The organism is Bacillus sp. ISL-75, from assembly GCF_018613095.1.
In genome coordinates this window covers 1-41,604 of the sequence record NZ_JAGGQX010000051.1, presented here as the reverse complement: position 1 = coordinate 41,604, position 41,604 = coordinate 1, and the positions used below count along the sequence as shown (strand labels likewise).

Annotated in this window: 44 protein-coding genes, 2 tRNA genes, 2 rRNA genes and 2 pseudogenes; 42 read left to right on the top strand and 8 right to left on the bottom strand. The window is 38.1% G+C overall.

The window, feature by feature from the left end; all coding sequences use genetic code 11:
* The 8 genes from J7E63_RS20125 to tsaD all read left to right on the top strand — a co-directional run.
* Positions 1-86: ribosomal RNA gene (locus tag J7E63_RS20125) — 23S ribosomal RNA — on the top strand; the annotation flags it as partial.
* A gap of 76 nt (positions 87-162) precedes the next feature.
* Positions 163-279, top strand: a 5S ribosomal RNA gene (gene rrf / locus J7E63_RS20120).
* A 217-nt stretch (positions 280-496) separates the two neighbouring features.
* A tRNA-Met gene (locus tag J7E63_RS20115) sits at positions 497-570 on the top strand.
* Between the two features lie 3 nt (positions 571-573).
* A tRNA-Asp gene (locus tag J7E63_RS20110) sits at positions 574-650 on the top strand.
* Positions 651-852: 202 nt separating this feature from the next.
* On the top strand, positions 853-1,308 hold the full coding sequence (gene tsaE / locus J7E63_RS20105) for a tRNA (adenosine(37)-N6)-threonylcarbamoyltransferase complex ATPase subunit type 1 TsaE (protein WP_215015534.1): 456 nt from the start codon (positions 853-855) through the stop codon (positions 1,306-1,308).
* Complete coding sequence (gene tsaB / locus J7E63_RS20100) at positions 1,305-2,012, top strand: tRNA (adenosine(37)-N6)-threonylcarbamoyltransferase complex dimerization subunit type 1 TsaB (protein ID WP_215015529.1); 708 nt, start codon at positions 1,305-1,307, stop codon at positions 2,010-2,012. Before tsaE ends, tsaB begins: the two co-directional genes overlap by 4 nt.
* 12 nt (positions 2,013-2,024) lie before the next feature.
* Complete coding sequence (gene rimI / locus J7E63_RS20095) at positions 2,025-2,474, top strand: ribosomal protein S18-alanine N-acetyltransferase (protein ID WP_215015528.1); 450 nt, start codon at positions 2,025-2,027, stop codon at positions 2,472-2,474.
* Positions 2,471-3,493 carry a tRNA (adenosine(37)-N6)-threonylcarbamoyltransferase complex transferase subunit TsaD gene (gene tsaD, locus J7E63_RS20090; protein ID WP_215015527.1) on the top strand — a complete coding sequence of 341 codons (1,023 nt, stop codon included), beginning with the start codon at positions 2,471-2,473 and terminating at the stop codon, positions 3,491-3,493. The genes rimI and tsaD overlap by 4 nt, the downstream gene beginning before the upstream one ends.
* Positions 3,494-3,969: 476 nt before the next feature.
* On the opposite strand, the gene J7E63_RS20085 is transcribed toward tsaD, so the two are convergent.
* Entirely contained in the window at positions 3,970-5,889 is a 1,920-nt protein-coding gene (locus tag J7E63_RS20085; RefSeq protein WP_215015526.1) for an ABC-F family ATP-binding cassette domain-containing protein, read from the bottom strand.
* Between the two features lie 178 nt (positions 5,890-6,067).
* Between J7E63_RS20085 and moaC the strand changes: the two genes are divergently transcribed.
* The 11 genes from moaC to J7E63_RS20030 all read left to right on the top strand — a co-directional run bounded on the left by moaC (position 6,068) and on the right by J7E63_RS20030 (position 17,200).
* Positions 6,068-6,565 carry a cyclic pyranopterin monophosphate synthase MoaC gene (gene moaC, locus J7E63_RS20080; RefSeq protein ID WP_215015525.1) on the top strand — a complete coding sequence of 166 codons (498 nt, stop codon included), beginning with the start codon at positions 6,068-6,070 and terminating at the stop codon, positions 6,563-6,565.
* A gap of 36 nt (positions 6,566-6,601) precedes the next feature.
* Complete coding sequence (locus J7E63_RS20075) at positions 6,602-7,258, top strand: redox-sensing transcriptional repressor Rex (protein WP_214718861.1); 657 nt, start codon at positions 6,602-6,604, stop codon at positions 7,256-7,258.
* Between the two features lie 157 nt (positions 7,259-7,415).
* Positions 7,416-8,663, top strand: coding sequence for an NADP-dependent malic enzyme (gene ystJ / locus J7E63_RS20070; RefSeq protein WP_215015524.1), 1,248 nt, complete (start codon positions 7,416-7,418; stop codon positions 8,661-8,663).
* Between the two features lie 229 nt (positions 8,664-8,892).
* Positions 8,893-9,645 (top strand): sulfite exporter TauE/SafE family protein, encoded by a 753-nt coding sequence (locus J7E63_RS20065; protein ID WP_251033635.1) that lies wholly within the window; start codon positions 8,893-8,895, stop codon positions 9,643-9,645.
* A 194-nt stretch (positions 9,646-9,839) separates the two neighbouring features.
* The gene (dcuS, locus tag J7E63_RS20060) at positions 9,840-11,459 is read left to right on the top strand and encodes a DcuS/MalK family sensor histidine kinase (protein WP_215015522.1); all 1,620 of its coding nucleotides are present in this window, start codon (positions 9,840-9,842) and stop codon (positions 11,457-11,459) included.
* Positions 11,437-12,144: a response regulator gene (locus J7E63_RS20055; protein WP_215015520.1), complete on the top strand. Its 708-nt coding sequence runs from the start codon at positions 11,437-11,439 to the stop codon at positions 12,142-12,144. Before dcuS ends, J7E63_RS20055 begins: the two co-directional genes overlap by 23 nt.
* A 119-nt stretch (positions 12,145-12,263) precedes the next feature.
* Entirely contained in the window at positions 12,264-13,610 is a 1,347-nt protein-coding gene (locus J7E63_RS20050; RefSeq protein WP_215015518.1) for a 2-hydroxycarboxylate transporter family protein, read from the top strand.
* A gap of 119 nt (positions 13,611-13,729) precedes the next feature.
* The gene (locus J7E63_RS20045; RefSeq protein ID WP_215015516.1) at positions 13,730-14,944 is read left to right on the top strand and encodes an NAD(P)-dependent malic enzyme; all 1,215 of its coding nucleotides are present in this window, start codon (positions 13,730-13,732) and stop codon (positions 14,942-14,944) included.
* 176 nt (positions 14,945-15,120) lie between these two features.
* Positions 15,121-15,744, top strand: coding sequence for a YhbD family protein (locus tag J7E63_RS20040; protein ID WP_215015514.1), 624 nt, complete (start codon positions 15,121-15,123; stop codon positions 15,742-15,744).
* A 6-nt stretch (positions 15,745-15,750) separates the two neighbouring features.
* On the top strand, positions 15,751-16,476 hold the full coding sequence (locus tag J7E63_RS20035; protein WP_251033634.1) for a polymer-forming cytoskeletal protein: 726 nt from the start codon (positions 15,751-15,753) through the stop codon (positions 16,474-16,476).
* 13 nt (positions 16,477-16,489) lie between these two features.
* Positions 16,490-17,200 (top strand): cytoplasmic protein, encoded by a 711-nt coding sequence (locus J7E63_RS20030; protein WP_215015512.1) that lies wholly within the window; start codon positions 16,490-16,492, stop codon positions 17,198-17,200.
* Positions 17,201-17,263: 63 nt separating this feature from the next.
* Here the strand turns inward: J7E63_RS20030 and J7E63_RS20025 are convergent, their stop codons facing one another.
* Positions 17,264-17,467 (bottom strand): YdiK family protein, encoded by a 204-nt coding sequence (locus J7E63_RS20025; protein ID WP_215015510.1) that lies wholly within the window; start codon positions 17,465-17,467, stop codon positions 17,264-17,266.
* On the bottom strand, positions 17,464-18,186 hold the full coding sequence (locus J7E63_RS20020; RefSeq protein WP_215015508.1) for a CPBP family intramembrane glutamic endopeptidase: 723 nt from the start codon (positions 18,184-18,186) through the stop codon (positions 17,464-17,466). The genes J7E63_RS20025 and J7E63_RS20020 overlap by 4 nt, the downstream gene beginning before the upstream one ends.
* 353 nt (positions 18,187-18,539) lie before the next feature.
* Here J7E63_RS20020 and groES point away from each other — a divergent pair, with 353 nt between their 5' ends.
* From groES to J7E63_RS19975, 9 genes are all read left to right on the top strand, one after another.
* Positions 18,540-18,827, top strand: a complete 288-nt coding sequence (gene groES, locus J7E63_RS20015) for a co-chaperone GroES (protein WP_026565252.1) — start codon at positions 18,540-18,542, stop codon at positions 18,825-18,827.
* Positions 18,828-18,884: 57 nt separating this feature from the next.
* Positions 18,885-20,519 (top strand): chaperonin GroEL, encoded by a 1,635-nt coding sequence (groL, locus tag J7E63_RS20010; protein WP_088085080.1) that lies wholly within the window; start codon positions 18,885-18,887, stop codon positions 20,517-20,519.
* 129 nt (positions 20,520-20,648) lie between these two features.
* Positions 20,649-21,560 (top strand): tyrosine-type recombinase/integrase, encoded by a 912-nt coding sequence (locus J7E63_RS20005; RefSeq protein WP_215015507.1) that lies wholly within the window; start codon positions 20,649-20,651, stop codon positions 21,558-21,560.
* Between the two features lie 472 nt (positions 21,561-22,032).
* Complete coding sequence (locus tag J7E63_RS20000; RefSeq protein ID WP_215015505.1) at positions 22,033-22,647, top strand: hypothetical protein; 615 nt, start codon at positions 22,033-22,035, stop codon at positions 22,645-22,647.
* The gene (locus J7E63_RS19995) at positions 22,647-22,943 is read left to right on the top strand and encodes an HNH endonuclease (RefSeq protein WP_215015504.1); all 297 of its coding nucleotides are present in this window, start codon (positions 22,647-22,649) and stop codon (positions 22,941-22,943) included. The genes J7E63_RS20000 and J7E63_RS19995 overlap by 1 nt, the downstream gene beginning before the upstream one ends.
* Positions 22,944-23,183: 240 nt before the next feature.
* Complete coding sequence (locus J7E63_RS19990; protein ID WP_215015503.1) at positions 23,184-23,699, top strand: DUF1643 domain-containing protein; 516 nt, start codon at positions 23,184-23,186, stop codon at positions 23,697-23,699.
* A gap of 836 nt (positions 23,700-24,535) precedes the next feature.
* Positions 24,536-25,720: a hypothetical protein gene (locus J7E63_RS19985; protein ID WP_308161982.1), complete on the top strand. Its 1,185-nt coding sequence runs from the start codon at positions 24,536-24,538 to the stop codon at positions 25,718-25,720.
* Positions 25,721-25,969: 249 nt separating this feature from the next.
* A complete protein-coding gene (locus J7E63_RS19980; protein WP_215015502.1) occupies positions 25,970-26,620 on the top strand; it encodes a hypothetical protein in 651 nt (216 codons plus the stop codon).
* 84 nt (positions 26,621-26,704) lie between these two features.
* Positions 26,705-27,868: a DNA cytosine methyltransferase gene (locus J7E63_RS19975; protein WP_251033632.1), complete on the top strand. Its 1,164-nt coding sequence runs from the start codon at positions 26,705-26,707 to the stop codon at positions 27,866-27,868.
* A gap of 223 nt (positions 27,869-28,091) precedes the next feature.
* Here the strand turns inward: J7E63_RS19975 and J7E63_RS19970 are convergent, their stop codons facing one another.
* A complete protein-coding gene (locus tag J7E63_RS19970) occupies positions 28,092-28,508 on the bottom strand; it encodes a very short patch repair endonuclease (protein WP_215015540.1) in 417 nt (138 codons plus the stop codon).
* 303 nt (positions 28,509-28,811) lie between these two features.
* On the opposite strand from J7E63_RS19970, the gene J7E63_RS19965 reads away from it, so the two are divergent.
* Positions 28,812-29,945 carry an HNH endonuclease gene (locus tag J7E63_RS19965; RefSeq protein ID WP_251033631.1) on the top strand — a complete coding sequence of 378 codons (1,134 nt, stop codon included), beginning with the start codon at positions 28,812-28,814 and terminating at the stop codon, positions 29,943-29,945.
* A gap of 56 nt (positions 29,946-30,001) precedes the next feature.
* Here J7E63_RS19965 and J7E63_RS19960 read toward each other — a convergent pair whose 3' ends face one another.
* Together J7E63_RS19960 and J7E63_RS19955 are read right to left on the bottom strand one after the other, a co-directional pair.
* A complete protein-coding gene (locus J7E63_RS19960; protein ID WP_215015501.1) occupies positions 30,002-30,865 on the bottom strand; it encodes a DUF5677 domain-containing protein in 864 nt (287 codons plus the stop codon).
* Between the two features lie 34 nt (positions 30,866-30,899).
* Entirely contained in the window at positions 30,900-31,571 is a 672-nt protein-coding gene (locus J7E63_RS19955; RefSeq protein ID WP_215015500.1) for an Ntn hydrolase family protein, read from the bottom strand.
* 537 nt (positions 31,572-32,108) lie between these two features.
* Here J7E63_RS19955 and J7E63_RS19950 point away from each other — a divergent pair.
* The 6 genes and pseudogenes from J7E63_RS19950 to J7E63_RS19925 form a co-directional block, all read left to right on the top strand.
* Positions 32,109-32,639 (top strand): hypothetical protein, encoded by a 531-nt coding sequence (locus J7E63_RS19950; RefSeq protein WP_215015499.1) that lies wholly within the window; start codon positions 32,109-32,111, stop codon positions 32,637-32,639.
* Between the two features lie 195 nt (positions 32,640-32,834).
* Positions 32,835-33,266, top strand: a complete 432-nt coding sequence (locus J7E63_RS19945; RefSeq protein WP_215015498.1) for a DMP19 family protein — start codon at positions 32,835-32,837, stop codon at positions 33,264-33,266.
* Between the two features lie 540 nt (positions 33,267-33,806).
* Positions 33,807-34,382 carry a recombinase family protein gene (locus J7E63_RS19940; RefSeq protein WP_215015497.1) on the top strand — a complete coding sequence of 192 codons (576 nt, stop codon included), beginning with the start codon at positions 33,807-33,809 and terminating at the stop codon, positions 34,380-34,382.
* Between the two features lies 1 nt (position 34,383).
* The gene (locus J7E63_RS19935) at positions 34,384-34,569 is read left to right on the top strand and encodes a hypothetical protein (protein ID WP_215015496.1); all 186 of its coding nucleotides are present in this window, start codon (positions 34,384-34,386) and stop codon (positions 34,567-34,569) included.
* Between the two features lie 27 nt (positions 34,570-34,596).
* Complete coding sequence (locus J7E63_RS19930; RefSeq protein WP_215015495.1) at positions 34,597-34,797, top strand: hypothetical protein; 201 nt, start codon at positions 34,597-34,599, stop codon at positions 34,795-34,797.
* A gap of 634 nt (positions 34,798-35,431) precedes the next feature.
* Positions 35,432-35,596 (top strand): annotated as a pseudogene (locus tag J7E63_RS19925) (hypothetical protein); the annotation flags it as partial.
* Between the two features lie 114 nt (positions 35,597-35,710).
* On the opposite strand, the gene J7E63_RS19920 reads toward J7E63_RS19925, so the two are convergent.
* A complete protein-coding gene (locus J7E63_RS19920; protein WP_215015494.1) occupies positions 35,711-36,874 on the bottom strand; it encodes a site-specific integrase in 1,164 nt (387 codons plus the stop codon).
* A gap of 16 nt (positions 36,875-36,890) precedes the next feature.
* Positions 36,891-37,943, bottom strand: a complete 1,053-nt coding sequence (locus J7E63_RS19915; protein ID WP_215015492.1) for a hypothetical protein — start codon at positions 37,941-37,943, stop codon at positions 36,891-36,893.
* Positions 37,944-38,186: 243 nt separating this feature from the next.
* Here J7E63_RS19915 and J7E63_RS19910 point away from each other — a divergent pair, with 243 nt between their 5' ends.
* The 7 genes and pseudogenes from J7E63_RS19910 to J7E63_RS19885 all read left to right on the top strand — a co-directional run bounded on the left by J7E63_RS19910 (position 38,187) and on the right by J7E63_RS19885 (position 41,485).
* Complete coding sequence (locus J7E63_RS19910) at positions 38,187-38,384, top strand: hypothetical protein (RefSeq protein ID WP_215015490.1); 198 nt, start codon at positions 38,187-38,189, stop codon at positions 38,382-38,384.
* Positions 38,385-38,690 (top strand): DNA-binding protein, encoded by a 306-nt coding sequence (locus J7E63_RS19905; protein ID WP_308161981.1) that lies wholly within the window; start codon positions 38,385-38,387, stop codon positions 38,688-38,690. It abuts the gene before it with no gap.
* Between the two features lie 49 nt (positions 38,691-38,739).
* Positions 38,740-39,159: a bifunctional DNA primase/polymerase gene (locus J7E63_RS19900; protein WP_251033636.1), complete on the top strand. Its 420-nt coding sequence runs from the start codon at positions 38,740-38,742 to the stop codon at positions 39,157-39,159.
* Positions 39,160-39,176: 17 nt separating this feature from the next.
* Positions 39,177-39,251 (top strand): annotated as a pseudogene (locus J7E63_RS30585) (hypothetical protein); the annotation flags it as partial.
* A gap of 69 nt (positions 39,252-39,320) precedes the next feature.
* Positions 39,321-40,355 (top strand): primase alpha helix C-terminal domain-containing protein, encoded by a 1,035-nt coding sequence (locus J7E63_RS19895; protein ID WP_251033630.1) that lies wholly within the window; start codon positions 39,321-39,323, stop codon positions 40,353-40,355.
* A gap of 56 nt (positions 40,356-40,411) precedes the next feature.
* Positions 40,412-41,068, top strand: a complete 657-nt coding sequence (locus tag J7E63_RS19890) for a hypothetical protein (protein ID WP_215015479.1) — start codon at positions 40,412-40,414, stop codon at positions 41,066-41,068.
* Positions 41,069-41,305: 237 nt separating this feature from the next.
* Positions 41,306-41,485, top strand: a complete 180-nt coding sequence (locus tag J7E63_RS19885) for a helix-turn-helix domain-containing protein (RefSeq protein ID WP_215015477.1) — start codon at positions 41,306-41,308, stop codon at positions 41,483-41,485.
* The last annotated feature ends 119 nt before the right edge of the window (positions 41,486-41,604 follow it).

Below are 41,604 nucleotides of genomic sequence, written 5' to 3'. Positions count from 1 at the left end.
GAAAGATGATCAGGTTGATAGGTCAGAGGTGGAAGCGTGGTAACATGTGGAGCTGACTGATACTAATCGTTCGAGGACTTAACCAATTTATAAGGCATACTCGTTTTACAAACTTCTTCTGCATTATCTAGTTTTGAGGGAATGATTCCTCTAAAAAAATAGTCTGGTAGCAATGGCGAGAAGGTCACACCCGTTCCCATACCGAACACGGAAGTTAAGCTTCTCAGCGCCGATGGTAGTTGGGACACGCGTCCCTGTGAGAGTAGGACGTTGCCAGGCTAAAATTACTTTAAAAACCATACATAAATTACTTGATGGAGTAACACACTATTATGGTGCAGTAATTAATATTTTATTGTCGCGGGGTGGAGCAACGAGCATTGCTTCATGAATAATCTGCGAGTTGTATCAATTGAGCTGCTGCTTGCATAAGCTTCCTGAGATTGATACAGTTCATGCAACTAAGCGCATGAGCAAAATTTTATATTTCTATTGTCGCGGGGTGGAGCAGTCTGGTAGCTCGTCGGGCTCATAACCCGAAGGTCGCAGGTTCAAATCCTGTCCCCGCAATTTGGTCCGGTAGTTCAGTTGGTTAGAATGCCTGCCTGTCACGCAGGAGGTCGCGGGTTCGAGTCCCGTCCGGACCGCCATTTATATTGCAAAAATTAGTACGAAACATGGTTTCGTCTTTTTTTATGCCGTTTAATAAGGGCAAGCTTTTTTGCTCAATTGTTAAAAATCATGTAAACTACATATGTAATAGGCATCCTTAGGAGAGATCCTAAGGTTTTTTTGCACATAATTAAGGTAAAATGAAGATGTGACGCTAAGTTAAAATAAAAAGGTGATTGAATGAATCAATTCGAACTAATAACAACGGATTCTGAGGAGACTTCCCAATTTGCAGCAAAGTTAGCTGGGTTATTACAACCCGGAGATGTCATTGCTCTTGAAGGTGATTTAGGTGCTGGAAAGACTACATTCACTAAGGGCTTGGCTAAAGGGCTGGAGATTAAAAGAACAGTTAACAGTCCGACATTTACTATTATTAAAGAATATAAGGGAAAACTCCCGTTATATCACATGGATGTATACCGGGTTGCGGATGCCTTCGAAGAACTCGGTTTTGATGAGTATTTTGAAGGTGATGGAGTGACGGTAGTGGAATGGGCTCATTTAATTGAAGAGCAGCTCCCACAGGAAAGACTGACTATTTTCTTATATCGTGAAGATGGGGATACTAGAAGAATGGTTTTAGTACCTAAGGGGAAACGATATGAGCAATTATGTAAGGAGACTTTTTCATGACCATATTAGCGATTGATACTTCTAACTATGCCTTAGGAGTGGCGCTGTTAGAAGATAATCAAGTACTTGGTGAATATATAACCAATTTAAAAAAGAACCACTCTGTTCGAATTATGCCTGCTATTCAGACACTAATGAAGGATTGCGAAAAGGTTCCGGCGGATTTAACTAAGATTGTCGTCGCCAAAGGACCGGGCTCGTATACAGGAGTTAGAATAGGTGTAACCATTGCTAAAACATTAGCTTGGACTTTGAAAATCCCGCTTGTAGGTATTTCCAGCTTGGAAATTTTAGCATCTGGGGTCGGCCGCTACTTTGATGGTTATGTGTCACCTCTATTTGATGCAAGAAGGGGACAGGTCTATACTGGCTTGTATCAATATCAAAATGACGAACTACAAACGATTGAAGAGGATCGTTTGGTCATGTTAGTAAACCGTGCAGAGGATCTAAAAAATTCAGGAAAAACGATACTATTTGTCGGAAATGATTTACCACTCCATCAAGCAGCAATTGAAGCAGCATTAGGATCACAGGCTATTTTCGCAGCGAGTACGGAACAAAATCCACGTCCAGCTGAACTTGCCCTTCTCGGTAAGGATAAACCAGGGGAGGACATTCATTCTTTTGTTCCAAATTATATCCGTTTAGCTGAAGCTGAAGCGAAATGGTTAGAAGCGAAAGGAAAAATTTTAAATGGATAGGAATAGAGAGTTATGGTAGATTCTTTTGTTTTTCGCAATATGAGGGAAGAGGACCTTGACCAAATTTTAGAAGTAGAACATGCATCATTTACAACCCCCTGGAGTCGTGAAGCATTTTATAATGAATTGCATAATAATCGATTTGCTGTTTATATCGTCCTAGAGGAAAGTAACAAAATCCTCGGGTACTGTGGGGCTTGGATCGTGATCGATGAGGCGCATGTAACGAATGTGGCCATTCTGCCTGAATATAGGGGCAGGAAACTTGGTGAGGCAATCATGCAAAAAATGATGACAGTGGCAAGAGAGATGGGAGCAAAGAGTATGACCCTTGAAGTGCGTGTTACCAATCATGTAGCACAATCTCTTTATCGAAAGCTTGGTTTTCAAAATGGCGGGATCCGCAAAAATTATTATTCAGATAATCAGGAAGATGGTTTAGTGATGTGGGTAAATTTATGAAAAAAGATCAATGGATTTTAGGTATTGAAACAAGCTGCGATGAGACGGCTGTCGCCATAATTAAAAATGGCAGAAAAATTGCGGCAAATGTAGTCGCATCGCAAATTGAAAGTCATAAACGCTTCGGTGGTGTGGTTCCAGAAATAGCCTCCCGCCACCATGTAGAGCAAATGACTATTGTCATTGAGGAAGCATTGAAGCAGGCAAATGTTACTTTTGCTGAGATTGATGCCATTGCTGTCACAGAAGGACCAGGATTAGTCGGTGCCCTTTTAATTGGGGTAAATGCCGCGAAAGCATTGGCATTTGCTCAAAACAAACCACTAGTTCCAGTCCACCATATTGCTGGACATATTTATGCGAACAGGCTTGTCACTGAGTTAAAATTCCCGCTCCTTGCTCTGGTCGTTTCAGGCGGGCATACAGAGCTTGTTTATATGAAGGAACATGGACATTTTGAAGTCATCGGCGAAACAAGGGATGACGCTGCTGGTGAAGCCTACGACAAGGTTGCGCGAACGTTAAACATGCCTTACCCTGGCGGTCCACATATTGACCGTTTGGCGCAGGCTGGAAATCCGACAATTAATTTACCTCGGGCATGGTTAGAAGAAGGTTCCTATGATTTTAGCTTTAGCGGCTTAAAATCTGCTGTTATTAATACGGTTCATAATGCCGAGCAACGCGGTGAGATAATTGCCCCTGAAGACCTTGCTGCAAGCTTTCAAGCCAGCGTGATTGAAGTGTTAGTGAAGAAAACAGAAAAGGCCGTCGCTGAATATGGGGTAGGACAAGTATTAGTGGCAGGCGGAGTTGCCGCCAATAAAGGCCTTAGAAATGCTTTGGAAAAGACCTTTTCAGAGAAACCTGAAATTGAATTAGTAATTCCGCCATTATCCCTATGTACTGATAATGCAGCGATGATTGCTGCTGCTGGAAGTGTGATGTTCGAAAAAGGAATTAGAGCAGACCTTTCCCTAAATGCCAACCCGGGACTGGATATCGAAATATACAATTAATAACTCTTCTGGATAAGAAGAGTTTTTTTGTTGATAAGATTTTATAAAAATGCAGATCAAAAACTGGTGAATGTGGATAAGTGGGGTGTTATCTGTGTATAATGTGGATAAGTAAGGTCTTTGTTGTGGATAATGTGGAAAAGTAAAAATAACATTGAAACTGTCCTGTTTGTAATGTGAATAAGAATGTGGAAAAGTGTATAACTTAATGAATTATTGCCATCATATCAAAATTTGTCGATAAATGTCATAATAAACAAAAAACCAGGCCAATGCCTGGTTTTTGCATAAATATAAAAGAAAATTTATCTTCGGACTTTTATAATTGTCTAGCTCCAACGCCCAGCAGCTAGTGGACTTCGCTCTCCTCCCTACGATAAGTCAAGCACGAATGCGCTAACGCTCTCGTGTTTCCTTTATCTCAGTCGAAGCGCTCCAGTCCATACGCTGCTAAACGGGCGTTTCCGCTTTTCTAGTTATTCAGCCAGCTCCGCCCATTCTTCCATTAAGTGCTCGAGTTCAGACTTTGCTTTTTCATTTTTTATGTTGATTTCCAATACTTTTTCGTGATTTTGAAAAATGTCTGGTTCGCATAATTGCTGCTCGAATTCTTGAATTTGCTCTTCTAGCTCTTCAATTCGTTGTTCCATTTCTTCTAATTTCCTTTTGCGCTGACGCTCTTGTTTTTTACTTTCCTTATCCTGTTGATAAGAGTTTTTTTCAAAAGCATCCGTTTGTGCTGCCCTTTTTGCTGTTGCGGCTAGCGCTAGTGCTGCAAGTTCTTCCTGTTCTAGTTTCTTCTCTAAATAATAATCATAATCCCCGAGGTATTCTGTACTTCCATGACGACTAAGTTCTAAGACCTTTGTGGCAATCCGGTTAATAAAATACCTGTCGTGTGAGACAAACAATATCGTGCCCGGGTAATCGATTAATGCATTCTCTAGAACTTCCTTACTATCTAAGTCAAGGTGGTTGGTAGGCTCGTCCAAAATTAAGACATTCGCTTTCTCCAACATCAGTTTAGCTAAAGCTAGACGGGCTTTTTCACCGCCGCTTAAGGTGGAAACTATTTTTAAGACATCATCACCAGAAAATAAGAAATTACCGAGCACCGTACGTATTTCTTTTTCATTTTTTAGTGGATAGTCATCCCAGAGTTCATTTAAGACCCGCTTATTGGAGGTCAATTCAGCTTGCTCCTGGTCGTAATACCCAATCTGAAGGTTTGTCCCATAGAGTAAGGTTCCCTCAAGTGCAGGCAACTTTTTGATAATTGTCTTTAAAAGTGTTGATTTGCCGATACCATTCGGTCCAACCAATGCGATACTTTCACCTTTATAGGCCCGGAAAGAAATGGACTCTGAAACCTTACCATCCTTGTATCCAACAGCGAGTGAATCCACTGTTAAAACATCATTTCCGCTTTGTTTTTCAATTTCAAACGAGAAGGAGGCAGACTTTTCATCGCCTAATGGACGATCCATCATCTCCATCTTTTCAAGCTTTTTACGCCGGCTTTGGGCTCGTTTGGTTGTCGATGCCCGCGCTAAATTCCGGTTGACAAAGTCTTGGAGTTCAGTGACCTCTTGCTGTTGTTTTTCGAAAAGCTTTAAATCACGCTCATAATTTGCCGCCTTTTGATCAAGGTAAGAACTATAGTTGCCTGAAAACCTTTGGATTTGCTTACGGGATACTTCATAAACTTGAGTAACAACTTTATCTAAAAAATAGCGGTCATGGGAAACGATCAAAATCGCTCCATGATAACTTTGTAAATATTGTTCCAGCCAGGAAAGCGTATCAATATCAAGGTGGTTTGTGGGCTCATCCAATATTAGGATATCAGGCCTGGTTAACAAGAGTTTACCAAGGGCTAGACGAGTTTTCTGCCCGCCGCTTAAACTAGATATCATCAAGGATTTGTCATGGAAATTCAGCCCATGAAGGACGGAGCGCATCTCTGCCTCATATTGATACCCTCCCTGTTCTTTAAATTTCACCTGAAGATGATCGTACTCTTTTAGGATTCTTTCGTACCTGCCACTGTCTTCAAAAACGAGGGGATCAGCCATTTGTTCTTCAAGTGTGCGGAGTTGTTTTTCCATCAATCGCAGCGGTTCAAAAACCGTCAGCATTTCATCCCATATAGATAATGATGATTCTAACCCAGTATTTTGAGCTAAATAGCCAATTGTCACTTCTTTCGGCTTGATAATTTCTCCGCCATCATGCGACAAGTGTCCGGCAATAATCTTCAATAATGTCGATTTTCCCGCCCCATTGCGTCCAACAAGGGCAACACGGTCCCGAGTTTGTAATTCGAGCTTAATATTCGATAAAATAAGGTCAGCACCATAATATTTTTGTAATTGATTAACCTGTAGCAAAATCATTCTCATTCACCTCTATTACATAGGATTAGTGTACCTTATTCCCGGTATGTCGGCAATAAACTGCTCGCCTTATTAGCGGAGTAAGGGTCCTAAATCGTCAAAAAATGTAATATTTAGTTCAAAGTTTCACACACATATAAGGTAAAATAGTGTATGATTTGATGGGAGGATTTTTTATATGGCAGAATTTACGCATTTTAATGAAGAAGGCAGAGCAAAAATGGTCGACGTCAGTGATAAGCCGGAAACGGCACGTACGGCGCTTGCTCACTCCAGCATTACCGTTAGTAAAGAAATTTATGATAAAATAACTAATAATGAGATGAAGAAGGGCGATGTCTTAGCAGTGGCCCAGATAGCAGCTGTCATGGCAGCAAAGAAGACATGGGATTTTATTCCAATGTGCCATCCGATTCCATTAACAGGTGTTAATATTTCTTTCTCTTGGGAACAGGATAAGGATGAGAACTATCAATTATATATTGCTGCAGCCGTTAAAACGAAGGGGAGCACAGGCGTGGAAATGGAAGCGTTAACAGCCGTATCCGCATGTGCCTTAACAGTTTATGATATGTGTAAAGCCGTTGATAAAGGTATGGTAATTGGCCCGACGTATCTTGTCGAAAAAACGGGCGGTAAAAACGGTGATTTTAAAAGAGATGAAAGAGTTAAATAAATTTTTAACTAAACCATTCATGGGGTGTGGGAGATTATGAGTAATGAAACAACGAAAATACCACAGGCGACAGCAAAACGGCTGCCCCTCTATTATCGATTTCTAAAAAACCTGCATAGTTCCGGCAAGCAAAGGGTCTCTTCAGCGGAATTGAGTGAAGCAGTAAAGGTAGACTCAGCAACGATTCGCCGCGACTTTTCATATTTCGGTGCGTTAGGGAAAAAGGGCTATGGGTATAATGTTAATTACTTAATATCCTTCTTCCGTAAGACCTTAGATCAGGATGAATTAACTAAGGTTGCCTTAATAGGAGTCGGAAATCTTGGGACTGCCTTTTTAAACTATAACTTTTTAAAAAATAATAACACAAAAATAGAATGCGCCTTCGATGTGGATCCCGACAAAATGGGAACCATGATTCGCGAGGTACCCGTTCATCCTATGGATGATTTAGAGAAGGTTTTATCAGAAACTAATATTTCTGTGGCGATATTAACGGTTCCGGCTCCTGCCGCACAAATGATAACCGATCGACTGGTCCAAGCGAATGTAAAAGGAATCTTAAATTTCACTCCAGCAAGATTAAATGTTCCACCATTAATAAGGGTCCATCATATTGACTTGGCAGTGGAGCTTCAATCGCTAGTCTACTTTTTAAAGCATTATCCAACGGTGGAAATAGATGAAGAATAATTAGTTAAAAAGGCTTTCCACGAAATTTGTGGAAGGCCTTTTGTATGATTAAATCCCTGCTTTTTTTAATTACATAATCTATAAAAATACTTTCTTATGGACTAAGATGTAGGTAGATGAAATGCAAGCGGTTACTAACGGAAGTGGGGGAAATTCAATGTCAATTTTACGAGATGAAGCATTAAAAATGCACAAGGAACACCAAGGCAAGGTTGGGATTTATTCTAAGGTGGGAGTACATAATGCAAAAGATTTAAGCCTAGCCTATTCACCTGGTGTGGCAGAGCCGTGTTTGGAAATTTATGCAGACGAAAATAAAGTCTATGATTATACCTCAAAGGGCAATCTAGTCGCAGTTGTATCCAATGGGACAGCGGTTCTGGGGCTTGGAAACATTGGACCAAAAGCTGCGATGCCTGTGATGGAAGGAAAGGCCGTGTTATTCAAATCGTTCGCAGATGTTGACGCCTTTCCCATTTGCTTGGCCACCACTGACACAGACCAGATCGTAGAAACCGTCAGGCTGCTAGAACCAACATTTGGCGGAGTGAACTTGGAGGATATTGCTGCGCCGCAATGCTTTGAAATTGAAGACCGCCTCCGCAAAGCCTGCGAGATTCCTGTTTTTCATGATGACCAGCATGGAACCGCGATTGTAACAGCCGCTGGTCTAATCAACGCGTTAAAATTAGCGGATAAAAAAATTGAAGATATTCGTGTTGCAGTAAACGGAGCAGGTTCAGCTGGAGTAGCGATTGTTAAGCTCCTGCTGCATATGGGCGTGAAGGATGTTATTTTATGTGATACAAAAGGAATTATTTATGAAGGCCGTCCATTCGGAATGAATCGATTCAAAGATGAAATGGCGCAAATGACAAATCGCGAGCAAAAACAAGGAACGTTAGCGGATGCGCTTATTGACGCCGATGTGTTTGTGGGGGTATCAGCAGCCGGGGCCGTTACAAAGGAAATGGTTAGCGCTATGCACCGTGACCCGATTATCTTTGCCATGGCCAACCCGGTACCGGAAATTATGCCGGATGTAGCAAAAGAAGCAGGAGCTCTTGTAGTGGGTACAGGACGTTCTGATTTTCCGAACCAGGTTAATAATGTGCTTGCTTTCCCAGGCATTTTCCGCGGCGCCTTAGATGTCCGTGCCAAGGAAATCAACGAGGAAATGAAGCTTGCTGCGGTCTATGCAATTGCTGGTTTAATTTCAGAGGATGAGCTCCATGCCGATTATGTCATTCCAGATCCATTTGACCCTCGGGTCGCAGCACAGGTAGCAACCGCGGTTGCGTATACTGCAATGGAAACAGGGGTAGCCCAAAGAATTATCAATGTTGAGGAAATTAAGCAGCGCCTATCAGCATTAGAAGAAGCAAAACAACCAGTGCATGTTTAGGTCGAGCAAAATTTAGCTTTTAAGGGAGGACTATCTCAATCTAGTTGAGGTAGTCTTTCAAATTTTGGGAATTAGGGCATAATTCCGATATACCTTTTAAATTTTTAGTACAATAATAAATGATAGTTTTTTTTCTTTTTTAAATCAGTCTATATGACCCCGTCCTTAGGTAAGTAATAAAACATTTCCTAGAAGGACATCTAGGGTTTTGCAATCGGAGGGGATGAAGTTGGCGATTGTGCTGACGATGTTTGTGCTTGGGATTTTATTAGGATTTGTCGGGGCGGGCGGCTCTGGCTTTATTATTGCCATCTTAACAGTTATTTTTGGAGTACCAATACATATGGCGTTAGGGACATCACTAGCAGCGATGGTGTTTACTAGCATGTCAGGTGCCTACAGTCATTTTCGTCAAGGAAATATCTCAATTAAAACCGGTTTAATCGTCGGCGGATTTGGGGCAGCTGCCTCCTATTTAGGTTCAAAACTAGCCAGTTTGATTCCGATCCATTCTTTGCATTGGTTGACAGCGGGGATGTTATTTTTGTCGGCTGTGATCTTGGTTGTCCGCTTATTTATTGTTCAAAAAATAAAGGTAAACAACAAAAAAGTGAACCCTGGCAACCTGCTTCTCATTAAGAAAGCGGCAGTTGTCGGGTTGGTTACCGGATTGTTGTCTGGTACATTTGGGATAGGTGCTGCGCCGTTCATTCAAATCGGATTGCTGGTCATCATGGGACTTTCGCTTAAACAATCAGTGGGTACAACAATGCTCGTTATTTTGCCGATCGCTTTAGCAGGAGGAATCGGCTACTATTTCGAAGGATACCTGAATTTAACCCTGTTAGTTGAAGTGGTAGGAGGAACGATGATTGGCTCCTATGTCGGGGCTAAGTTTACAGCCCTTGCTCCGCAGCCCGTATTAAAAAGTGCGATGGTCCTGACCCCTATTATCGCAGGAGCCATTTTGCTCATAAGTTAAGGCATCTTCGCAAGGATGGTTAACTGAGACGATGAACTCTCAGACCAGCCTAAGTTAAAGAAAGCTTCTAAGACTGCAAAGTATTTTCTTAAGAATGCTTTGCAGCTTTTTGTGTTTACTAGCCTGGATGGTTAGTATGTCATCAGGTGGAAATCAGAATGGTGCCTGTCGCCTTCTCAAAGATGGAGGGAAATATGAGAAAGGGAAGATGGAGTTTACAGTCGGTAATTATTGTCTTTGTGTGTATGGTGGTTACTTTTTCACTATTGATAACAGATTTACTTATCAGTTCGAGAATTGCTAAGGAGACGGAAAAAGGTCAGGCTGAGAAAGCAAGAAATGTGGCTCGAATGGTTGCTCATAGTCCGCTTGTTGTTAATGCAATGAGTAGAAAACAGAATGAAAAGGAAATCCAAACGTTTGCCAATGAAATGAGAATGGTCACGAACGTTTACTTTATTGTTGTGATGGATATGAACGGGATCCGAAAATCCCACCCTGATAGTAAAGAGATAGGGAAACCGTTCAAGGGTGGAGATGAAGGGCCTGTCCTGAAAGGAAAAGAGCATCAATCTATTTCAAAGGGATCTCTTGGACCTTCATTACGCTTCTTTACGCCAATTAAGGATGCAACCGGGAAACAGATCGGGGCCGTGGCTGTTGGGATATCTTTAGATAATGTGGAAAAGGCCGTCAAAAAGAGCAGAATGGGGATTTATATTGGGACGATGATTGGTATCTTAATCGGTGTTCTCGGGGCTGTTATTTTAGCTAGATATATAAAAAAGATCTTACTTGGGCTTGAGCCGTTTGCGATTGCTAAATTATTAGAGGAACGAAGTGCGATGCTTCAATCGGTGCGTGAGGGAATTGTGGCAGTGGATCAAGAGTCCAACATAACACTTGTCAATCGAGCAGCCTTAAAGCTGTTTGATAAAGCAGGCCTGCAAGATAACCCAATGGGGACAAATATAGAAGAATATATGTCATCTACTCGCTTAAGTGATTTATTAAAAACAGGTAAACCTGAATTGGATGAAGAACAGAATATAAATGGGATGACCATTTTAACCAACCGAGTACCCGTCATCGTTGAGAATAAGGTAGTTGGCGCGATTGCTACTTTTCGCGACAAAACAGAAATACAGGTACTCGCTGAAGAACTGACAGGAGTAAGAACATACGCCGATGCACTTCGGGCCCAGGCACACGAGTTTATGAATAAACTTCATGTGATTTTGGGGATGGTCCATACAGGTTATTATGAAAAAGTTGTCGAATACATCAATGAAACGGTTGATCATCGTAATAACGAAATTGGCTTGGTTACCAAAAAGATAAAGGACCCTGTTTTAGCTGGCTTTTTAATTGGAAAGTTGAGTTATGCAAGGGAATCAGGGACTGAGTTATCTGTTTCCTGTGAACAACCGCTGCCACAACCTGCAGATTCGGATGTCACACACAAATTGATTACAATTGTTGGTAATTTAATTGATAATGCCATTGTGGCTGTGACCGGTTGTCCAGTCAAAAAAATAACAGTAGAATTTGATTATGGTGATGATATTTTAACTATCGAAGTAAAAGATACAGGAACAGGGATGAATGAAGAAATACAAAACCAAATTTTCAACAAAGGATTTTCCACAAACGGTGAAAATAGAGGTCTAGGGCTGTACCTTGTGTCGCAAGCGGTTAAAAAGTTGGAAGGGGATTTAATTCTTTCATCAAAGCCTGGAAAAGGGACCGTCTTTGCCGTGTATATACCATATAATGGGGAGGGGGACCAGAATGATCCGGGTAATGATTGTTGAAGATGATCCAATGGTGGCTGAATTTAATAAACGCTATCTTGAGCAAGTTACTGGTTTTACATTGATGGCAATGGCCGCATCCGTGGATGAGGCGATTAAGAAAATTGAAAAACTAGAAATTGATCTTATCTTATTGGATATATTTATGCCAGGGAAACTAGGATTAGAGCTGTTAACCTACCTCCGTGAACATGAAAAAGAAACCGATGTGATTGTTATTTCAGCAGCATCAGATATGGAGCGGATTAAAAAGGCTTTAAGATACGGAGCCGTTGATTATTTAATTAAGCCTTTTGAATTTGAACGCTTTAGTAGAGCGTTAGTTGCATATAAAGAACAAACAAAGTTTATTCAAACTCAACAAGTGATTAACCAAGACGTATTGGACAATCAATTACTGCACCGAGAGGATAGGCCTCTTATCGAAGATTTACCAAAGGGTTTAACAAAAGATACCCTAAAACAAATTTGGGAAGCGATTCAGGAGCTAAAAAATGCCCCGTTTTCAACAGAGGACGTCGTGAAGGTCGTCGGAATTTCTCGGGTTTCCGTCCGTAAGTATTTAAATTTTTTAAAGGAAATTGGAATCCTAGATGTTAAGGTAATCTACGGTACAGTGGGAAGACCCGTTTACCAGCATGAATTTAATCGATTGAAAAAACATCTTATCAAAAACTTTTTGTAAGCAGCCTAGAACTGCTTACTTTTTTTATTTACAAAAACCTTATTAAATTTACATAAACTATGAAAGCGGTTTAATTCAGAATATGATAGAAACATCAATAGATTGGGGGATGAACACTTATGGAACCAGCAAAAGAGTTGCAACCGCTTACGGTTGTTCCAGGGGAAAAAGAAGAAAAGAAAGGGCTTTTAGGTAAATTTGGCAGTGTAAAGGTAGGAGTTATTCCACTCCCACTTTATATCGTTATCGCAGCTGTTGTCTACTTTTCAGCTGTCTATAAATTGCTTCCAGCAGATATGATTGGCGGTTTTGCAATTATTATTGTCATGGGTATTTTACTTGGGGATCTTGGCATGAAGATTCCGATCTTGAAGGATATCGGTGGCCCTGCCATTTTAGCCCTCTTGATTCCGTCTATTTTAGTCTATTTTAGTGTGATTAATACAACGGGAATGAATGCGGTTACCCAGTTGATGAAAACATCTAATTTCCTTTATCTTTATATTTCTATTTTAGTAGTAGGAAGTATTCTTGGGATGAATCGCAGAGTTCTGATTCAAGGCTTCACACGCATGTTTATACCGCTTATTGTCGGCACAATAGCATCTGTTGTTGCAGGCGTTCTAGTAGGTTTGCTTTTTGGATATGACATGAAACACACATTGTTCTTTATTGTTGTTCCAATTATCGGTGGTGGGATCGGAGAAGGAATTTTGCCTCTTTCATTAGGCTATGCAGAGGTTCTCGGAAAATCTTCAGAAACATTTGTAGGGCAATTAATACCAGCAGCAGTGATTGGAAATATTGTCGCTATCATTTGTGCAGGTATTTTATCACGTTTAGGTGAGAAAAAGAAGCATCTTACTGGTAATGGAGTATTAGTGAAGACAAAAGGCGGCGATGGAATCACAGAAGCAGCAACGATTGATAAGCCGGTTGATTTTCCACTTATGGGTGCAGGACTGTTAATTGCGTGTAGTTTCTTTATCTTAGGTGGATTGGGGAATAAATTCCTAGGCATTCCTGGACCAGTGTTAATGATTATTGCAGCAGCCGTTGTGAAAAGTATAAAAGTAATGCCCGCTAAAATGGAACAAGGTGCTTATCACTTATATAAATTTGTATCATCAAGTTTAACATGGCCATTAATGGTTGGCTTAGGTATGCTGTATATTCCGCTTAAGGATGTAGTCAAAATCGTAACCCCAGGATATGTGGTTGTTTGTACCGCTGTCGTAGTCGCAATGGTTACTACGGGTTACTTTGTAGGTAAGCTGATGAAGATGTACCCAGTCGACTCAGCGATTGTTACAGGCTGTCATAGTGGTTTAGGAGGAACGGGTGATGTGGCAATTCTTTCCGCTTCCAATCGGATGTCATTGATGCCATTTGCCCAAGTTTCAACAAGAATCGGGGGCGCTTCAACCGTTATTTTGGCTATTCTTTTGCTGAAATTATTAAGCTAATATTCCTAAATCGGGCTGTGCCTGTTTGTCACGGCCCGACTTTTTTGATTGTATAGATTGGATTCTTGTCACCATGATTAACTATTATTTGTAGATAGGACCAAAAGGAGAAGGTTGGAATGAATGAAAGCAAGATAAAAGAGCAGGCAGTGCTGCTCCATAAAAAGCTGGCAGGTAAGATTAGCATCGTCAGTAAAGTAGAAATGAACAATGCCGATGATTTAAGTTTAGCCTATACGCCAGGTGTAGCCGAGCCATGCAAGATCATAGCAAAGGATAGAGAGGCTTCCTTCGAGCATACAGGGCGGGGTAATTTAGTAGCCGTTGTAACAGATGGAACAGCTGTCCTAGGGTTAGGAGACATTGGTCCTGAGGCTGCTATGCCAGTTATGGAGGGGAAGGCCGTTTTATTTAAACAATTTGCAGGGATTGATGCCTATCCGCTGTGCCTGGGTACAAAAGATGTCGATGAGATTGTCAATATAATTAAAGCATTAGAGCCAACGTTCGGCGGTATCAATTTGGAGGATATTGCCGCCCCAAGATGCTTTGAAATTGAAGAACGCTTAAAAAAGGAACTTACCATTCCCGTCTTTCATGATGACCAGCATGGGACAGCGATTGTTGTCCTAGCAGGCCTTTTAAATGCGCTGAGAATTGTGAAGAAAAGTATCTATAAGGTTAAGGTTGTTCTCAATGGTGCTGGTTCTGCAGGGATAGCGATTGCCAAGCTTTTATTAAAAGCAGGCTTTAAGAATATTACGTTAGTAAGCCTGGAGGGAATTCTTTGTCCAGGCGAAGAGTGGATGAACGACCGGCAAGCAGAAATAGCAGAGAGAACAAACCTAGGCAGGGTACATGGAACCCTTCAAGACGCGATTAAAAACACCGACATTTTTATTGGCGTCTCAGGTCCAAAGGCTTTAACAGGAGATATGGTCAGGACCATGAATAAAGATTCAATTGTTTTTGCTATGGCAAATCCAGTGCCTGAAATTTATCCGGAAGAAGCGCTTGCGGCAGGTGCAGCAGTAGTCGGAACAGGACGTTCTGATTATCCTAATCAAGTAAACAATGTGCTCGCCTTTCCAGGAATCTTTCGTGGTGCTCTCGATGTAAGGGCAACCGACATCAATGAGGAAATGAAACTTGCAGCAGCTTACGCCATTTCAAGTCTTGTATCGGATAAAGAGCTTCGTGCGGAGTATATCATTCCTAACGCCTTGGATTCTCGTGTGGGGGATCGAGTGGCAGCAGCTGTTTCGGCTGCAGCGATTGAATCGGGAGTAGCGCGAAAAAGCTCCAGCTTAAAAAAACTAGTAGAAATCATCTAAGCAAAGCTTATCGAACGGTGGAAAAAGAAGAAAATAGGTTCAAGAAGGTCTTTCACGATATAACGTGAGGGGCCTTTTTTTGTAAAATAATAATTAGGACACCCTAATATTTACATTTGCGCTTTACAAATGTAACAGTGTTATGTTACGTTTGTTTTTAGAAAGGGGTTTTTATGATGAGTGAGGAGTTAATCTCAAAGAAAGACCTGTTAGAATTAGCCGGAATATCCTATGGACAGCTATATAGATGGAAACGAAAGGATCTCATTCCGGAAGAATGGTTTGTGCGTAAATCAACGTTTACGGGTCAAGAAACTTTTTTTCCAAAGGAAAAGGTCTTAGAAAGAATTGAAAAAATCCAAACGATGAAAGAAAACTTATCCTTGGATGAACTAGCTGACATGTTTTCACCTAATGTAGCGAATTTAAATTACACAAAAGATGAATTAGTGAAACGTAACATTGTTTCGACGACAGTTGTCGATTTTTACCTTGAAATGGAGAAAGGCAGTCTTCAATTTAATTTTACACGAATGCTCGAAGTGTTTATTTTAGAAAAGCTGCTTCAGTCGGGTGAAATTAACCTGGAAGAAGGGAGAATGGTCTTGCAGGTGTTAAAGGATCATGCCGGGGTAATCAAGCAAAAAAGCTGTGAATTGGTGATTACCAGAAAACTTGGCATGTCATCATGTCTGTTACTAATTAATGCAGAAGAATTTCATTTTGAACGCGGAACAAAGGTAGTTGCGGCTTTGTCGCTGATGACGTGCATGGAAGAAATTAAAGCGAAATTATTATAAAGGAGAATGATGATGGATACGAAAAGCAGGGGAGACTTGGTTATTAATGGCTTCGGTGCATCCAATGGGGGCCAGTTCCGCGTTGTCACATTAAATGGCAGAGGGACGGTTAACAATGATTTAGAATGCGTGGAACTGGATTGTAATGGTTCCGGGATTCTCAATGGAAACGTCATTTCTGAAAAAGCAAAAGTAAACGGACATGCGAAGGTCAGAGGGAGTATCGACAGTAAGATCTTAACGATTGATGGATCAGCAAGGATCGACAAAAACCTATCAGTTGAAAAATTAAAGGTCTCCGGGAAGGCAACCGTTGGCGGCAGGGTCAAATGTGAGGAAATAAAAATTCAGGGGGCATTTACGGTGAGTGAGGATTGTGAGGCGGAAATCTTTAAAGCGGAATCGCAGTTTACGATTGGCGGACTTCTAAATGCAGACCAGGTTGACATAAAGATGTTTGGAGAATGTAAAGCAAAAGAAATCGGCGGGCAAACGATTACGGTAAAGGCGAAGGGATCCTTAGTCGGTAATTTGCTTAAGGCCTTTTTCAAACCACAGCTTGAAACGGAATTAATTGAAGGGGATAAAATTGAACTTGAAAATACGATTGCCAAAGTCGTTCGTGGGAACCAGGTGTGGATTGGTCCAAATTGTCAAATTGGTCTAGTGGAATACACTGAGGAATTTTCGATGGATAAAAAGGCAATTGTTACTGAGAACAGAAAGGTGTAAGGGGGATAAGAAAATGACAAGAAGCGAAAATCTGATTATCAATGGCTCGGGCAGCTATCCTGGCGGCCGTTACGATAAAATCAATATTCGAGGGGAAGGAACGATTGTCAATGCTGTGGAAAGTTCGACTTTCCATGTCTATGGTACGAGTGAAGCCGTCGAAAATGTCAAAACAGGCTCGGTAAAAGTATTTGGTGAAGCAGAGATCAAAGGGAATATGGATGCAGAGGAAACACTGATCATGGGAACGATGATGGTCGGTGGCAATGCTCTTTTAAAAAAGATAAAAATTTTCGGATTGCTGGAAGTCGGCGAGAGACTGACAGGGGATGAAGCAAACATTAAAGGGAGTATCTCAGTGAATGGCGATGTGGAGTATGAGACGTTCGACTCTAGCGGCGGCTTTGAGATCAAAGGATTACTGAGCGCAGACACCATTAAGGTCAGTTTGCGTTTTGGGCAAAGCACAGCTGAGGAAATCGGCGGCGGAAAAATAACCGTCAAAAAAAGAAGTAACTCATTCCTCCCCTTTGGAAAAGAGGCAGGGTCCCTAAGTGCGAAAGTCATTGAAGGGGATGATATCTACCTTGAAAATACCAAGGCTGATATTGTTCGGGGCAACAAGGTGAAAATTGGACCTGGCTGCCAAATAGGAGTGGTGGAGTATCGGAACGATTTCTCACATGATCCGAAGGCGGCAATAAAAACGACGACTAAGATATAGAGGAGAAATGTGATGGGTGTCAGGCACCATGTGAAAAATTCACATGGTGCCTGACACCTTGTTTTATTTCTTTTTCATTTTATCTTTGTATTTAACGTGAAAGATAATCATTTTTAGGCCTGAGCCATAGTCAAAGGTTGCTAATAGGACGAGGAGGTAACTGAAAAACCCCCATCCATTTTTTTGAACATTATCAATGGCAAAGTAAGTAAACAACCCGCCAAGCAAAAAGTAAATTAATCCGGAAAACAAAGGTGAACGTCTCATAGAAATCCTCCGATAAAGTTTTGAACCGCCTCGGCTTCTCGCTGGAGCCTCTCAATGTCGTCTTTGTATACCGACTGAACCAAGACCACCAAGGTATTCATTGTGACATGGGCAAATATTGGGACGAAAATGGATTTTGTTTTTACATAAAGAAAGGCGAACGTAAAGCCCATGGCCGAGTATAACAGAATGTGCTGAAACTCCATATGGGCCGCGGCAAAAATGACTGAACTGATAAGAGCAGAAATAAAAAAGTTAAATCGTTGATGAAGAGCTCCGAAAATAATTTTTCGAAAAACGATTTCTTCTAAGATTGGTCCAATGATGCTCGTGACTATAATCGCTAAGGGAAAAGCTTCAATTATCGTCAGAATATCCTTTGTGTTTTCAGACCCCATCTTGATTCCTAATAGGTTCTCGATGATTGCGGCGGCGTACTGGGCAGCTAAAGCAAGGAAGATTCCTGAAATGGCCCATACCACCGAATGACCGAAAGAACTGCCATTTTTGCTGAAGCCTCGGTTGTTCATTTCTTTCCGTAATATAAAAATAATGAGTAATAAGGCAATCGTAAAACTAGCTAGAAGCCAGGAAGGAACAGCAAGACTTTGATTGATCCCAAAGTATTTAAAGCCAAACAAGAATAGGGGTATTCCGGCTAGGCTAGAAAACTGCATCGCGATGTAAACAATAATGATTATCCAATATTCCCGTTTCAAATAATCTAGTCTCCTTTAGATTCCATTTTATATTTTTGACGAATCGTCAATTTGTAATCATCCATTTTGACAAGGCCTCAAATCGCTTGACCTTTATATATACTATTCTTCATTCTACTCTTAAAACTGGCTTTGTTTCAATTTAGAAAGACTTTTTAAAAAAATGGGTATAGAAAATGACGTTTTTCACATACTTTATAAGGTTGTCAATCGGATTATTTTTTTTAGAAAAATTTATGCTTCACACTTGCAAAAAAATTTGAGATTCATTATTATAATAATTGTGTTAGCACTCATTCGTAGAGAGTGCTAACAAGTCAGAATTACATATATTTTTGAGGAGGTTGTTTGATTTGTTAAGACCATTAGGTGATCGTATTATCATTGAGCTTGTTGAATCAGAAGAAAAAACTGCAAGCGGGATCGTATTACCGGATTCAGCGAAAGAAAAGCCTCAAGAAGGAAAAGTTGTTGCCGTTGGTACTGGCCGCGTACTTGAAAGCGGAGAGCGTGTAGCACTTGAAGTTTCTGTAGGTGATCGTATTATCTTCTCAAAATACGGCGGTACAGAAGTGAAATACCAAGGAACAGAATATTTAATCTTACGCGAATCTGATATTCTTGCTGTCGTTGGCGCTTAAGATTTTTACTTAAAAAAATACAAAGAACTTAAAAGATTATGAGGAGGTTTTTAAACAATGGCTAAAGAGATTATGTTTAGTGAAGATGCACGCCGCGCAATGCTTCGTGGTGTTGATGCTCTAGCAAATGCAGTAAAAGTTACTCTTGGACCTAAAGGACGCAACGTGGTTCTTGAGAAAAAATTCGGTTCACCACTAATCACGAATGATGGTGTAACTATCGCCAAAGAAATCGAATTAGAAGATGCATTCGAAAACATGGGTGCAAAACTTGTTGCTGAAGTAGCAAGCAAAACTAACGATGTTGCTGGTGACGGTACAACTACTGCAACAGTTCTAGCACAAGCGATGATTCGCGAAGGCTTAAAGAACGTAACTGCTGGTGCTAACCCAATGGGTATCCGTAAAGGGATCGAAAAAGCAGTTATTGCAGCTGTTGAAGAATTAAAAGCAATTTCTAAACCAATCGAAAACAAAGCTTCGATCGCACAAGTTGCTTCTATCTCTGCTGCTGACGAAGAAGTTGGTCAATTAATTGCAGAAGCAATGGAGCGCGTTGGCAACGACGGCGTAATCACTATTGAAGAATCTAAAGGCTTCACAACTGAATTGGATGTAGTAGAAGGTATGCAATTTGACCGTGGTTATACTTCTGCATACATGGTAACCAACACAGATAAAATGGAAGCTGTTTTAGAAAATCCATATATCTTAATCACTGACAAGAAAATTGCTAGCATTCAAGAAATTCTTCCTGTTCTTGAGCAAGTAGTTCAACAAGGCAAGCCACTATTATTAGTTGCTGAAGATGTTGAAGGTGAAGCACTTTCTACTCTAGTAGTTAACAAGCTACGCGGAACATTCAATGCAGTTGCTGTTAAAGCTCCAGGCTTTGGTGACCGTCGTAAAGCAATGCTAGAAGATATCGCTGCTCTAACTGGTGGGGAAGTAATCACTGAGGAGCTTGGCCGTGAACTTAAGACAACTACAATCAGCTCTCTAGGACGTGCTGCTAAAGTTGTTGTGACAAAAGAAAATACAACAATCGTTGAAGGTGCAGGAGATTCTGCTGAAATCGCAGCTCGTGTAAACCAAATTCGTGTTCAATTAGAAGAAACTACTTCTGAATTTGACCGTGAAAAATTACAAGAGCGCTTAGCTAAATTAGCTGGCGGTGTAGCAGTTATCAAAGTTGGTGCTGCGACTGAAACTGAATTAAAAGAGCGTAAGCTTCGAATCGAAGACGCTTTGAACTCAACTCGTGCTGCAGTTGAAGAAGGTATCGTATCCGGCGGTGGTGTAGCCCTTCTTAACGTATACAGCAAAGTAGCTGAAATCCAAGCTGAAGGCGATGTAGCAACTGGTATCAACATCGTATTACGTGCGATGGAAGAGCCTGTACGCACAATTGCTCACAACGCTGGTCTTGAAGGATCTGTTATCGTTGACCGCTTAAAGCGTGAAGAAATCGGTACTGGTTTCAACGCTGCGAACGGTGAATGGGTAAACATGATTCAAGCTGGTATCGTTGACCCAACTAAAGTTACTCGTTCTGCATTACAAAATGCAGCATCTGTAGCAGCTATGTTCTTAACAACTGAAGCAGTTGTTGCTGACAAACCAGAACCAGCTGGCTCAGGCATGGGTATGCCTGACATGGGCGGCATGGGTGGAATGGGCGGCATGATGTAATTAGGGTTTTAAGCCTTATGTTGGAGAAATAGTTAAGGCTATTTTCACCCCTTTTTGTGAAGCTGTCATGTAAATAATTATTTTCAATAGCAATAACCACTTCCTAAAAAAATGAGGGAGTGGTTTTTTGTGTTATTAAAATTTGCTTATCAAGATTTTTTGGATGACAGACGTTTCAAGAATACAACCAAGACGAATATAAAAAATTATGAAATGCTGTTAGGGAAGTTTGTGGATTATTGCATTGAGAACCAAGTAGTTAATGTTGAAGACATTACCTACAGCCATGTTCGACAATATCTCTTACAATGCCAAGAGAAGGGCGATAAACCTAGTACCATTAACACAAAGCTATTAAGAATCAGAGCCTTTTTAAATTACATGGTAGAATGTGAGGTCATTAAGAATAACCCAGCCAAGAAGGTCAAAATGCAAAAAGATGATGTAAAGATTGATGTCTTCAGTGATGATCAAATACGGCAGATGTTGAACTTCTACAGAAGGATAAAACAACGTGAAAAAAGCTATGTGGCTTATCGGGATTACATGATTATTGTTACAATTCTTGGTACTGGAATCAGACGGGGTGAGGTCATAAATCTTCAATGGTCAGATGTGGATTTCATTAATAAATCAATTTCTGTTTTTGGGAAAGGCAGAAGGAAAGAAACGATTCCGATTACAGATAAATTGGCGAAGGAACTTGGAGGATATCAGACTTTCTGTAAGCAATACTGGGGAAATCTAAGTGATTATGTTTTTGTGAAGCGGGATAACACTCAATTGACCGACAACTCTTTGATGTTAGTTTTTAATTATCTAGGTAAAAAAATGAATTTTAAAGATATGCGGGTATCTGCTCACACATTCCGACACACCTTTTGCCATCGCCTTGCTATGTCTGGAATGAGTGCCTTCGCCATTCAAAAGCTTATGAGACATAAAAACATTGCTGTAACAATGCGATATGTAGCCATGTGGGGAAATGAATTGAGAGAGCAAAATGATAAGTATAATCCATTAAATACATTAGATGTTTAGAGTGGGAAAGAAGAGAGCAGTAATAAGACTGTTCTCTTCTTTCTGCTTGTCAGTAAGACATTAGCTGCGGTGAGTCGAAAGCCCTCTATATTAAATGTCATAATCAATAGCTGTTTTTCCATATTAAAAGTCGGTATGTTTTTATTCTTGCCCTTGTATATCAACGTATATCAACAAACTAAGATTAGGAGTAATTTAATGCAATTGGTCCTTGGTATATCACGATATTCCTAAACAAGGGTCGCAGGAGGATATCCCCTTAAAAGATTTAGAATGATGGAAACTAAGAATTTGATCATCTTTAAGAATAATGATTCTTAAACGTTGCTCTATATAGGAATTGCTCTACTGTATTACTAATATAGTATTACAGTAAAAAACAAAAAATAATATCTCTTAAAATAATGGGTATAATGGCAGGGATTTGTGGGAGATTAATACTGTTATCTATTACCAAATAGGAGGATGCAATATGGCTTTAATGTATGCAAAGGTAAGAATTAAAGGGACAAAACCGCTGCTTTTTCATTCATTTACAACAGAAACTCTATCCTTAGAAAGAAGGGAGCGTACAGGCGTAGCAGGTAATGACCCAGAAGAATGGAAACGTACTTATACAGCTAATGAAAATGGTCAACTGTATGTTAACCCTTCTTATGTTTTTGGATGTATGAGGGAAGCTTCTAAATATACCAAGAATGGTCGTGGTTCTATTCAACCAAAGCTTTCTGCAACTCTTCAAGTGTTGTCAAGTCATATTTACTTTAATAGATTTATGCCAGAGAAGATTACAAAAGATGAAAATGCACCTGTATATTTAGATGTTCGTTCGGTTAGGAATCCTTCTACCAAGGGTCGTAATGTACGGTATCGTGTTGCGCTATCTGCGGGCTGGGAAACCGAATTTGAAATTATTTGGGATAATACATTAGTAGCGTCGCAACAAATTGAAGCTATTTTGAATGATGCAGGAATGCTTATTGGATTAGCAGATGCCCGATCTATAGGTTATGGGAGATTTGAAGTAAAGTCTATTGAACCCATGCCATATGATAAATTTAAAAAAAGTCACAAGAAGGTAGGATAATGCCTAAAAAGCGGCAACCTAAAGAGGTATGGATGGTTACGAGGAAAAGGATATGGTTAAGAGATAATAAATGTTGTGTTAGATGTAAGAAAACAATTGAATTAGATATCTGTCATATTGACCATATAAAAAGTGGAAAGCTAGGTTCTAATGAAGATAGTAACCTGCGAACGCTATGTCGTGTATGTCATGTATTACGAGCAGATTTAAGGCATAGAGGGATGATTGCAAAAGCTTTATCTGATGGAATTATCCCTCCAAGCTGGAGACATTTGGTTTGGGAAGATTATGAGTAGAAAACGAAACATAGGGTTAATCCCCCCTATGTATGATAGGAATTAGTTCAGCCTATCACTGATGAGTTGTGAACTAGTGAGGCTAGGTGCGGTAAGGTGTGGTTTGGAACGGTAAGGTGAGGTTGGGGAAGGTGCGGTACGGTATGGTATGGAAACTAAATTAGTGTGAAAAGTTACGAGATTCTATCGTAACTTTCCTCTATTTGGTATAATTACCATTGGTAAAAGGAGAGGGTATTATTGGTCAAAGAAATAGAAAAAACTATAAAGTCTACTGCTATTTTTTCGGATAACGAAAAATACAGATATCAATTGTCGAGAATTTGGGATGAAAATAAACCGAAAGCTACAGTTGTTATGCTGAATCCCAGTAAAGCGGATGTGCTAATAACTGATAGAACAGTAATGAATGTTACTAACTATTTAGTTGAAAATGATTATGGATCAATAACAATTGTAAATTTATTTGCATATAGGGCAACTGACCCTAAATTCCTTAACCAACGAGATGAGGTTCAAGAATCATTAAATAACGATTATTTAAAGGAGTCTTTTTTTGACTCAGATACAATAATAGTAGCTTGGGTTAGGGATAAAGATAAGTATGTAACGAGAAAAAGAGAAGTCGAAAGGTTATTGATTCAATATAAGAGCAGGGTTAAATGTTTTGAGGACGGTAATGGAAAAATTCTAAGACATCCTCGTGATTTAGGATGTGATTGGAAACTTGTAGAATACGAGTTTATGTATATATAAAGTTAGAGATTTAAGCCAATAAACAGCTAAATCGAAAAGGGGTACTAGCTATACCAAGTTAACTAGCACCTCAATTCACGCAACATGGTATAAAAAAACCGATACGAGACGGATATTACCTGCTTTTTCAATATAAAAACATCCAAACCATGAGTATTATCAATGTAAATTTCGATATGAATGTTTTTGCAGCTTTCACTCCTGTTGGTAAATAAATGTAATCATGGCGAAGCTATTCAATTACAGGATGAATCGTATTATAATAATGATTATTAATTGAAAATTAAAAAGTATATGAAGGAGTTGAATTTACATGCAACCGCCTCTTAAGGAGGCACACTTATATTCTGTATGCCTATGATGTATTCATAGGGTTAGGCTGTTAGTATGCCTATATTGGACAGGGATAAGTGTGCTTTCTAACGAGGTAGGAACATGTAGATTCACTCCTTTTTTTGCGTTGTTTTAAGGAGCGGTTAAAATGAATTTTGACAGAATAAAGGGCATTCGCTTCGCTCACTCTGCCGCCTCCCTACGGTCGTTAGCGGGACGCTCCCTTCGGTCACTTCGCCACCTAAAGGTGTCGACCCCACCAAGCTCAAGCCTATGAAAGAAGTATTAACTCCATTTAAACACTAGTATGGAATAGGGTTTAAGGGTTATAAAAAGCGTGCATATTTTGACATAATATTAATTGTGTACCTAGTAATATATTACGACAAAACTTGCACACTATTTAAACAGTCCACTAATTTGTAATAGATCTAACTAATTCATAAAAGGAGTGAGAGAAATGGCTGTCATTGACAGTCTCTAATTGAAAGTAGGTAATAAAAGTGGAACAAAAAATCAGATTAACAACAGAAGAATTTGTAATGAAATTTGGAACGAAGGAGCAGAAGGCTAAGTTCAAAAGTAACGGTAAATTAGGTTCTAGAACTAGACAGTCTGTTATTAACACAGCTGAGCAGGAATATGTAGTAGATATTGTTAAACAAGGCAGGAGTAACATATACGTATGTACTAAGCGTGATGAAAAGGTTATGAAGAAAGACGGTCGTGTAAGAAGCGGTAGAGAACAAGTTGAACATAGAATCCCAATGGACATAATTGTAGCGACTCACTTAGAATACGATATGACGAAACAAGCCAGTATGAGTTTAGGTAAATGGGCAGTTGAATTCGGACTAATTACAGAGCTTGAATGTGACTTATTACGTTCTAGACACAGAAGTACTCTACGTCAAAAGCATATTGATTTGGCTATTGAGAATGATCTTCTTGAAGAGGACCAAACGAAGCTATTAGATGAGTTTACACTTTACTGCCTCGAGATATACGGTCAATTGGTTAAGACCTTAGAGCATATGAAAAAATGTGGTATCATCTTATTCTATGAGAACTGGATTGGATATAGTAAAGATGGAAAGGTCAGTATAAACCCCGAAATAATGAAGAAAATTCAAAAGACTAGACGGGATCTTATGAAGAAACATGATGTTGTTGAATTCAACCTAACTGCACATCGTAATGCTAAAAAAGTAATACACTTCAAGCGGGAATGGAAAGAGGCATTAGCAGAAGTTAAAGACGAGTCTGGAAATGTCTTAGGCATAAAGTATTACTGGAAAGAATACGCTGTGATATTGAAGGCTTCAAGTAAAGCAGTACAACGATACCTCGAAACATATTGTGCGGATGTATTAGAAGCATATGTGACTAATAAAGACCTATTCATCAACGAAAATGAAGTGGACTATGTGATTAAGCGTAAAGCGAATTTCATTAAGAAGGCAGAGAAACACCATAAGCAGAAGCTAAAGGAATACAAGGAGATGAAGGTTGAGTTTGCTGCAGCAGAAGATGAAGAGCTAATTAGATACTTTTACACACAGCAAGAACTTGAGGATATCATTGCAGGATATGACCTAGGCGTTAAGAGGTTACACTTACAGAAGCTGTATATGGAGCGGATGGGACAGCTATTCGATCTGTATAAGTTAAAAGTCTACACCAATTAAAATACTTTGAAAGAGTCTCTTAATTAGGCTCTCTTTTTGTGTTGGAACGGATGATTGGTCACAGTCGGAAATCAAGATACTTACAGAACTAATAAAACTTCTCTTTTATTTTGTTTACTATAGAAGTTAGACTTCAAGCTTTATTAGAAATGACATTTTGCCTACTTAAACATTAGATTTGTTCCCAATTAATGTTGAAAAGGCGCTATAATTGATACTGATGTCCTATTAGAAAGGAGTGATGAACAAATGACACCAAGTGAACAGCAAGGTCTAAAAATAGCGGTTGAGGTCTTCGATAAAAAATGTCAAAAACTGGTGCGACACCGTAGACCGAATATTTACCTAAAATCAAATGCGGAACTTTTTAGCGATTGGTTTGAAGACGGATTGGAAGAATATAATATTCAAAAATTAGGTGCAAACGCACACCCTGACCTTATTATTGACGGTGTAGGTATGGAATTAAAATCTCTTCGTGCTAATGGTCAAATTCAGTTCAATTCAACAATTCCTTGTGGTGGATTCCGTCACGGTGACATTTCTGGAGAATGTTACTACGCAGTTGCACGTTATACGACAGAACGCAATTATGGTTACCTTGAAGACTTCACCATTTGTGACGGTGATTTTTTCAATCATGATCGCCAAAGAGCGTTTGCCCACCACAACGAGCAAGAATCAGGTTTTGGAGATTATGGGGATGGGGTATGTCGACATCGTAAAATGTATTCTTTCCCAAGTCCGTTAAGGACAGTTAATGGAATATCATTGATTTCTAAGTTTGATAATGTTCACGAATTATACCCGCATTTAGATTTTGATACACAGATGGAACGTATCAATATACGTGGGGAAATATTTCATTTCTATGTCTATCGGCACAATTTGTTGCCGTAAAATCAAAAATTATAGACAAGCCTCTATATTTCTGGTACATTCATTATATATAAATTTCACGTACCAGATCGAGGGGAGAAATTAATGAAAACTACACAGTTAATTTCCTTGTCTAAAAAAGAACATAGGGAATTGATGAATAAGATTGAAGACCTTTCCAACAAAGAAAACAGGTCGCTTTCTGAAACAATAATGCACTTATTAAGTATTGGGTACGGTGAGTACATAAATCGGACCTTTGATGATTCCGTTCCTTTTTCGGTTGTTTCTCTATTTGCAGGAGCGGGCGGTTTAGATACTGGATTGAAAATGGCTGGATTTAACGTGATATGGGCAAATGAAATCGACAAAGACGCTTGTGAAACTTATGTTGCCAATCACCCAGAAACGTATGTGGAACGTGGTGATGTTCGTAACGTTAAAGCTTTTCCAAAGGCAGATTTGGTTGTTGGTGGATACCCATGCCAAGGCTTCTCATTAGCTGGAAATAGACTAATCACAGACGAGCGCAATTACTTATATCGGGAATTTGTACGCTGCTTACGTCAAGCTAATCCGAAATTCTTTATTGCTGAAAACGTAAAAGGGTTGCTTACAATGGCGGGCGGTCAAATTATCGAAGCAATGATTCAAGACTTTAAAAACGAAGGTTATAACGTTTCACACCATCTGGTAAACGCAAAAGACTATGGTGTTCCACAAGATCGTGAACGTGTATTGATAATAGGTGTTCGTGAAGATCTTGCTTTTAAATACGAGTTACCAAACCCAACACACGGCAGTGGCATGTTGGAATTAAAACCGTATGTGACATTGAGGGACGCAATTGGACACTTAAAGCCTAGTGAAGTTGGTGAAGTTTATGATAGTACGTTTTCTTCACGTTATTTAAGCCGTAACCGTAAACGTAGTTGGGACGAAGTAAGCTTTACTATTCAAGCAAGCGGAAGACATGCGCCACTACATCCAAGCGGTGAACCCATGATTAAAGTCGGACCAGATGAATGGATTCTTCCAGAAACATCAGAACACCGCAGGCTTTCCGCAGTAGAATGTGCATTAATTCAAACTTTTCCGCCCGATTACATTTGGAAGGGAAGTCTTGGTGCAATCCATAAACAAATTGGAAATGCCGTGCCTTGCCTTCTAGCAAAAACAATCGCAAAACCGATGTACGATTTCTTAAAGCAATACTATGCTCAAGAAAAAGACCAACAACAAACAGAACTTATTGAGCAATACGCTTAATCGGAGGATTAAGGTGGATAATTTTAAAAAATCGTTAGACGAAGCAAATTACAGCTTTTCAGAAGTTGAGCGAAGAGTGGGAAAAGATTGAAGTAACACATTCAGATAAGCTTGCAGAAAAATATCCGTTTGACAAAGATTTTATGGAAATCATAGCGGATATGCGGGAATGGAAAGAAAGTTTGGATAAATAGTTAAACGTTGGGCTTCCTTTGGAAGTCCTTTATTGTATCTTAGCTTTTTCAACGAACTCAATAATACCATTTATGACTTTTTCAAAATCCTCTTTAACTTGGTGTTCCCAGATTCTTAAAACATGCCAACCTTTTTCAAAGTAATAGTTATTAACTGTATAATCACGTTTGGCATTTCTATAAAGCTTCTTCTCCCAGTATTCAACGTTACTTTTCGGAAGGTGACCATGTAGCGGACAATTATGCCAAAAACACGAATCAAGAAAAATCACAACTTTATACTTTTTGATAGCAATATCAGGTTTGCCAAATAAATCCTTCACGTTTCTTCTATATCTTAGTCCACGTTGCCATAACTCTTTGCATACAATTTCTTCAAGCTTAGTTGTGGAACGTATAGACCGCATTATATTACTTCGTACTTCTGCAGAAAACTTATCAGCCAACACAGATAACCTCCCTTGAAAAGACTACTTTATTAGTTATAGCCTTTCTACGAAGGCTTAAAACGGTTTGCACGACTTAAGAATCATTGCTACCGTTCAGTTGCTAAAATAAAAAAGATGATTTTCTTAACGATAAAGGTAAGTTACGATCGTGGCATGCCATTTTGCGTTATGTGTCTTGTATTGAGTAGTGAAATTAAGATAATACATAAAGCGAAAAATAACTAAATCATTCCCATAATTCACCATGATATAATACTCTATATTGTCTAAATAACAAAAGAGGAGGAAGATTATTACCAAATGGCGATTCCTTATGGTGAAAAAAAAGAGCGTATCTTAAAAGCGATTGATTATATCAATATCCATGGAGTGCCAGAAAGAAGACGTTCCATCAAATATGATTTGCTCTTCAATGGCACTCTGTATCCACCTAAATATGTAATAGATTTAGCTAATATAGATGGAGAGGAATTAAGGGATAGTGATGGTAATAAAATTGGTATGCACCGTTTTTTGGAAAGTTTAGGTTTCAAGATATTGTACCCAAATGATGAAATAGATAGAGAGCAGTTTAACCGCCCCTACCCTTCTGAAAATGAATTAGTTTCCGAACATGAAAATACAAAGTATATACCCAAGTTAGAACCGTCAAAACGGTCAAGGGAATATAACTATTACAGAAATGATGAAAAGGATTCTATCATCTATGAATACCTTTTTAATTCAATGTCGCACCGTTGGCTCGACGAGCATATATTGGGGATTGCATTGGATAAGAGGACTGGTCACGAATCAATGAATATTCTTCATTTCATAGGGTTAAAGGACAAGCATAAAGGAATATTCAAAGACTATAGTATTAACGAGGCAATAGGCATATTAGAACAACAGAAAAAGGAGTTTAGTTTAGTTATTCAATCTATACAAAGATATCAACAGGGAAGTGTTGTAAAAGAGATTGAGACTGGCTCTACTGATGCTGCTTTAGGTGAATTAGAAACTTTTGTTCTAACTAATGCAGTTAACAAAGAAATAACAGAAACCGAGAAAGAGCAAATCTATAAGTCTAGAATTGGTCAATCCGCTTTTAAAAAGGCTCTATTGGCTGTTGAAAAGAGATGTAGACTATGTGGTGTCTCAGACGAACGTTTCCTAATTGCTAGTCATATCAAGCCATGGAGTCAATCTAATCATCAAGAGCGGCTAGATGTTAATAATGGACTGCTGCTTTGTCCTAATCATGATGCCTTATTTGATAAGGGATTCATTAGCTTTAATGATAATGGTGAAATGTTAATCTCAAATAGCTTAGATGAACCTACAAGACTTTTTCTAAATATCAATAACACTATGAAAGTAGTATTTAATGATGGACAATTGAAATACATGAAATGGCATCGGGATAATCTATTTCAGGCTGATCAATTGGCTTAATACCTATATAAACAAGAAGAGAAACTTTTAGTAAAAAAGCATGCCACAATCATGCCTTACCTTTTTGTTATAATTTCAATTTCTAACGTATTGATGTAGAATTCTTCAAACTCAGGTAAAATCTCGGGACAATAACGAATTACCATTAAAGATGAACACAAATTTACAAAACTTATGCCAAGATAGCAGAGGGTATCATAACCAGAATGACGATATCTAAGTGGTGCTAGGAATTGTTTCTTTGTTTTTTCGTTAGTTACAATATTCTGGAGTGCTGTAAATCCATGGGTTTCTAATGAATAACCTGAATACAATAGAGGGTGCGTGACTTCAAAACTTGATGCTAATTGAGTGAAACTACTTGCACTCCCATAGAGACTATACCACTTGGGAGGAAAATGTTTGTTTTTCTTTTCTAACTTTGCTTTTTCTTTCAGCCATACTTTATTTACTGATTTTAATGGTTCTTTTGATAAAGAGGATGTAAATTTTGTAACCTTTTCTTTCAGTTCTTCTAACGTGTATATAGTCGAAAATTCGCCAGATTTAATTGCTTTTTTTGCCCATGTCAACTGTTCGTGCATGTAAGCAACATAATATGAGTTTGCTCGATTTGCCAATAAATCCTCATTTTCAAAAATGAATTGCATACCAATAGAAGTTTCGTACAATGTTCTAAATGTTGAGGTGGCTGCACTGTTTGAATCATGGTCTAGAAGAATAAATAAGCCATCTGCTTGCTCTAATACCTTTCTATACATCGAAATAATGATAACATCATGATGTTTTAAATTTTCTTTACGAGCAGACAATTCTAGTATTTGTTGTCCAGCTATTATCGCTTTACTCAATGTATTAAGGTTTGGATTCTCAATGGCATCTTCAATATCTGTATTTAGAATTTCATCAAATAAACTCAAGCTGACCCCTCCGTTTTTTCATGACTGCCTACGACTAGTTCTTAGGTTCATGTTTTAGCCAATGAGAATGTTCAGGATTTTTGTCCAATACATAGATATCAATAACACCTCCGACGGTATCAACTTGGTCAATGACCTCCGTGAATCCCTTTTGATAAAAATCAAGTGCCTCATTAAAGGTCCAATCATCGGTTTCAGTATCAAAATATGACTTTATAATCGGGTACACCTCTTCGTCTCCTACGACTGCCTTCTTTCCTCCCCAATTAAATTTTTGAAAGTGTGATTGATAGGTATGGATTTTGGGCTTTAATTCCCCATTTCCATTTGGCTCAAACTTTGCAAGTAAAAAGCAAAAACGATTGTCTACGCTAAAAGGATTCCGCCCCATACTTTCACTTAATGTTCTGTTCCACATTTTCACAAGTCCTAGTAGTAACTGTTCTCCTGTAGCTTTTGAAATGATTTGTTGGTTTAATTCAAGAAAACGCTCCGTAATTTTATTTAAATCAAAATGATTCCCCGCACCTATATAAACTTTTCCTAATCCTGCATGACCAATTACGATCTTGTTCTCAACAGGAATAATTTTATCCTCTTCATCAGTATAGTCGATCATTTTTCCTTGATCGTCTCTAGTAGATGAACGGCTGTCTGCCATCATAATGATTTTGTCTTGCCATGTATAAGCTACTACCATTGTCATAAATGATTTCCCCCATCACGAAATAAATATTCCAAATTATACTAACATTCCTCCAACAAGGATTCGTATAAGAACTTGCTGTAATTATGTAAAATATACCAATCATTATTTTACCATATATCCGACGATGAGGAATGACAGCAAAACTAAAAATAAGGGATACTTTATCATTGTATCTCCTTTTGTTAGTAAGTGAAGGTAGTACCAGTACCTTAAAGCACACGCCTACAGACGCTCCGAATGACTCGTTGAGGTGTTCTAAGAGTCTCCGCTACACACTTTTCCTACCCCTTTCCCTCAATTCGAAAATGTGCTTATGATTGAATCTGTGGGCATTATGTAAGTCTCATGTGAGGGATGCTCCTATCTAACCCATTTGGGAACTAAGATGTCATTTTGGCGACACTCGTTTCTTGATAAAATTTGAACTTGAAGAGTTAACTCAAGGCGGGGTTCGGTGTGAACAGGGAGCGATAACTTCAAACCCTTACCTATTGCAATCATTAATAAAAAATTAGAGATGGAGGTAGTTCTATTGTGCTTGGTATAAATGATTACAATCCAACATTCTACACCGACTTGAATGAGTTTATTAAAGAGCAAAGAGATAGCTTAAGGTCGCTAATTGGTTTAAAATTGGATGAAGTTTGGACAGTACATGAAATGTCTGATGGTGAGTTTTGGTCAGATTGTCCTGTTATTTTAGGTATAGGTGGACAACAGTTAGAGTTTTGTTCGTTTAATGATAGGGAAATTGCTGTTACTTGGAATGAAATTGATTTAAAGGAAAAGTTAGATTGGTACGGTAATCAGGAATTAATTCTGGAATGGCGAAAGAGTGCTATTGGAAATATCTCTTCATTTATTGGAAAGCAAATAGAGGAAATTGAAGTAATTGAAATGACTCAAGAGGCATTTGATTCAAAAGGTAGGCTACTTCATTCTAACCTTCTGTTAAATGGTTTAGGTTTTTGTATTGGTGCAAGTTATTTTTCAATTTTTAATGCTTTTGATGAGACTGGCTTTTCATATTTGAGAGATGAAAATCTTATATATACTAAGCTTTAACTTAAGTCTAATCCTTAATTCAACTTACTGCTGCGTTTCTGTACTAAGCAGGAACGCTTTATCCTGTTAGGGAAAGGGGAACTTCAAACCCCTTATCTATCTGTAATAAGAAGACAGCAACGCTTTTACTTTTTGTAATAAAGTGGCAGAATAGTCAAAGAAGGAATTGTTGAACTACACGGAGGAAATTGTAAAATGAGTAGATTAGATGAAGATTGGCAACAGCGTTGGTATCAACTGTGTGATAAACATGATGAAAAAGGTTACGAAAGTCTTAGTTCAGATGAAAGAATATGGTATAACGTTAGAGGATTAATTGATGCAATCGAAAATGGTGGTCTAATAAGTTTTTATAATAATCATGGTGCTGATGACCTTGATGATACAATGGAAGATTTACAAAAAATAGATGCAATTGATGTTATTAATATGTTAGAAGAAGTGAATCAATTATTTCCAAATGGTAAGCCACCGAAGGATATTGATAAACGAAATGAAGTTATCGATTCTTGGGAGGATGGGCAGTACGAGGATTTATTAGAGTCATTAGACGATAGATTTTACGACGAACTACAAGAGAATCTAGAACTCAAGTTGGACAAGGTTGTTAGAAGGTTACTTAGTTGAACAGGAAGCGTTTCTGTATCAAGACAGGGACGCTTTTTTGTGTTGTGGTTAGTCGAGCGGGAAGTATAGTGAGTACAATTAATCATGTCTCAGACGCTCAGAATGGCTCGTGGTGGTGTTGAGGGCGTCTCCCCTCCTCTTATATCCTTTATCTATGTTGTATTTCTGGAATTGAATCTGAGGGCATTATGTAAGCCTCATATCAGTCCTTAGTGTGTAGGCGTGAAATAGAAACCACACACATCCACAAACAAACATTCGTTATATTTCCGATACGACTCAGATATTGAATGTGATTTAGTGCGTTAAAGTGATAAATCAGATAGTAATAAACTGATGTTGTTCGATAAGGGTAATCGAAATAGATTATGCTCCCAAGGCAATATATCTTATACCATCCTTGTACATAGCTTATGGCTAACCCTTAATAGTGCAAATACTTGAAAGTTATTGCACCTTTTTAACGACCTTGCTATAATAGGCTTAGAGAGGTGCAATAACATAGTGCAATAAGTCGCTGATGAAAAGTGAGGAAAACCAATGAAATATGGATATGCAAGAGTTTCGACATTAGCACAAGATTTAGAGGTTCAAATTCAAGCATTACAAACGGAAGGATGCGAGGTAATATACAAGGAGAAATTCACAGGTACTAAAACAGATAGACCTGAGTTTAACAAAGTGCTTGAGGCATTACAAGAAGGAGACACCTTAGTCGTAACAAAGCTAGATAGATTTGCAAGATCAGCAGTTGAAGGTATTCAAACAGTTAAGGATCTATTAGCAAGAGGTGTAAAAGTTCACATCCTTAATATGGGACTGGTTGAAAATACCCCAACAGGAAGGTTGATTTTCAATATACTAAGTTCATTCGCAGAGTTTGAACGGGATATGATTGTTGAACGTACTCAAGAGGGTAAAGCATTGGCTAAGCAACGTGATGATTTCAGAGAAGGAAGACCGAGAAAACACTCTAAGCAACAAGTACAACATGCTTTAGTATTGCTTAAGACACATACATATAAAGAAGTTGAAGCAATGACAGGAATAAAGAAGCGAACACTCATTAACAGAAAGAATGAACTAGAGGCGAAGCATATAGAGAAAGGTGAATAGAATGAAACAAGCATTTTTCAATGAACTGGTAAAACAAGATGTGAAGTTTACAATCGAAGATAAATGTAAGTACTTCAGTGATTTTAAGCTTTACTGTGAAGAAATGGATTTTACAACAGAAGAAGAATTAGTGAAAGGCGCTTTCGAATATGTAACGTGCCAGATTCATTATGGTATATTTAGGTAATAAAAAGACAAGGAAAGGTGATAAACTATGCAAGGAATCTTAGGTGAAATTGGAAAGGCTTTAATCACATTACAAGAGCAAGGTGAAGTAATTATTGGAAGAACCGATGAAATTTATGTTGATGAAATTGCTTTTTATGTTGAAGAAACTCTAAAAGGAGTAAAGGCGGCTTATAAAACAGAGGTGATAGAGCCTAGCATGAAGATTAAGATTGCATTATATGATTAATGATAAACTTTACATATAACCAAACAAGGCACAGGGTAAGCTCTTAGGAAGACCTAAAACATCTATTACATATGCATTTGAGATGGCTTACAAGCAATGGAAAGCAGGAAATATCACTGCAGTTGAAGCAATGAAGAAATCTAATATGACTAAGGCTACATTCTATCGCAAAGTAAAGGAATATGAAGCAAGCTAGGGAGACTCAGAAAGGGGTCTTCTTTTCATTATGTTGATGGTATGGGGGGGCGTATTTTCCACACTTTCATTAGTACTTTTAAGCAAAATCGACTTAGGTAGCTACAAATCTACACCACGATTTTTTACGATTACATCCATTCGAATAGCCTCTACTTACATAGCTTCATTGGGTGGGGCATAGATGTATGAAACCCATTGTCGGTTCAAGCCATATATCATGGTTCTTATGTTTGAATGATACCTTTTTGAGGTACTTTAAACCCCATACCAATAGTCTAAATGAGCGCAAAATTAGTGGTTAATATCAATATTTGTATTAGCACTTTACAGTTTGCAATCACTACTTTATAATTTTTATTGAAGCATTATCACGAGAAGTGGTTACTGCTAGTTGAAAATGAATAATATATGATAGCAAAACCCAATAATGCCAAGGGTTGACCCAACTAAAGTTACTCGTTCTGCATTACAAAATGCAGCATCTGTAGCAGCTATGTTCTTAACAACTGAAGCAGTTGTTGCTGACAAACCAGAACCAGCTGGTGCTGGCATGGGTATGCCTGACATGGGCGGTATGGGTGGAATGGGCGGCATGATGTAATAAACATCATAAAGCCTTGATATATAGGGGTTTTTAAGTGATTGAGGTTTAAATGCTCATACTTTTGCTCATAATGAGTAAAAAATTCAACTTCATAAGCTAAAAGCTCATTTATTAGAGAAGGTCTTTCATCAATTTACTAAATTGGTGGGAGGCCTTTTCTTCCATGTTTGCGGTCATATGAGCGTAAATATTCATGGTAGTGTTAATGTCCGTATGTCCTAAACGCTGCTGAATCTCCTTAACACCTACACCCGCTTCAATCAATAAAAATGTATGTGTATGTCTGAACGAATGAGGGGTAATATTTTTATCAATATTGGCCTTTTTTAATAAACGTTTTAGCCTAGTTTCAATTACTTTTCTTAATTGTGGGTGTCCATCATTTCGTGCAAAAATAAACAGGTTTTCAATATAAAGGGGACCTTTTTGCAATTTTATCTCTTTTTGTTTGATTTCATGTCGCTTTAACATTTTAACAAGTCTTTCATCAATTCGAATGGTTCGTATGGAGCCTGCTGTTTTAGGTGAAAGTAACTTATATTCCTTAAAATTATTGTTGGGATTGTATAAGGTTTTAGTAACACGCAATGATCCCTTTTCTTTATCAAAATCAGACCATTTAAGAGCAAGTAACTCCCCAATACGTAAACCTGTATAGGATAATGTAGTAAAAATTAAGGAATCCATTTCTAAACCATCTGAATTAGTAGTACGTAAAAATAGTGCAAGCTCTTCTTTTTCTAAAAACTTTATTTCCTCCTGTTGGCTTTCAATCTCCTCAACCCTTACTTGATATTTTGGTAATTGGGTATTTTCCGTGGGATTAATTTTAATAAGTCCTAGCTCAACTGCATGATTAAAAATCATTCGGCCACAAGCATGAATACCACTTACATAATTACGGCTATATTTTTCAGATAGTTCTACTATTCGTCTTTGGTAAATTTGTTTGCTAATCTTTTTTAGTGGATAGGGACCCCATACTTTTATAAAGTGTTTCATTTCTTTACTACGTGCTCTAACGCTGCTTATTTTTGCATTTTGGGCATATAGCTTTATCCAGTCTTGTGCAAACGATTCAAACGTCATTTTAGTTTCTTTAATAAATCCCCCATTTTCAATTTCCGCTTCAACTTTTCGAGCGGCTGAGGCTGCCTCTTTTTTCGTGGCAAACCCCGATTTGGTTATTTGTTTTTGTTTCTGTGTTAATGGGTCTATACCTAGAGAGACAGTATAAGACCATTTTCCATTATTCCGTTTTCGTATATATGCCATATTAAATTTCTCCTTATTATTTTTTTTCTTTTTTTAATCGGTTGTTGTATGCCATTTCACAACTAGATCTTTTCCTATTTGGTAATGCAGGACAATATCTTTGTCTTTTGTGTGTAACCTCAAAAATATGGCCGCAATATTCACATTCACGGACCTCTACATTGTTAGATAAAGCCTTTGCCAATTGAAAATATGCAAAGTTGAATAGATCAGAAAACCATGCACCCGGATTATATGAACCGTTTTGGTAATCAAGGTAAGTACTAAAATGAAAAGTATCTAATCTTGATAGTAAATCCGCTAAATGTTTTTTGGCTATTTCTATTACATCTTCATCATCATTTAAATTAGGCTTAGGAAGCAGGGAACGAATTTTAGGGATATTATTGGTTTGAATAATCTTAAACCATTCAAAATTTTGCTTATAAATTGCAATTTTTTTATTCAGAACAGAAACAGAGCTAAAAGGGAAAAATATACAATCGCCATCAAGTATAAATTCAAAACCCATATCATCCATAATGCCGGTTGGTAAACCAAAATGCCTTGAAAATCTTAATAGTGATTCAAAATCAAAGACCTCTAACTTGGCTATTTCCGTATATAATGAATGAGCATCTTGAAGTTTATATTTGTTTGATATATTTGACATACCATCGGGGGTAACCCCTAGCCTCATCGGGTCATTGAAAAAACTTTCTTCTTTCATTCGGTAGTAGACCTCATCTTCTTCTTTCTGGTTTGTTTCTTCTTCGATTTTTTGATTCCTTTTCAGAATAGTTATTAAATCATTAAAAGGTATCTTTTTATAATCAGCCCATCTTTTTTTACTTGTCTCAGAAGTACGATTAAGGAAATCACCATGGAAATTTTTTTCGATAATAAATTCTTTCTTTAGGTGCCTTTTCCAAAAGTCAATGTTTACATTGGGAAATGAGAACATTGGGTCCATGTCCAGAAATGAATCAAAGGGATAGTCTTCTAGTGCTATGTCTTCAAAAAAGTGATAATCGCTAAAGATTAATATCTCTTGGTCATATTGTAGACTATTTAAAAAATTATTTTTCATGTCGTACCTCTTTCTGATTTTGAAGTTATATTTAAGAAAAAGTCTGTGAAGAGCTAAATTTTTTATTGAATTTTGATTGTTTTACACCGAATATTCATTTTTAACGACATAAAACAATATAATAAACTCCTTTTTAAGTGTTGAAATTAAAAAATTTATATACTACAATTAATTACAGATTAGCACAACTACGACATAAACAACAACATTTTTTTGCAATTTATGTGTAGGAGGTGGGTTCTTGTGTTTAGAAAACGTAATCTGAATGTTGTAGAAGCAAAAGGTAGAATCCCTTATTGGGTAATTGCTGAACGGCTGGGGGTTCATGAAAATACAATTCAAAACTGGATGAAGAAGGAAATGCCTAAGGAGCGTAAAGAAGAAGTACTAGGTGCAATTGCTAAGATTAAGGAAGAAATTGAAAAGAAGGGTGATTCGTAAGTGCATAAGGAGAATATTATCCAATTTTCTTTAAATGAAGAAGGTTTGAAAGAACTATATCTATCAGAAGTACAGAAGCATCTGGAAAATATGGAAATGGATACTATGCTTATGGACAGTAAACAACTATGTAAAAAATTAAACCTCTCATGGCCAACTATAGAAAAACTATTTCTCTATGATCCTAACTTTCCAAAAATGCGTGTAGGTAAAAAGTGGTTATTTAACCGAAAGGAGGTTCAAAAATATATCGATTACTGGTCGGATGAAATAAGACAAAAAGGAGGGACAATCAATATAGATTAGTTTAATACTGTATGGTGTATGCCTTTGAGGGGAGGGATTAGTGATAGGAATGAATGGAAGTACTGGATTGGTAAATAAAGATAGTCCAATATTACAAGCAGCATTAGGATATAGTCGATTGCTCAAATGGTCAGTATTTCCCCTACATTCGGTAGTTAATGGGCATTGTACTTGTAATAATAAAGAGTGTACAAGCCCAGGAAAGCACCCCAGAATATATAACGGCTTGAAATCAGCTACAACAGATAAAGCTACTATAATAAATTGGTTTACAAGATGCCCAGATTCAAATATAGGAATAGTGACAGGAAGTAAAAATGGATTTTTCGTACTGGATGTTGATCCAAGACATAAAGGACATGAATCATTAGAACAATTAATATACCGTTTTGGTAAGTTACCGAATACAGTAGAAGCTATTACAGGAAGTAAAGGAAATCATTATTTATTAAGTATCAGGAAGGTATAAGAAATAAAACCAATTTTTTGCCCGGATTAGACATCAGGGGCGAAGGGGGTTATATCGTTGTTGCACCATCCAATCATATTAGTGGTGGGATTTATGAATGGGAAGTATGTAGTAAGCCATACGTAAACGATATAGCGGCCGCTCCTAAATGGTTATTGGATATGATTTTAACACCAATAAAGGAACAACCAACTGCAAAGTCACCATCTTATTGGTTGAATTTATTTAATAATACATCAAGAGGAAGCCGAAATAACGCAGCCGCTTCATTAGCCGGATATTTATTAAAAAAATATGTTGACCCTAGATTAGTAGTTGAAATGTTACACCTTTGGAATGAATTTAAGGTAATGCCACCTTTAACCGATAAGGAATTAAACAAGATTATAAATAGTATAGCCGGAAAAGAGGTAGACCGAAGGAAGGGGGGAAATATGGATAATTTACGGGCGTTGGAAGAAATGCAAAGCGGTTCAAATGAGCAGGAAGAAAAGAAAACACAATCGCAAATATTAGTTGGCTTATCTTCAAATATGGTTTTATTTTATGATGAGCAAGACGCAACCTATGCTAAGGTAAAGGTAAACAATCATTATGAAGTATGGCCAATTCATTCAAAAGGATTTAAAAATATATTGACATATAGGTATTTAAATCTTTCTAAGGAAAAAGATAAAGTGCCGGGTAATCAGGCTTTGCAAGACGCATTAAGAGCACTTGAGGCTAAAGCAAGATTGGAAGGTCAAAAGGAAAAAGTACATTTAAGAATTGCGGAAATCGAAGATAGCATTTATCTGGACTTATGCAACGAAAATTGGCAAGTCGTTGAAATAAACAAAAAGGGTTGGAAAGTGATTGATGAATCCCCAGTATATTTCAAGAGGTCAAAAACAATGCAATCACTACCAACTCCCAAACCCAATGGTAACATAGAAAATTTAAAACGATTCATTAACTATCAATCACACGATGATTATAACTTAATAATAGCATGGTTATTATCTACATTTAAAGAAAATTCCCCTTTCCCAATACTTACAATACAAGGTGAACAAGGAAGTGCAAAAAGCACTACTACAAAAATACTGAGAGCATTAGTAGACCCTTATATCCTTGAGTTAAGAGCATTACCAAAGGATGAAAGGGATTTATCCATAGCCGCTAATAGCACCTGGGTATGGCATTTGACAATCTGAGTGGCTTATCCAATTCGATGAGTGACGCACTTTGCAAAATTTCAACTGGTGGTGGCTTGGCGACACGTAAACTATATAGTGATGATGAGGAAGCGGTCTTTGACATTATGAGACCAACTATTCTAAACGGTATTGATGATATAGCAAAAAGGCAGGACTTACTAGATAGGGCAGTAGTGATAAATCTCCCATCTATTGAAGGAAATAGGAGAATAGATGAAAAGGCATTTTGGAAGGAATTTAACGTTTTAAAGGCTGACGTCTTAGGAGGATTATGCAATATTGTCAGTCAAGCATTAGCGGCATTACCAAACACAAGACTAACCATTAAACCAAGGATGGCTGACTTTGCTTTATGGATTAGTGCTGCCGAAAAAGCACTTAATTGGAATGAGGGGTACTTTAATAGGATTTATAGCAAAAATAGAGCTAAGGCAATAGACCAAGGGTTAGAATCGGATCCATTAGCTGTAGCAGTTCAATTGTTTATGGACAATAAAAAAGAGTGGACTGGAACCACATCGGAAACATTATCGCGATTAAATCAATTTGCCGGAAATGCAGGAATCAAAGATAGCAAATCATGGACAACACCAAATAAATTAAAACAAAGGTTAAGAAGAATTGCTCCCGCTTTAAGAACTAAAGGCATTGAGGTAATCGAATTACCCCGGAGTAGTAAAGGAGGAATGATTAAATTGTTAAAAAGTTAAACATACTTACACAGCCTACATTGCGTTCACAATGGACTATAAAATATTAATATAAAAGTGTAGGTTGTCAGTTATATTGCAATGAATCAGCCTACACGAAAATAAACCGCTAATTAAATGATGGTGTAAGTTATGTAGGTAATGCAGGTAATGGTTGGGGTAAATATTTTGGTAGAAAGTCAATTGCTGCTTAGCTGTAAGAGGTATTAATAATTAATAATAAAGGTGGTAATAAAGTTGGCAAAAGCTACAAAAGATTACAAAAGAGAACATGGCTTAACAGTTGAACAATATAATGCCATTGATTTATTAATTACTGGAAAAAGCGATCAAGAAACAGCGGATATAATAGGAGTAAATAGAGTTACTGTAACAAAGTGGCGGAACTATGACCTTCATTTTAGAGCAGATGGATAGGTTACACTTAGTTGGACAATAAAAATAAGGGCAAGTAGAATAATAGACAACAAGTGAGGAGAATCTACTATGTCCAAAAAAAGAAGAACGTTTACAACAGACTTTAAAAAGCAGGTGCT

What these genes read in the sequence shown, in the direction of transcription:
- groL (WP_088085080.1), top strand. Translation starts at nt 18,885, where the DNA reads ATGGCTAAAGAGATTATGTTTAGTGAAGATGCACGCCGCGCAATGCTT.
- J7E63_RS20045 (WP_215015516.1), top strand. Translation starts at nt 13,730, where the DNA reads ATGAATGAAAGCAAGATAAAAGAGCAGGCAGTGCTGCTCCATAAAAAG.
- J7E63_RS20055 (WP_215015520.1), top strand. Translation starts at nt 11,437, where the DNA reads ATGATCCGGGTAATGATTGTTGAAGATGATCCAATGGTGGCTGAATTT.
- tsaE (WP_215015534.1), top strand. Translation starts at nt 853, where the DNA reads ATGAATCAATTCGAACTAATAACAACGGATTCTGAGGAGACTTCCCAA.
- J7E63_RS19980 (WP_215015502.1), top strand. Translation starts at nt 25,970, where the DNA reads ATGACACCAAGTGAACAGCAAGGTCTAAAAATAGCGGTTGAGGTCTTC.
- J7E63_RS19895 (WP_251033630.1), top strand. Translation starts at nt 39,321, where the DNA reads ATGATTTTAACACCAATAAAGGAACAACCAACTGCAAAGTCACCATCT.
- J7E63_RS19900 (WP_251033636.1), top strand. Translation starts at nt 38,740, where the DNA reads ATGAATGGAAGTACTGGATTGGTAAATAAAGATAGTCCAATATTACAA.
- J7E63_RS19930 (WP_215015495.1), top strand. Translation starts at nt 34,597, where the DNA reads ATGCAAGGAATCTTAGGTGAAATTGGAAAGGCTTTAATCACATTACAA.
- J7E63_RS19935 (WP_215015496.1), top strand. Translation starts at nt 34,384, where the DNA reads ATGAAACAAGCATTTTTCAATGAACTGGTAAAACAAGATGTGAAGTTT.
- J7E63_RS20050 (WP_215015518.1), top strand. Translation starts at nt 12,264, where the DNA reads ATGGAACCAGCAAAAGAGTTGCAACCGCTTACGGTTGTTCCAGGGGAA.
- J7E63_RS19945 (WP_215015498.1), top strand. Translation starts at nt 32,835, where the DNA reads ATGAGTAGATTAGATGAAGATTGGCAACAGCGTTGGTATCAACTGTGT.
- tsaD (WP_215015527.1), top strand. Translation starts at nt 2,471, where the DNA reads ATGAAAAAAGATCAATGGATTTTAGGTATTGAAACAAGCTGCGATGAG.
- J7E63_RS20035 (WP_251033634.1), top strand. Translation starts at nt 15,751, where the DNA reads ATGATGATGGATACGAAAAGCAGGGGAGACTTGGTTATTAATGGCTTC.
- ystJ (WP_215015524.1), top strand. Translation starts at nt 7,416, where the DNA reads ATGTCAATTTTACGAGATGAAGCATTAAAAATGCACAAGGAACACCAA.
- J7E63_RS19995 (WP_215015504.1), top strand. Translation starts at nt 22,647, where the DNA reads ATGCCTAAAAAGCGGCAACCTAAAGAGGTATGGATGGTTACGAGGAAA.
- rimI (WP_215015528.1), top strand. Translation starts at nt 2,025, where the DNA reads ATGGTAGATTCTTTTGTTTTTCGCAATATGAGGGAAGAGGACCTTGAC.
- J7E63_RS20030 (WP_215015512.1), top strand. Translation starts at nt 16,490, where the DNA reads ATGACAAGAAGCGAAAATCTGATTATCAATGGCTCGGGCAGCTATCCT.
- J7E63_RS19915 (WP_215015492.1), bottom strand. Translation starts at nt 37,943, where the DNA reads ATGAAAAATAATTTTTTAAATAGTCTACAATATGACCAAGAGATATTA.
- J7E63_RS19955 (WP_215015500.1), bottom strand. Translation starts at nt 31,571, where the DNA reads ATGACAATGGTAGTAGCTTATACATGGCAAGACAAAATCATTATGATG.
- J7E63_RS20000 (WP_215015505.1), top strand. Translation starts at nt 22,033, where the DNA reads ATGGCTTTAATGTATGCAAAGGTAAGAATTAAAGGGACAAAACCGCTG.
- J7E63_RS19940 (WP_215015497.1), top strand. Translation starts at nt 33,807, where the DNA reads ATGAAATATGGATATGCAAGAGTTTCGACATTAGCACAAGATTTAGAG.
- dcuS (WP_215015522.1), top strand. Translation starts at nt 9,840, where the DNA reads ATGAGAAAGGGAAGATGGAGTTTACAGTCGGTAATTATTGTCTTTGTG.
- J7E63_RS20075 (WP_214718861.1), top strand. Translation starts at nt 6,602, where the DNA reads ATGAGTAATGAAACAACGAAAATACCACAGGCGACAGCAAAACGGCTG.
- J7E63_RS19920 (WP_215015494.1), bottom strand. Translation starts at nt 36,874, where the DNA reads ATGGCATATATACGAAAACGGAATAATGGAAAATGGTCTTATACTGTC.
- moaC (WP_215015525.1), top strand. Translation starts at nt 6,068, where the DNA reads ATGGCAGAATTTACGCATTTTAATGAAGAAGGCAGAGCAAAAATGGTC.
- J7E63_RS20025 (WP_215015510.1), bottom strand. Translation starts at nt 17,467, where the DNA reads ATGAGACGTTCACCTTTGTTTTCCGGATTAATTTACTTTTTGCTTGGC.
- J7E63_RS19975 (WP_251033632.1), top strand. Translation starts at nt 26,705, where the DNA reads ATGAAAACTACACAGTTAATTTCCTTGTCTAAAAAAGAACATAGGGAA.
- J7E63_RS20040 (WP_215015514.1), top strand. Translation starts at nt 15,121, where the DNA reads ATGAGTGAGGAGTTAATCTCAAAGAAAGACCTGTTAGAATTAGCCGGA.
- J7E63_RS19965 (WP_251033631.1), top strand. Translation starts at nt 28,812, where the DNA reads ATGGCGATTCCTTATGGTGAAAAAAAAGAGCGTATCTTAAAAGCGATT.
- tsaB (WP_215015529.1), top strand. Translation starts at nt 1,305, where the DNA reads ATGACCATATTAGCGATTGATACTTCTAACTATGCCTTAGGAGTGGCG.
- J7E63_RS20085 (WP_215015526.1), bottom strand. Translation starts at nt 5,889, where the DNA reads ATGATTTTGCTACAGGTTAATCAATTACAAAAATATTATGGTGCTGAC.